The sequence below is a fragment of the Escherichia sp. MOD1-EC4550 genome (genome assembly GCF_963876935.1).
In the GTDB taxonomy this organism is placed as follows: domain Bacteria; phylum Pseudomonadota; class Gammaproteobacteria; order Enterobacterales; family Enterobacteriaceae; genus Escherichia; species Escherichia coli_F.
The window spans coordinates 1-57,671 of sequence record NZ_CAWNSE010000003.1; the positions used below are offsets into that span (position 1 = coordinate 1).

Annotated in this window: 53 protein-coding genes and 4 pseudogenes (1 of these 57 running past the window's edge); 32 read left to right on the forward strand and 25 right to left on the reverse strand. The window is 48.9% G+C overall.

The features are described from left to right. The 4 genes and pseudogenes from AACU19_RS02695 to AACU19_RS02710 all read left to right on the forward strand — a co-directional run. Positions 1-116: pseudogene (locus tag AACU19_RS02695) on the forward strand (transcriptional regulator BetI); the annotation flags it as partial. Between the two features lie 13 nt (positions 117-129). Continuing rightward, the gene (gene betB / locus AACU19_RS02700; RefSeq protein WP_105278641.1) at positions 130-1,602 is read left to right on the forward strand and encodes a betaine-aldehyde dehydrogenase; all 1,473 of its coding nucleotides are present in this window, start codon (positions 130-132) and stop codon (positions 1,600-1,602) included. Positions 1,603-1,615: 13 nt separating this feature from the next. Further along, on the forward strand, positions 1,616-3,304 hold the full coding sequence (gene betA / locus AACU19_RS02705) for a choline dehydrogenase (protein ID WP_001159118.1): 1,689 nt from the start codon (positions 1,616-1,618) through the stop codon (positions 3,302-3,304). A 207-nt stretch (positions 3,305-3,511) separates the two neighbouring features. Then, positions 3,512-3,766 (forward strand): annotated as a pseudogene (locus AACU19_RS02710) (hypothetical protein); the annotation flags it as partial. Positions 3,767-4,082: 316 nt separating this feature from the next. Here AACU19_RS02710 and AACU19_RS02715 read toward each other — a convergent pair. The 4 genes from AACU19_RS02715 to rclR all read right to left on the reverse strand — a co-directional run bounded on the left by AACU19_RS02715 (position 4,083) and on the right by rclR (position 8,300). Then, positions 4,083-4,778 (reverse strand): LutC/YkgG family protein, encoded by a 696-nt coding sequence (locus AACU19_RS02715; RefSeq protein ID WP_032183351.1) that lies wholly within the window; start codon positions 4,776-4,778, stop codon positions 4,083-4,085. Continuing rightward, the gene (locus AACU19_RS02720; protein ID WP_000023919.1) at positions 4,771-6,198 is read right to left on the reverse strand and encodes a LutB/LldF family L-lactate oxidation iron-sulfur protein; all 1,428 of its coding nucleotides are present in this window, start codon (positions 6,196-6,198) and stop codon (positions 4,771-4,773) included. Before AACU19_RS02720 ends, AACU19_RS02715 begins: the two co-directional genes overlap by 8 nt. Before the next feature lie 10 nt (positions 6,199-6,208). Then, a complete protein-coding gene (locus tag AACU19_RS02725; protein WP_105278642.1) occupies positions 6,209-6,928 on the reverse strand; it encodes a (Fe-S)-binding protein in 720 nt (239 codons plus the stop codon). Positions 6,929-7,445: 517 nt separating this feature from the next. Next, positions 7,446-8,300, reverse strand: coding sequence for a reactive chlorine-specific transcriptional regulator RclR (rclR, locus tag AACU19_RS02730; RefSeq protein ID WP_000339584.1), 855 nt, complete (start codon positions 8,298-8,300; stop codon positions 7,446-7,448). A 225-nt stretch (positions 8,301-8,525) separates the two neighbouring features. Here rclR and rclA point away from each other — a divergent pair, with 225 nt between their 5' ends. The 3 genes from rclA (at position 8,526) to rclC (ending at position 10,801) form a co-directional block, all read left to right on the forward strand. Further along, the gene (gene rclA, locus AACU19_RS02735; RefSeq protein ID WP_105278643.1) at positions 8,526-9,851 is read left to right on the forward strand and encodes a reactive chlorine resistance oxidoreductase RclA; all 1,326 of its coding nucleotides are present in this window, start codon (positions 8,526-8,528) and stop codon (positions 9,849-9,851) included. Between the two features lie 108 nt (positions 9,852-9,959). After that, positions 9,960-10,196 carry a reactive chlorine resistance periplasmic protein RclB gene (rclB, locus tag AACU19_RS02740; protein ID WP_000474001.1) on the forward strand — a complete coding sequence of 79 codons (237 nt, stop codon included), beginning with the start codon at positions 9,960-9,962 and terminating at the stop codon, positions 10,194-10,196. An 11-nt stretch (positions 10,197-10,207) separates the two neighbouring features. Further along, complete coding sequence (gene rclC / locus AACU19_RS02745) at positions 10,208-10,801, forward strand: reactive chlorine species resistance protein RclC (RefSeq protein ID WP_001355150.1); 594 nt, start codon at positions 10,208-10,210, stop codon at positions 10,799-10,801. 159 nt (positions 10,802-10,960) lie between these two features. On the opposite strand, the gene AACU19_RS02750 is transcribed toward rclC, so the two are convergent. Next, positions 10,961-11,830 (reverse strand): aldo/keto reductase, encoded by an 870-nt coding sequence (locus tag AACU19_RS02750; protein WP_123057650.1) that lies wholly within the window; start codon positions 11,828-11,830, stop codon positions 10,961-10,963. Positions 11,831-12,077: 247 nt separating this feature from the next. Between AACU19_RS02750 and AACU19_RS02755 the strand changes: the two genes are divergently transcribed. After that, the gene (locus AACU19_RS02755) at positions 12,078-12,935 is read left to right on the forward strand and encodes a helix-turn-helix domain-containing protein (protein ID WP_032183341.1); all 858 of its coding nucleotides are present in this window, start codon (positions 12,078-12,080) and stop codon (positions 12,933-12,935) included. Between the two features lie 120 nt (positions 12,936-13,055). On the opposite strand, the gene fdeC is transcribed toward AACU19_RS02755, so the two are convergent. After that, positions 13,056-17,309, reverse strand: coding sequence for an inverse autotransporter adhesin FdeC (gene fdeC, locus AACU19_RS02760; protein ID WP_105278645.1), 4,254 nt, complete (start codon positions 17,307-17,309; stop codon positions 13,056-13,058). A 565-nt stretch (positions 17,310-17,874) separates the two neighbouring features. Between fdeC and AACU19_RS02765 the strand changes: the two are divergent. Both AACU19_RS02765 and AACU19_RS02770 read left to right on the forward strand, forming a co-directional pair. Then, positions 17,875-18,435 (forward strand): annotated as a pseudogene (locus AACU19_RS02765) (aldo/keto reductase); the annotation flags it as partial. A gap of 207 nt (positions 18,436-18,642) precedes the next feature. Further along, a complete protein-coding gene (locus AACU19_RS02770; RefSeq protein WP_001038968.1) occupies positions 18,643-18,999 on the forward strand; it encodes a hypothetical protein in 357 nt (118 codons plus the stop codon). Between the two features lie 288 nt (positions 19,000-19,287). Here AACU19_RS02770 and AACU19_RS02775 read toward each other — a convergent pair whose 3' ends face one another. After that, on the reverse strand, positions 19,288-20,214 hold the full coding sequence (locus AACU19_RS02775; protein ID WP_001307603.1) for a LysR family transcriptional regulator: 927 nt from the start codon (positions 20,212-20,214) through the stop codon (positions 19,288-19,290). Positions 20,215-20,370: 156 nt separating this feature from the next. Between AACU19_RS02775 and AACU19_RS02780 the strand changes: the two genes are divergently transcribed. The 5 genes from AACU19_RS02780 (at position 20,371) to ykgO (ending at position 24,020) form a co-directional block, all read left to right on the forward strand. Next, the gene (locus tag AACU19_RS02780) at positions 20,371-21,291 is read left to right on the forward strand and encodes an alpha/beta hydrolase (protein ID WP_105278646.1); all 921 of its coding nucleotides are present in this window, start codon (positions 20,371-20,373) and stop codon (positions 21,289-21,291) included. Positions 21,292-21,535: 244 nt separating this feature from the next. Then, on the forward strand, positions 21,536-22,678 hold the full coding sequence (locus tag AACU19_RS02785; RefSeq protein WP_105278647.1) for an NADH-dependent flavin oxidoreductase: 1,143 nt from the start codon (positions 21,536-21,538) through the stop codon (positions 22,676-22,678). A gap of 472 nt (positions 22,679-23,150) precedes the next feature. Further along, positions 23,151-23,252, forward strand: a complete 102-nt coding sequence (gene ykgR / locus AACU19_RS02790) for a small membrane protein YkgR (protein ID WP_000662258.1) — start codon at positions 23,151-23,153, stop codon at positions 23,250-23,252. A 364-nt stretch (positions 23,253-23,616) separates the two neighbouring features. After that, a complete protein-coding gene (locus AACU19_RS02795; RefSeq protein ID WP_000803998.1) occupies positions 23,617-23,880 on the forward strand; it encodes a type B 50S ribosomal protein L31 in 264 nt (87 codons plus the stop codon). Continuing rightward, entirely contained in the window at positions 23,880-24,020 is a 141-nt protein-coding gene (gene ykgO / locus AACU19_RS02800) for a type B 50S ribosomal protein L36 (RefSeq protein WP_000866436.1), read from the forward strand. The genes AACU19_RS02795 and ykgO overlap by 1 nt, the downstream gene beginning before the upstream one ends. Before the next feature lie 34 nt (positions 24,021-24,054). On the opposite strand, the gene ykgL is transcribed toward ykgO, so the two are convergent. Next, positions 24,055-24,282, reverse strand: coding sequence for a protein YkgL (ykgL, locus tag AACU19_RS02805; protein WP_105277152.1), 228 nt, complete (start codon positions 24,280-24,282; stop codon positions 24,055-24,057). A gap of 824 nt (positions 24,283-25,106) precedes the next feature. On the opposite strand from ykgL, the gene ecpR reads away from it, so the two are divergent. From ecpR to AACU19_RS02840, 7 genes are all read left to right on the forward strand, one after another. After that, positions 25,107-25,649 (forward strand): ECP biosynthesis operon DNA-binding transcriptional regulator EcpR, encoded by a 543-nt coding sequence (gene ecpR, locus AACU19_RS02810; RefSeq protein ID WP_024166199.1) that lies wholly within the window; start codon positions 25,107-25,109, stop codon positions 25,647-25,649. Between the two features lie 74 nt (positions 25,650-25,723). Next, on the forward strand, positions 25,724-26,311 hold the full coding sequence (ecpA, locus tag AACU19_RS02815; protein WP_000730972.1) for a common pilus major fimbrillin subunit EcpA: 588 nt from the start codon (positions 25,724-25,726) through the stop codon (positions 26,309-26,311). A gap of 56 nt (positions 26,312-26,367) precedes the next feature. After that, positions 26,368-27,036 (forward strand): fimbrial chaperone EcpB, encoded by a 669-nt coding sequence (gene ecpB / locus AACU19_RS02820; protein WP_105278648.1) that lies wholly within the window; start codon positions 26,368-26,370, stop codon positions 27,034-27,036. A gap of 25 nt (positions 27,037-27,061) precedes the next feature. Beyond that, positions 27,062-29,587, forward strand: coding sequence for a fimbrial usher EcpC (gene ecpC, locus AACU19_RS02825; protein WP_105278649.1), 2,526 nt, complete (start codon positions 27,062-27,064; stop codon positions 29,585-29,587). Next, the gene (gene ecpD, locus AACU19_RS02830; protein WP_105270906.1) at positions 29,577-31,220 is read left to right on the forward strand and encodes a fimbrial adhesin EcpD; all 1,644 of its coding nucleotides are present in this window, start codon (positions 29,577-29,579) and stop codon (positions 31,218-31,220) included. Before ecpC ends, ecpD begins: the two co-directional genes overlap by 11 nt. Continuing rightward, positions 31,189-31,899, forward strand: a complete 711-nt coding sequence (gene ecpE / locus AACU19_RS02835; RefSeq protein ID WP_105278650.1) for a fimbrial chaperone EcpE — start codon at positions 31,189-31,191, stop codon at positions 31,897-31,899. The genes ecpD and ecpE overlap by 32 nt, the downstream gene beginning before the upstream one ends. A 313-nt stretch (positions 31,900-32,212) precedes the next feature. Further along, entirely contained in the window at positions 32,213-32,542 is a 330-nt protein-coding gene (locus tag AACU19_RS02840; protein WP_001303809.1) for a YkgJ family cysteine cluster protein, read from the forward strand. Positions 32,543-32,790: 248 nt separating this feature from the next. On the opposite strand, the gene AACU19_RS02850 is transcribed toward AACU19_RS02840, so the two are convergent. Further along, positions 32,791-33,405, reverse strand: a complete 615-nt coding sequence (locus tag AACU19_RS02850) for a YagU family protein (protein ID WP_001019923.1) — start codon at positions 33,403-33,405, stop codon at positions 32,791-32,793. 405 nt (positions 33,406-33,810) lie between these two features. Here AACU19_RS02850 and paoA point away from each other — a divergent pair, with 405 nt between their 5' ends. Genes paoA through paoD form a run of 4 tightly spaced genes read left to right on the forward strand, consistent with a single transcriptional unit; the run spans position 33,811 to position 38,614 of the window. Beyond that, positions 33,811-34,500 carry an aldehyde dehydrogenase iron-sulfur subunit PaoA gene (gene paoA / locus AACU19_RS02855; protein WP_000070682.1) on the forward strand — a complete coding sequence of 230 codons (690 nt, stop codon included), beginning with the start codon at positions 33,811-33,813 and terminating at the stop codon, positions 34,498-34,500. Continuing rightward, positions 34,497-35,453, forward strand: a complete 957-nt coding sequence (gene paoB, locus AACU19_RS02860) for an aldehyde oxidoreductase FAD-binding subunit PaoB (RefSeq protein ID WP_105278651.1) — start codon at positions 34,497-34,499, stop codon at positions 35,451-35,453. Before paoA ends, paoB begins: the two co-directional genes overlap by 4 nt. Continuing rightward, positions 35,450-37,648 carry an aldehyde oxidoreductase molybdenum-binding subunit PaoC gene (paoC, locus tag AACU19_RS02865; protein WP_105278652.1) on the forward strand — a complete coding sequence of 733 codons (2,199 nt, stop codon included), beginning with the start codon at positions 35,450-35,452 and terminating at the stop codon, positions 37,646-37,648. The genes paoB and paoC overlap by 4 nt, the downstream gene beginning before the upstream one ends. A gap of 9 nt (positions 37,649-37,657) precedes the next feature. Further along, positions 37,658-38,614, forward strand: coding sequence for a molybdenum cofactor insertion chaperone PaoD (paoD, locus tag AACU19_RS02870; protein ID WP_105278653.1), 957 nt, complete (start codon positions 37,658-37,660; stop codon positions 38,612-38,614). 178 nt (positions 38,615-38,792) lie between these two features. On the opposite strand, the gene AACU19_RS02875 is transcribed toward paoD, so the two are convergent. Together AACU19_RS02875 and AACU19_RS02880 are read right to left on the reverse strand one after the other, a co-directional pair. Continuing rightward, a complete protein-coding gene (locus AACU19_RS02875) occupies positions 38,793-39,920 on the reverse strand; it encodes an MFS transporter (protein ID WP_105278665.1) in 1,128 nt (375 codons plus the stop codon). Between the two features lie 140 nt (positions 39,921-40,060). Further along, entirely contained in the window at positions 40,061-41,119 is a 1,059-nt protein-coding gene (locus AACU19_RS02880; RefSeq protein WP_123057653.1) for an alpha/beta hydrolase, read from the reverse strand. Positions 41,120-41,383: 264 nt separating this feature from the next. Between AACU19_RS02880 and AACU19_RS02885 the strand changes: the two genes are divergently transcribed. After that, positions 41,384-42,268, forward strand: a complete 885-nt coding sequence (locus AACU19_RS02885) for a LysR family transcriptional regulator (protein WP_001119037.1) — start codon at positions 41,384-41,386, stop codon at positions 42,266-42,268. 229 nt (positions 42,269-42,497) lie between these two features. Continuing rightward, a pseudogene (ykgR, locus tag AACU19_RS02890) lies at positions 42,498-42,566 on the forward strand (small membrane protein YkgR); the annotation flags it as partial. Between the two features lie 412 nt (positions 42,567-42,978). Here ykgR (AACU19_RS02890) and AACU19_RS02895 read toward each other — a convergent pair. Together AACU19_RS02895 and AACU19_RS02900 are read right to left on the reverse strand one after the other, a co-directional pair. After that, positions 42,979-43,257, reverse strand: a complete 279-nt coding sequence (locus AACU19_RS02895) for a hypothetical protein (protein ID WP_105277139.1) — start codon at positions 43,255-43,257, stop codon at positions 42,979-42,981. A 163-nt stretch (positions 43,258-43,420) separates the two neighbouring features. After that, positions 43,421-44,143, reverse strand: coding sequence for an SDR family oxidoreductase (locus tag AACU19_RS02900; RefSeq protein WP_032183319.1), 723 nt, complete (start codon positions 44,141-44,143; stop codon positions 43,421-43,423). A gap of 98 nt (positions 44,144-44,241) precedes the next feature. Between AACU19_RS02900 and AACU19_RS02905 the strand changes: the two genes are divergently transcribed. Next, positions 44,242-45,141, forward strand: a complete 900-nt coding sequence (locus AACU19_RS02905) for a LysR family transcriptional regulator (RefSeq protein WP_105277137.1) — start codon at positions 44,242-44,244, stop codon at positions 45,139-45,141. Positions 45,142-45,626: 485 nt separating this feature from the next. On the opposite strand, the gene AACU19_RS02910 is transcribed toward AACU19_RS02905, so the two are convergent. Then, entirely contained in the window at positions 45,627-45,914 is a 288-nt protein-coding gene (locus AACU19_RS02910) for a PerC family transcriptional regulator (RefSeq protein ID WP_032293875.1), read from the reverse strand. Positions 45,915-46,289: 375 nt separating this feature from the next. On the opposite strand from AACU19_RS02910, the gene AACU19_RS02920 reads away from it, so the two are divergent. Beyond that, entirely contained in the window at positions 46,290-46,427 is a 138-nt protein-coding gene (locus tag AACU19_RS02920; RefSeq protein ID WP_192826041.1) for a hypothetical protein, read from the forward strand. 189 nt (positions 46,428-46,616) lie between these two features. After that, positions 46,617-46,775, forward strand: a complete 159-nt coding sequence (locus AACU19_RS02925) for a helix-turn-helix transcriptional regulator (protein ID WP_049066248.1) — start codon at positions 46,617-46,619, stop codon at positions 46,773-46,775. A gap of 589 nt (positions 46,776-47,364) precedes the next feature. On the opposite strand, the gene AACU19_RS02930 is transcribed toward AACU19_RS02925, so the two are convergent. Then, the gene (locus tag AACU19_RS02930; RefSeq protein ID WP_072254306.1) at positions 47,365-47,598 is read right to left on the reverse strand and encodes a hypothetical protein; all 234 of its coding nucleotides are present in this window, start codon (positions 47,596-47,598) and stop codon (positions 47,365-47,367) included. 181 nt (positions 47,599-47,779) lie between these two features. On the opposite strand from AACU19_RS02930, the gene AACU19_RS02935 reads away from it, so the two are divergent. Then, a complete protein-coding gene (locus tag AACU19_RS02935) occupies positions 47,780-48,169 on the forward strand; it encodes a hypothetical protein (protein ID WP_050491750.1) in 390 nt (129 codons plus the stop codon). 18 nt (positions 48,170-48,187) lie between these two features. Here the strand turns inward: AACU19_RS02935 and AACU19_RS02940 are convergent, their stop codons facing one another. From AACU19_RS02940 to AACU19_RS02985, 10 genes are all read right to left on the reverse strand, one after another. Then, positions 48,188-50,293, reverse strand: coding sequence for a hypothetical protein (locus tag AACU19_RS02940; protein WP_042009131.1), 2,106 nt, complete (start codon positions 50,291-50,293; stop codon positions 48,188-48,190). Then, complete coding sequence (locus AACU19_RS02945) at positions 50,293-51,714, reverse strand: phage DNA ejection protein (protein ID WP_042009135.1); 1,422 nt, start codon at positions 51,712-51,714, stop codon at positions 50,293-50,295. The genes AACU19_RS02940 and AACU19_RS02945 overlap by 1 nt, the downstream gene beginning before the upstream one ends. Beyond that, a complete protein-coding gene (locus AACU19_RS02950; protein WP_042009138.1) occupies positions 51,714-52,391 on the reverse strand; it encodes a hypothetical protein in 678 nt (225 codons plus the stop codon). The genes AACU19_RS02945 and AACU19_RS02950 overlap by 1 nt, the downstream gene beginning before the upstream one ends. Beyond that, positions 52,385-52,846 (reverse strand): DUF2824 family protein, encoded by a 462-nt coding sequence (locus AACU19_RS02955; RefSeq protein ID WP_001468271.1) that lies wholly within the window; start codon positions 52,844-52,846, stop codon positions 52,385-52,387. The genes AACU19_RS02950 and AACU19_RS02955 overlap by 7 nt, the downstream gene beginning before the upstream one ends. Positions 52,847-52,862: 16 nt before the next feature. After that, positions 52,863-53,024: a hypothetical protein gene (locus AACU19_RS02960; protein ID WP_001018524.1), complete on the reverse strand. Its 162-nt coding sequence runs from the start codon at positions 53,022-53,024 to the stop codon at positions 52,863-52,865. 584 nt (positions 53,025-53,608) lie between these two features. Continuing rightward, entirely contained in the window at positions 53,609-56,365 is a 2,757-nt protein-coding gene (locus AACU19_RS02965; RefSeq protein WP_042009141.1) for a TOPRIM and DUF927 domain-containing protein, read from the reverse strand. After that, on the reverse strand, positions 56,352-56,723 hold the full coding sequence (locus tag AACU19_RS02970; RefSeq protein ID WP_032293867.1) for a hypothetical protein: 372 nt from the start codon (positions 56,721-56,723) through the stop codon (positions 56,352-56,354). The genes AACU19_RS02965 and AACU19_RS02970 overlap by 14 nt, the downstream gene beginning before the upstream one ends. Next, complete coding sequence (locus tag AACU19_RS02975; protein ID WP_000628966.1) at positions 56,716-57,057, reverse strand: hypothetical protein; 342 nt, start codon at positions 57,055-57,057, stop codon at positions 56,716-56,718. The genes AACU19_RS02970 and AACU19_RS02975 overlap by 8 nt, the downstream gene beginning before the upstream one ends. A 10-nt stretch (positions 57,058-57,067) precedes the next feature. Further along, the gene (locus tag AACU19_RS02980) at positions 57,068-57,670 is read right to left on the reverse strand and encodes a hypothetical protein (RefSeq protein WP_001058740.1); all 603 of its coding nucleotides are present in this window, start codon (positions 57,668-57,670) and stop codon (positions 57,068-57,070) included. Beyond that, positions 57,663-57,671, reverse strand: partial view of a hypothetical protein gene (locus tag AACU19_RS02985; RefSeq protein ID WP_000181940.1) — the end only. Its footprint extends 213 nt past the window's final position; 9 of the gene's 222 nt are visible here — the last part of the coding sequence; its start codon lies off the right edge, out of view; it ends in the stop codon at positions 57,663-57,665. The genes AACU19_RS02980 and AACU19_RS02985 overlap by 8 nt, the downstream gene beginning before the upstream one ends.

Genomic DNA, 57,671 nt, shown 5'->3' on the forward strand with positions numbered 1-57,671 from the left:
CCGCGCTGATTGACGTTTTAGGGCCGCGCGCGGCATTGAGTGGAAACCCGCTAAATAAACCTCCCCCCCCCTCGCCCACCCGCCACTTTATCACTCAGCATTTACCCACCGATTAACCGAGGAGACGTGATGTCCCGAATGGCAGAACAGCAGCTTTATATACATGGTGGTTATACCTCCGCCACCAGCGGTCGCACCTTCGAGACCATTAACCCGGCCAACGGTAACGTGCTGGCGACCGTGCAGGCCGCCGGGCGTGAGGATGTCGATCGCGCCGTGAAGAGCGCCCAGCAGGGGCAAAAAATCTGGGCGGCGATGACCGCCATGGAACGCTCGCGCATTCTGCGTCGAGCCGTTGATATTCTGCGCGAATGCAATGACGAACTCGCTAAACTGGAAACCCTCGACACCGGGAAGGCGTATTCAGAAACCTCAACCGTCGATATCGTTACCGGCGCGGACGTACTGGAGTACTACGCCGGGCTGATCCCGGCACTGGAAGGCAGCCAGATCCCGCTACGCGAGACGTCGTTTGTTTATACCCGCCGTGAACCGCTGGGCGTGGTCGCCGGAATTGGCGCATGGAATTACCCGATTCAGATTGCTTTGTGGAAATCCGCTCCGGCACTGGCCGCAGGCAACGCGATGATATTCAAACCGAGCGAAGTTACCCCGCTTACCGCGTTAAAGCTGGCTGAAATCTACAGCGAAGCGGGCCTGCCGGACGGCGTATTTAACGTGTTGCCGGGCGTAGGTGCGGAAACCGGGCAGTATCTGACCGAGCATCCGGGCATCGCCAAAGTGTCGTTTACCGGCGGCGTCGCCAGCGGCAAAAAGGTGATGGCTAACGCGGCGGCCTCTTCCCTGAAAGAAGTCACCATGGAGCTGGGCGGTAAATCGCCGCTGATCGTTTTCGACGATGCAGACCTCGATCTCGCTGCCGATATAGCCATGATGGCGAACTTCTTTAGCTCCGGTCAGGTGTGTACCAATGGCACCCGCGTCTTCGTTCCGGCGAAATGCAAAGCCGCATTTGAACAAAAGATTCTGGCGCGCGTTGAGCGCATTCGCGCGGGCGACGTTTTCGATCCGCAAACCAACTTTGGCCCGCTGGTCAGCTTCCCGCATCGCGATAATGTGCTGCGCTATATCGCCAAAGGCAAAGAGGAAGGTGCACGCGTGCTTTGCGGCGGCGATGTGCTGAAGGGTGATGGCTTCGATAACGGCGCATGGGTTGCTCCGACCGTATTCACCGATTGCCGCGACCAAATGACTATCGTGCGCGAAGAGATCTTCGGCCCGGTGATGTCGCTCCTCACGTATGAGTCTGAAGACGAAGTGATTCGCCGCGCCAATGATACCGACTACGGCCTGGCGGCGGGCATCGTGACGGCGGATCTGAACCGCGCGCATCGCGTCATTCATCAGCTGGAAGCCGGCATTTGCTGGATCAACACCTGGGGAGAATCCCCGGCGGAGATGCCCGTTGGCGGTTACAAACACTCCGGCATTGGCCGTGAGAACGGCGTGATGACGCTCCAGAGTTATACCCAGGTGAAGTCCATCCAGGTTGAGATGGCTAAATTCCAGTCCATATTCTAACCAGGAGGTTTATTTGCAATTTGACTACATCATTATTGGCGCCGGCTCTGCCGGCAACGTCCTCGCGACACGTCTGACTGAAGATCCGAACACTACCGTGCTGCTGCTTGAAGCGGGCGGCCCGGACTATCGCTTTGACTTCCGTACCCAAATGCCCGCTGCGCTGGCGTTCCCGCTACAGGGTAAACGCTATAACTGGGCGTATGAGACCGAGCCGGAACCGTTTATGAACAACCGTCGCATGGAGTGCGGACGCGGTAAGGGGCTTGGTGGATCATCATTGATCAACGGCATGTGTTACATCCGTGGTAACGCGCTGGATCTCGATAACTGGGCGAAAGAACCCGGTCTGGAGAACTGGAGCTACCTCGACTGCCTGCCCTACTACCGCAAGGCCGAGACGCGCGATGTGGGCGAGAACGACTACCACGGCGCTGATGGCCCGGTAAGCGTGACCACCTCAAAACCGGGTGTCAATCCGCTGTTTGAAGCGATGATTGAGGCGGGCGTGCAGGCGGGCTATCCGCGCACAGAAGACCTTAACGGTTATCAGCAGGAAGGTTTCGGCCCGATGGACCGCACCGTCACGCCGCAGGGCCGTCGCGCCAGCACCGCGCGGGGTTATCTCGATCAGGCTAAATCGCGCCCGAACCTGACTATTCGAACTCACGCCATGACCGATCACATTATCTTTGACGGCAAACGCGCGGTAGGCGTCGAGTGGCTGGAAGGCGACAGCACCATCCCAACCCGCGCAACGGCCAACAAAGAAGTGCTGTTATGTGCAGGCGCGATTGCCTCACCACAAATCCTGCAACGCTCCGGCGTCGGCAACGCTGAACTGCTGGCCGAATTTGATATTCCGCTGGTGCATGATTTGCCCGGCGTGGGCGAAAATCTTCAGGATCATCTGGAGATGTACCTGCAATACGAGTGCAAAGAACCGGTTTCCCTCTACCCTGCCCTGCAGTGGTGGAATCAGCCGAAAATCGGTGCGGAGTGGCTGTTTGGCGGCACCGGCGTGGGTGCCAGCAACCACTTTGAAGCAGGCGGATTTATTCGCAGCCGTGAGGAATTTGCGTGGCCGAATATTCAGTACCATTTCCTGCCAGTGGCGATTAACTATAACGGCTCGAACGCAGTGAAAGAGCACGGCTTCCAGTGCCATGTCGGATCGATGCGCTCGCCAAGCCGTGGGCATGTGCGGATTAAATCCCGCGACCCGCACCAGCATCCGGCGATTTTGTTTAACTACATGTCGCACGAACAGGACTGGCAGGAGTTCCGCGACGCGATTCGCATCACCCGCGAGATCATGCATCAACCGGCGCTGGATCAATACCGTGGCCGCGAAATCAGCCCCGGCGCGGAATGCCAGACAGATGAGCAGCTCGATGAGTTCGTGCGTAATCACGCCGAAACCGCCTTCCACCCATGCGGTACGTGCAAAATGGGGTACGACGAGATGTCCGTTGTGGATGGCGAAGGCCGCGTGCACGGGCTGGAAGGATTACGCGTAGTCGATGCGTCAATTATGCCGCAGATTATCACCGGCAATCTGAACGCCACGACCATTATGATTGGCGAGAAAATGGCGGATATAATTCGCGGACGAGAAGCGTTGTCCAGAAGTCTGGCGGCGTATTTTGTGGCGAATGGGATGCCAGTAAGAGCGAAAAAACTGAATCGCGATTTGAACTAACGCAGGAACTTATAAGCTTGAGAGTTACCGTTCTACGATAAGGACCGAATCCTTATATAAAAAACATAGGTAACTCTCATGCTTCATATCCAGTATTCATGATGCTGGTTTTTTGCTGATGTTTTTACCAGAATATTCCTGATACAGACTATTAATTCAAGCTTATCTGCGACAGATTTCATTTTCTGGATATATTATGAGTGACAAATCAAACAGGATATCGATCTGATTGAAATTTTATTTTATCTGAAGAAAAAGATTCGTGTTATTCTGTTTATTATAGCTGTTTGTATGACAATGGTGCTATTATTTCTGTACATCAATAAAGACAATATAAAGCTGAGTTACAGCCTAAAAATAAACCACACAACATCAGGCATACTTGTAAGCTGTGATAGCAATAATAACTTTGCCTGTCAGACCACAATGACTGAAGATGTTATTCAGCGAATTACGAGTTTTTTAGACCAGTACTAATGCTAAAAATTGCCTTGTCAAAAAAATGGTAGATGAATACCAACAAAACTCTGGGCAGTAATAAACAGCATTCTGATAGAGAGTGCCTGTATATAGCTGAAGTGACAATGACCGGGAAGGGAACCCGTTTTCAGGAATGGATGCCTGTCTTTTTCACTGTAAATATCCTGGCATTACTAATGCCAGGATATTTAAAGAAGAGGAGCATAACCATGACAGAACGGGGTTAAGTCAGGTTGTCCTTAGCGCTATTCGCAACTTCGTGCCGCCTTCAGGTTTATGTCCAGACTTCATATCTCTCTCAGCAATCCTCAATAATCAGATACACCGCTTTCACCGGACCATGAACCCCGACGACTTTGATAAGCTCAATGTCCGCCGTTGAACTAGGACCACTGATGATGTTAATACATGACGGCATTCGTTCACCGGCCTGCGCTTTCTGATGCAATTTTTCTGCGAGTTGCGCTACACGCGGCAGGATTGTGCTTTTACGCAGGATAAAAAGAGAAGATTCCGGGAGCAGGCTCAATGAACGCCCGCGCCCGGCGGCGGAAAAAAGAACCACGCCACCCGATTCGGTTAAACCATATTCAGCATACACGACGCCAACTTTAGCCTGCTCTGCTTGTGAAATGTTCTCAATACCTTTCGCCGGATCCCAAACAACGGCATTGCATTCCTGCTGCAAACGTTCGCTAATCCCCAATTCCTCCAGCCTCGTGTCACCGCTAATCACGACCGACTGCTCTCCCAGCTCTTTACACAGACATATTGCAGCTTCTGCGGCCTGCGCCTCGCTGGTCAGTTCACAGCGCGTCAACATAACATCGCTGGCAAACTGGATAAACGCGTCACAGCGCTGCTGTTGGTTAAGTTCGGTAAGCCGCTCGTTAGCATAGTTGTTAAGCGGCGCATCTTCTGCTTGCGGTTCAAGTCGCTGCGGGCGACCCAGTGCCTGAGCAACGTTATTCAAAAATTCGCTCCGATTATCCATTCTTTTTCTCCTGCGCCTGATGTTTCTTAAACCAACTACGGAAACTCTCTCCGTCAGCTTCAGGAAGATCGCGTGCTTCCATCCAGTCGCTAATCGCGCCAAATTTGAGTGGTGTTTTGCCGCCATTGATAAACCAGCTTGCCGCATGAGCACCAGCCATCATCCCGACTTTCCACAATCCTGGATGACTATTGGCATAAGCGAACATTTTTATCGCCCGTTGCTCTGCTTTTGCGGTGATCCCTTTTTCAGCCATCACCCGACGATGACGCAAAATCAGTTTTGACAGCGGAATACGCACCGGACACACGCTGTCACAAGCTGTGCATAAAGAGCAGGCGTAGGGTAAATCTTTAAAATCTTTATAGCCGCCAAGTAACGGGGAAATCACCGCACCAATTGGCCCTGGATAAATAGAGCCATATCCATGACCGCCAATATGGCGATATGCCGGACAAGTATTCATACAAGCCCCGCAGCGAATACAGCGCAGCACATCCCGAAATTCAGAAGCCAGCACCTCAGAACGCCCGTTATCGACAATAACCAGATGAAACTCTTCAGGACCATCAACGTGCCCCGCTTCGCGCGGTCCTGTCAGCCAGGTGTTGTATCCAGTCAAACGTGCACCAACGGCACTGCGCGCCAGCATGGTGATCAATACATCTACCTCTGCAAACGTGGGGGCAATACGCTCCATTCCCATCACTGCAATATGCGTTTTAGGCAGCGTGGTACACATTCGCGCATTACCTTCATTGGTCACCAGGCATACCGAACCGGTCTCTGCCACCGCAAAATTACAGCCGGTAATACCTATTTCAGCACTGAGGAAATCTTCGCGGATTTTTTGCCGAATGAATAAGGTCATCGCTTCAGGCGTTTCCGGCCCCTCATAACCCAGACGTTCGTGTAGCACTCGACGGATCTGATGGCGATCTTTATGAATTGCCGGGACCACAACATGAGAGGGCGGATCTTGATCCAGCTGGAGAATGTATTCACCCAGATCGGTTTCAATCACCTGAATACCAGCATCCTGCAACACATGATTGACACCAATCTCTTCGGTCACCATCGATTTAGATTTCACCACCTTCCGGGCATTTTTGCGTTGGGCGACCTGTAAAATGTAGCGGGTGGCGTCTTCTTTGGTTTTTGCAAAATAGACGTGACCGCCGTTTTGCGTCACTTTTTCAGAGAGCTGGTACAGATAAGCGTCGAGATTACTCAGAACATGATCACGTATCTGGGCGGCCCGATCGCGCCACTCCTCCCAGTGCCCCAATTCATCGACCATTTTTTGCCGATTTGCCCCAATACGCTGCTGCGCGTTTGCCACCGCTTTGCGCATGATCGGATCTTCAATTTGCTGACGGATGCGTGTCTTAAAATCTGTATTACTGGTTTTGATCGACATCTTTATATCCTCAGCGGCTCATCAGCACTTCAGCAATATGCATCACTTTGACTTTCTGCCCTTCCCGTTGTAATCGTCCACTGATGTTCAGCAGGCAACTCACGTCAGCACCAATTAAATACTCAGGGCGGACTTCCATCAGGTGCGAAACCTTTTCTTTCACCATCTCGCCGGATATTTCGGCCATTTTGACCGAGAACGTGCCGCCGAACCCGCAGCACGTGTCCTGTTCGGCAAAGGGCAGCAACTCCAGTCCACGCACATTTTTCAGCAGCGTAAGTGGCTCGTCCTTCACCCCCAGCTTACGGGCCAGGCTACAAGATGGGTGATACACCGCTCTCCCTTGCAAACTGGCACCTACATCGACTACCCCTAATGTATTAACAATAAAAGAGGTGAGATCCTGCATACGCGCGGCAACCTTTTCGGCACGTGATGCCCATTCAGGCTCATCCGCCAGATACGTTGGGTAACTTTTTACGGCATAGGTACAGGAGCCAGCCGGTGAAATAATGGGATCGTCGTTATCCTCCAGTGCGGCGATCAGATTTTTCATCCCTGGAATCGCTTCTTTGATATAACCACTATTGATCGCAGGCTGACCGCAGCATCCCTGTTTCTCCGGGAAATTTACGCGACAGCCGAGTTTTTCCAGTAGCAGCACGGAGTCTCGTGCCATTCTTGATTTCAGGGCGTCACCAATACAGGTGACAAAGAAATTGACATTCACAACTAATACTCCATTACTTCATGCCCATTTATGCCCGATGGTTCCCCCCACCAGGGGATCAATCATCAATAAATATGGCGTTCTTTTTTAATTGGCTAGCAACATACCACCCCTCATTTGTATGACAAATGATAATCTTTCATCCAAACTTCAAATGCAATAACTAATTTTATTTCTTTCGGCATCGCTCACATTTTATAGGGAAATCGACGATCATTTTTGGCATAAGAAATTCATTTAAAAAGGCCACATCCCTTATACCTATTCAGAGCTACTTATTCAGGGGTTGTTGAGATATACAATGATGGTGTACTAACAAAATCACCGGCAATAATCAGGTATCAAGTAATAGTCGGCATTTTATTTAATTAAAGCAATTTAGTTTGCGTTTTTATTTACATACTGGGCCTGCATTCTTCAAAAAAACATATAAAACACTGTTGGAAATAGAAATAGTTGAAAGGCTCACAACACCCGGAATGCTGATTATCTTTGCTCCGATTCCTGGCGGTTTTATTCAGGGTGCAAGCTGTCTGACTCTTTCCCGATATTCTCCCGGGGTACAACCAAACTCGCGGACAAACGCCTTGTGAAAAGATGATTCACTGGCATAGCCTACTGACTCAGCGATCACCACAACAGGGAACGTTTCCCGGGAAAACATCTGGGCCGCTATTTGTAGACGCAACTTTGTTAATACAGCCAGCGGCGTGGTTCCGGAAACATCACGGAAAAGCTGGGCAAAACTTGCCCGGGACATGTGGGCGATGCTGGCCAGCGATTCGACGGTCCAGGCGTGTCCTGGCATTTCCAGCATTTGCTGTATTACCGCACCAAGACGTGGATGCAGAAGCAAACTGAGAATGTTTTTCTCAGTATTAACCTGTGCAATCCACTCACGCACCGCGAGGGTAAAGAATGTAGCGCAGATCTGGCTACACAGTGCATCCACTCCCGGCATTGCCGATTTGGACTCCTGTTGTAAAAACGGGATCGCCTCCCTCAGCCAGTTATATTCCACGCTGTGGTTAACCGGTGCTAAAAACAGCGTTTCCGGCAAAGACGTTAAAAAATAACGCGCCGAATGTTGCAGCCGAAGAGTGCCGCAGACAATACAGGTCGATTCATTATCGACATGACTCAGGCGATGAGCTGAATTTTGTGGTAGCAGGACCACATTTCCCGGGCGTAATGTAAAAATCTCCCCCGTCGGCATTTCCAGCTTCGCCGCTCCTTGCGTTAACGCATGCCAACGAATAACCGATAATTCCCCGGCACCATGTGGAAGCTGCCAGTCACTTCCTAACACGCAATTCTTATCGATCGTTCCTTGTGGAGCGTTAAGCATCAACAAACGGCTAAGGGCATCCATATCAGACTCCTGAGTGGTTTTTGATTACAAACACCAACAATCTTAGACAATAATTAATCTAATACCATCAAATGGTTAATCATGATTTTTGTTTTGTGATTCTGATTAAGAAAAAGAAAATACCAGACGATAAGACAAAATATCAAGCGTTGTGAAGAAATGTTATTTGCTCTTTTGCGTCTATAGTCATGATGTCAAATGAACGCGTTTCGACAGGAAATCATCATGAATAAATATCAGGCAGTTATTATTGGTTTTGGCAAGGCTGGAAAAACATTAGCCGTCACGCTGGCAAAAGCAGGTTGGCGTGTGGCTCTCATCGAACAATCAAATGCAATGTATGGCGGGACCTGTATTAATATCGGCTGTATCCCAACCAAAACATTGGTTCATGACGCACAGCAGCACACAGATTTTGTCCGTGCCATACAGCGTAAAAATGAAGTGGTTAATTTTTTACGTAATAAGAATTATCATAATCTTGCGGATATGCCCAATATCGACGTGATCGACGGCCAGGCGGAGTTTATCAATAATCATAGCCTGCGTGTTCATCGGCCTGGGGGAAATCTGGAGATTCATGGCGAGAAAATTTTTATTAATACCGGTGCACAAGCCGTGGTTCCGCCAATTCCTGGAATTACCACCACGCCTGGTGTATATGACAGCACCGGATTACTTAATCTAAAAGAATTGCCTGGGCATTTAGGTATTTTGGGCGGCGGATATATTGGCGTTGAGTTCGCCTCTATGTTCGCTAATTTTGGCAGCAAAGTAACCATTTTAGAGGCAGCTTCGCTGTTTTTGCCTCGGGAAGATCGGGATATTGCTGATAATATCGCGACGATTTTACGCGATCAGGGCGTCGATATAATCCTCAATGCCCATGTGGAGCGAATCAGTCACCATGAAAATCAAGTGCAAGTGCATAGCGAGCACGCCCAACTGGCGGTGGATGCACTGTTAATCGCTTCCGGTCGTCAACCGGCTACCGCTTCGTTACATCCAGAAAATGCAGGTATCGCAGTAAACGAGCGCGGGGCAATTGTCGTTGACAAGCAATTACATACCACCGCAGACAATATTTGGGCGATGGGAGATGTTACCGGCGGGCTGCAATTTACTTACATATCACTGTATGATTACCGCATTGTACGTGATGAGTTACTGGGTGAAGGCAAACGTAGTACTGATGATCGGAAAAATGTGCCTTATTCCGTGTTTATGACACCGCCCCTGTCCAGGGTTGGTATGACAGAAGAACAAGCCAGAGAGAGTGGTGCTGATATTCAGGTGGTGACATTGCCTGTAGCTGCAATTCCGCGCGCCAGAGTGATGAACGATACCCGTGGGGTATTAAAAGCGATTGTTGATAATAAAACCCAACGTATATTAGGGGCATCACTGCTGTGTGTTGACTCCCACGAGATGATTAATATAGTGAAAATGGTGATGGATGCCGGGCTGCCTTATAGCATATTACGCGATCAGATATTTACTCATCCGTCGATGAGCGAATCACTCAATGATCTATTTTCATTAGTCAAATAAACTCAAAATCAGACGCCAGGACAAATATTCTGGCGTCTCAGAGAAAAGAATCTTATTAATTCCTTGTTATTATATAACTTCTTAATCACTTCATTGATGGTATTTTATATGTTTAAAAAACCTGTTTTATTTGCAACACTATTATCTGGCGTTATGGCATTTTCCACCAATGCAGATGATAAAATAATTCTGAAACATATCAGCGTCTCGTCAGTATCAGCATCACCGACAGTTCTGGAGGATGCCATTGCTGATATAGCCAGAAAATATAATGCTTCATCCTGGAAAGTCACATCGATGCGAATTGATAATAATTCAACCGCAACAGCAGTATTGTATAAATAAGGATGTTCACAATGGAAAAATACCTGCACCTGTTAAGTCGGGGAGATAAAATTGGCCTGACATTGATTCGTCTGAGTATTGCGATTGTTTTTATGTGGATTGGGTTATTAAAGTTTGTCCCTTACGAGGCAGACAGCATTACACCATTCGTCGCAAACAGTCCACTAATGTCGTTCTTTTATGAACACCCGGAAGACTATAAACAGTATCTGACTCACGAAGGCGAATACAAACCAGAAGCAAGGGCATGGCAATCGGCCAATAATACCTATGGTTTTTCCAACGGTCTTGGCGTCGTGGAGGTGATTATTGCTCTGCTGGTTTTGGCTAATCCTGTCAATCGCTGGTTAGGTTTATTGGGAGGGCTGATGGCATTTACCACACCGTTGGTAACACTCTCATTTTTAATCACCACCCCGGAGGCATGGGTACCCGCATTGGGTGACGCTCATCATGGTTTCCCTTATTTATCTGGTGCTGGTCGCCTGGTATTGAAAGATACTCTGATGCTGGCAGGTGCTGTCATGATAATGGCAGATTCGGCGCGGGATATTCTTAAACAACGCAGTAATGAATCCAGTTCAACGTTAAAAACTGAATATTGATAATCCGAACACTGTCTGTTGTTCACTTTTTCAGGCGTCAGGCTCCCTTTCTGATGATGAAGCCTGACGCCATATTACCGGAGATATGACAGAGTGAAGATCAATATCACTCCCCTGTTAAAAGATTCTTGTCGTCTCAGGTAAAATAAGTGATTAATATCAATCATGTATTTTTACAGCAAGACAACCACGAACAAACTCAGGATTAAAATGTTTTACCGATTCCCCAACATAACCCAAATCAAGCGAACTAATTTGCGCCATTTCTTTCTCTGTCAGTGAGAAATCCCAAATAGCAAAATTTTCTTCGATACGCTGTTGATGTGTCGATTTCGGAATAACGACCACTCCTCGTTGAATATTCCAACGCAGAATGACCTGAGAAATCGATTTTTGATGGGCATCTGCAATATTCTGAAGCAGACTATTTTCAAAGGGTTTATGTCTTCCACCGCCTAACGGAGCCCATGCTTCAGGCTGCACGTTATAATACTTCATGGTTGCCAGCGCCTCTGGTTGGGCAAAATAGGGATGCAACTCGACCTGGTTGACCATCGGTTTAACTCTTACCGTTTCACAAAAGTTCGCCAGAACATGAGGGTAGAAATTGGAAACCCCAATCGCTTTTAATTTTCCCTCTTCATAGGCATCTTCGAGTGCACGCCACGCACTAAAATAATCGCGCATGGCCTGGTGTAATAAATAGAGATCGAAGTATTCTAGTCCCGATTTTTTTAATGATGCTTCAATACCTGCTGCTGCAATATCCTGATTCAACATATCCTGCACCCACAATTTAGACGTTATAAATAACTCTTCTCGGGTACATAAACCTTCAGATATGGCTTCACGAACGGCTTCACCGACGGCATCTTCATTACCGTATACCGCTGCAGTGTCGATGAGTCGATAACCCGTGCGGATAGCATTCAACACTGACTGTTTACACACGTCTTTATCGGTAACCTGAAAAACACCAAATCCCATCATCGGCATTTTCAGATTGTTACTTAATACGGAAAATTCCACTGTCAGTCCCTCCATTAGGTATGAACAATGAGTCTACGTTAAAACGTAACCTCAAATTAGTATGTGGATTTTGATATCACTTATGCAAAAAATTCATTAATAATGTAGGACTGAAACCTCTCTATTTTTGGGGCAATGAAGCAGACGCTATCAGTGCTTTTGCCTTGGGACTTGCTGTTTTTGATACACTTAGGGCCCAGGACATAACGAAAATGTGCGATATGACAAAGAATTAACGGAGAATGTGATGATCAGGCAGAAGATTCTACAGCAGCTCCTGGAGTGGATTGAGTGCAATCTTGAGCACCCTATTTCAATCGAAGATATCGCACAGAAATCTGGCTACAGCAGGCGCAACATCCAGCTTCTGTTCCGAAATTTCATGCATGTGCCTTTAGGAGAATACATTCGCAAACGAAGGCTTTGTCGTGCCGCCATTCTTGTCCGACTCACCGCGAAATCTATGCTTGATATTGCACTCTCTTTGCATTTTGATTCACAGCAGTCATTCAGCCGCGAATTTAAAAAGTTATTCGGCTGCTCTCCCCGTGAATACCGCCACCGTGATTATTGGGATCTCGCAAATATCTTCCCTTCTTTTTTAATACGTCAACAGCAAAAGACGGAGTGTAGATTAGTCAACTTTCCTGAGACACCTATTTTTGGCAATTCATTTAAATATGATATTGAAGTGTCGAATAAATCACCGGATGAAGAAGTCAAACTGCGACGTCATCATTTAGCCAGATGTATGAAGAATTTTAAGACGGATATCTATTTCGTCTCCACGTTCGAACCGTCAACAAAATCGGTCGATTTGCTCACAGTTGAAACTTTTGCCGGTACGGTATGCAAACAAACCGATTCAGAGATGTCGAAAGAGTGGACAATTAACCGAGGACTGTATGCCTCTTTCCGCTATGAAGGTGAGTGGGAGCACTACCCTGAATGGGCGCGAAACCTCTATCTGATGGAATTACCTGCCAGGGGGTTAGCCAGAGTGAACGGCAGTGATATTGAGCGATTTTATTACAATGAAGATTTCGTAGAAAAGGATAGCAATGATGTTGTTTGCGAAATATTTATCCCTGTTCGTCCGGTTTAGTTATCGCTATGTCTAAATGAATTTATAACAAGACTACTGTCAGGCAATTCAATAAATAATGGCGTTGAAGATGTCAACGCCATTATTGTTTATTAGAATGTTACTTTCATACTCTTAATATTATTTCATCGCCTCCTCGCCCGTTGCCGTATTGGCATCCACCGCGGTAATGGTCACCGTCACTGGCTTCATTTCGTACCCGCCATAGGTCAGGGCGTTAAATGTGAACGTATAGACACCAGGCTTGCTGGTACTAAATGTACGCGTGATTTTTCCGCTCACGAAATGGTCATTTTTCGACGGCAGGAACTGATAATCCTTCTCCGTCACCCCTTCCGGCGTCTGAATGTCGACCCACATATTCCCGCCAACGGGGTTATTTGCCGACATCAGGGTCACCTCCAGCTTCGCAGTCGATTTCCCATCCGCCACCAGAGATTGCACATCAGATGATGCGGCGAGCACCGCGTTTTTATCATCCGCAACGAATTTAGCTTCGGCAGTTTTCGTTGATACCTGACCGTTGGTCTGACTCACTTGCGCCGTGAGTGTGTATGTCGCCGCAACAGTAGTGGTAGCGGTGAAAATAGCCTGCCCTTGCTCATTCGTTGTCGCAGTGCCATTCGGTTCCAGGTTTAACGAAGCCGGGCTGGCGGTCAGCGTCACTTCGCTATCTTTCACCAAATTCTTATTGGCATCAGTCACCGTAACTTTATACGTTTGTTTGGCTTTGCCGTCCGCCAGTGCATAGTTGCCAATCACCTCAATACTGGAGACGGTTGCGGTAGCCTTATCGGCTACAAACGTTATAGTCTGCGTATTCGAAGGCTGGCTATTCCCTGCCGATGCCGTGATCTCATACGTTCCGGCAGTCACTGAAACCACCTGCAACTCTGCTTTCCCCTCATCGTTGGCTTTCACCCAGACATTATCGCCTGTAAGCGGCTTGACACCCCGGGGCAGATTAAAGGTCACCAGGCTCCCTGGAACAGGGTTACCATTTTTATCCTCAACGTTCGCCGTCAGCGTAAAGGCATCTTTGCCGTTTGCCACTTTTTGAGCAGCGGCGTCTACCTGCAGGTTTGCCTGACCGGTGCTGGCATCCGCGTTGAATTTCACCGTGACCGTCTTCTGAGAGTTTTTCACCGCGGCCGCGATTTCAAGTTCCCCTGCAACGGTTGATATCAACTCAATATCCGCTTTACCTGCCGCATTGGTTGTTATTGTATTCCCCGTCTTGCTGGTCACACCCTGCGGTAAAGTCAGCGTGACATTTTGCCCTTGTAACGGGTTGCCATAGGTGTCCACGACAGTCAGGGTTATCTGGTTAGCAGACTGACCATTAGCCAGCTGGTTATTCACCTTCACCGCCATATCACGTATCTCAGCCTGAGAAGCGTCACCTGCAACATTCAGCACCAGTGGCTGAGCAACGGCATTTTGGCCGTTCACGCGTGGCATGACAGACAACTGACCTGCAGCCGATCCCAGCGTTAAGGTCGCCACGTAGACCCCATTACTTTGCTCTGTCCAGCTTCCAACTGAAGGTCGCTCTGATCCCGTGCTGGCGGCACCGCTAAACACTGGTGCATCTGGCTTCAGCCCGGTGACCGGGTTCCCGTACGCATCCTTCACGGTGAAGGTGAGTTCCGTCGTCGTTTTAACCGTTGGAGTCTTATTGTCCGCAACAAGCGTAGAGTTCGCTGTTGACATCTCCCCGGCGATGACCGTCAACTGCGCGGCTTCGGTGGCTGCTGGCTGGCCGTTGAAGAGCGGCATGACACGAAGCTCGCCCGTCTTTCCGCCTGTGGTCAACGTAGCAACATAGGAACCGTCACCTTTTTCGGTCCAACTGGAAATAGTCGCCCCTTCAGAGGCGGTCCCCGTCAAACTTGCCGACAACGAAAGACCACTGATAGCGTTGCCATGCGCATCTTTTGCAATAAGCGTCACGGTTGTGCTTTCGCCTGCTTTTACGCGATCTGCGGCTACAGACACTGTCGACTGGCCTGAAGATAACGCATCAGCCACCACGGTTACTTTTGCCGCGTTTGCTGCCGCATCCTGTCCATTTAGCTTCGGCATAACTTCTAATTCACCCGCCGTAGAGCCGAGAGTAATCTGCGCAGTCCACGTCCCATCACCATTATTTGTCCAGCCCGATGCCGTAGAACCTACAGCAGCGGCACCCGCTAATGACGGCGCTTCCGGCGTGAGGCTGGTCACAGGGTTGTCATAGGCATCTTTTGCCGTCCAGATTGCCGTAACTGTACCGCCAACCACCGGTTTATCAGGATTCAGGGTGATGGACGAATGTGCTGCATCAAGCGGCCCGGCAACGAACTTCAGCGTTTGTTGTAATGTGCCCAGCTGATACTGCTCGCTGAAGGCACGCACAACAACGTTTCCGGCACGGGTCGAAGAAACCATGGCGCTGTAAACCCCTGGTTTTATTTCCGAAATGGCACCAACGGTAACACCATTAGTGTCTTGCGGAACAAGTCGCAGGCGGCTGGCTTCTCCCGTCACCGGATTACCCTCGGAGTCCACCGCAGTCAGCGTCAGCGTGTAGGCTTGCTGACCATCAGCAACCACGTCACCTGACGGCTCGTTAGCGCTCAGGGTGGAGTTTGCCACATCCATCATCGTGGCCCGCAGTTCTGCAGTGACAGTTTTGCTCATGTCATCAACGCTAACAGTAATCGTTGCCTCACCTGACTGCGTTCCGGTAGTAAAGACAGACTGATACACCCCTGCTTCAGTTTCGGTGAACTCACCCAGTGTTGGCTTTGCCTGTGATTTAGTGGCCTTCAGGGTACGAGTCACAATATTTCCAGCCGGTTTGAAGGTTAGTTCAGTCTTGATCTGATCTTTCATGCCCGTGACTGGCTGGCCCTCGGCGTCGCGCAGAGACAGCACCAGCGGCTTTTGCTCATTACCGTTAGCAAGCATTTGAATACGGCTCTGACCATCAAGCGTTAACGCCGTACGATCGGCGCTCATACCAGCTCCGCTAATAACCACTTCTGTCTGCACACGTTTCGAGGCATTGCCTTTGTTATCGTAGGCAATCGCTGAAATCGCATAATAATTGTCTTTGCCTGCCTGATAAGCCGGGAGCGTCACTTGCCACTGACTACCCTGACCGGTAATTTTGCCACCTTCAGCCAGTAATGACGGCGCTTCCCACTGCACATTTTTCAGTCCGTGAGTTGCTTTGCTGACCACAAGCCCCAGGGAAACCGTCTGACCGCCCTTGCCTTCAATACGCTCAGGCAGAGCAATACGGATCACTTCAGATTTGCGGTACTCAAGAACGATGTTGTTATTACGCTCAACCAGGTCATAGCGGCTGCCTGCCAGCATTCGACGCTCGCGAATGCTGTCTGTATCGAGTTGTTTTTCCAGAGGTTCGCCAATTCGGTAGTTAACTTCCAGGCCAAAGCGAGTGTCATTCTCACCACTCTTGCCCTGCTTATGCCCGGCGCTCAGTGTCAGAAGAGGCACTGGTGTATAGGTTACCTCGGCAGAAATAGCATGCGGGTCTTTCTGGCGTTTATCTTTACCAAACAGCCCGACTTCATCGCCATAATACTGCTCATACATCAGGCTTGCGCCAAGCTGCGGCCAGGCAGGTAAATAGCCCTCAGCACGAATATCCCAGCCATCCGCCGGGCGTTCCTGATAATCCTCAACATCCGGCGATTTTTTCCAGCCAGAAGCCCGGATATAACCATTGGCGCTCAATTTCAAATAATCACGCCAGTATTCCGCACCAACACCAATGCGGGTATGACTACGGGATAAATCATGATCGATAAAAGTATTCACCCCCGCCATCCAGTCATTTCCTGAAAAATGACGCCAGCCAAAACCAATATTTGACTGAGTACGATCGTCGGTACGATGTATTGCCCCCTGAGTGAACAACATATTTGTCGGCGTGTCATAAATCGGATAAAGCATTTCCAGCGAAGAGTCCTTCAGCGAGAAATCTTTATCGACATTCAGTTTGACGCGCGCAGTACCATATTTCCCGAGCCACTCCTGTATTTCCTGGTTAGCTTTAGCTGTAGCTATTCCGGTAATAAAGTTACGTGTCGCATCGCTATCTGGCTGACTGCTTAAAAATGTCCCGGCATTTGCGGCAAACGACGCGACATTTTTCTCCACGTTATTATCAGCAGTTACCGTAGTATTTCCCATGCTCAACCGTGGCTGAACCACATGCTGCGCGCGTGCTGCCATTACTGGGGTAAAGGTGACAGCGAGTGGAAAAAGAACCTGAACAGAGATATTTGCCCACGCCACGCAGCGGGCCAGAACTGAATAACGAAATCGTGGTTGTTTATGACCTGTTTTATAACGTGACATTGAGATAATTTCCTGATGAACGAATTAACGAACATAGGCAAACACAAATAATGGTGTCTGCTTGTCAGAAAAACCGGGGATTTCCCGGTTTCCTTTTCCGCAGAAAAGGAAATACCTTTATGTAAGAAAGTACACCGCCACCTAATATATCCAGTGCCTGTAGCCACTCATCAGGTGGTTGGGCGCGGGATTATATTTTTATTTATGGGTGAAAATTTAGCTTTTTGTGCAAGTCATTAAATAGATACCTATGTTATATTTCTTACTCTGCGGACAGTGAATAATTCATTATTCAGAGTGAATAATAATGACCTGCTTTTAATTTACCACGATTGGAAATACGTCGAAGTAGGTATATACGCCAGGATAAACCGATATATTTTTTATGGATATTCATTTTCCTTCATCGGACTGTAAATTCCGGGGATATCGAACTTGCACTACTCATCGCAACCCTCAAACAGATTTATGAATTTTGTTCATAACCCCTGACAAATCCTGCCGTCTAATCGAGCTCTTCCCTTTACGTTATGCTTCTCATGAACGATAACGAAAGGATAACACCATGCAAAAAGTAAAACTGAACAACGGTATTGAAATGCCCCTGTTGGGCTTTGGTGTATTTCAGATGACCGATGCCGCTGAATGCGAAAGAGCGGTCATTGACGCTATTAACACCGGTTATCGACTGATTGACACCGCCGCCTCCTATCAAAATGAAACCCAGGTCGGGAACGCACTGAAACAAAGCGATATCGCCCGTAACGAACTCTTTGTCACCACGAAACTCTGGTTGCAGGATACCAGTTACGAAGGGGCCAAAGCCCAGTTCGAACGCTCTCTGAATCGACTGCAACTTGATTACGTTGACCTGTACTTGATTCACCAGCCATATGGCGATGTCCACGGAGCCTGGCGTGCCATGGAAGAGCTGCAACAGGCCGGTAAAATTCGCGCTATTGGCGTAAGTAACTTCCATCCTGACCGACTGGCTGACCTTATCGCTTTTAATAACGTCGTTCCGGCGGTAAACCAGGTTGAAGTTAACCCTTTCAATCAGCAGCTACAGGCCGTTCCCTGGATGCAAAGTCGTGGCATTCAGCCAGAAGCCTGGGCACCGTTTGCGGTTACAGGGCGGTAAGCGATTATGCATCTACCTATTTACGTCGGTCACTCAGTCAGAGTCTTGCCCATATTCAATGAGGTTCAACACCGCAGCCAATGAAAAGTAGGCCATGCGGGGATTAATAGCATTACTCATTAACCAATCGCTCTTTTCATTTACGTGCTCTTTATGTAACATATTGCTTTTATTGATCTTCCTGGAGTTTGCATGAATAAGAATCTCATCCTCGCATTTGCATTATTTTCCTTACCTGTATTTGCAGAAGAAGATCTGGGGCCAGGCAAATATGTTTGTGACATTAGGATTTCCAGCCTGGATACCGCTACTCAAATTCTGTCAAAATCCGCAACAGTTCTCGATAATGGAAACAATTTCATCGTTCAAATGCCAAATGGAGATCAATTGTACTCTCCAGATCTGGAAAATGTTGATGATGGTATAAAACAAAAAGCAACAATAGGTGGAGTGACATTTATTCGTCGTCCAACTTTTAACGATCGCTTCATCGTGGAAGATGGAAATACAGGATTCTTCTATAAGATGCGAAACTGCGAGAAGAAATAAAGGAAGTTTGATAGCGATACCCTCCTGATTTTCAGGCTTTGTACCTGTTCAAGACTTACAACTACAAGCCGCTACGTGTTAACGCCTCCCAAAATAACCACCGTTAACCGTAGCGGTCATAGATACTATTATTTTAGCCACATTACTGGTGATAATGATAATTGATATTATAGCCGTATAAAAAATAAGTATTAATTATCAGAAAGTTTATTATGTAAACGCGTCCTAATGATTACGTTATTCCTCTTACCGATATTCGCCCAGAGCAACCATCAATTACACATATCATCAATTTTCGAGTTTTACTCTTTTCTCCACCATAAAATCAATAAAAGCACGAACTTTAGAGGGCATTCTCACCCGTGATGAAACATAAATATAAAATCCAGGAAATGAAACAGCCCAATCCTCAAGAATCGGCTGTAACTTGCCCGCATTGATATGTTCAGCGATTGCAAAATCCAGATGTTGAATGATACCCGTTCCATTCAGCGCCATTCGTATCATGCTTTCGTCATCATTAGAAATATACTTACCTGAAACCTCTATTTCGAACTCTTCATTACCCCCCACAACATTAGAAAACTCCCATGCAGAGAGTGCACCGCTACTTTTATGCCGCAACCGAAGGCAATTATGGTTACTCAGTTCCTGAGGCGTTTCAGGAATACCGTGTTCTTTTAAATAATCTGGCGATGCCACAGTAACCAGTTTAATAAGCGGAGAAACAGGAACGGCAGTCATATGCTCATCCAGTCCTTGCTCAAGACGTATGCCCACATCACAGCCGTCCGCAATAATGTTAGATAAACCGTCATCCATAATGAGTTCTATCTTTGTTTTGGGGTAACGAGTAAGAAACTCGCCAATATGAGGCTCAACAAGCATCCGTGCTGCAACACGGGAGGAATTTATTCTCAACAGGCCTGTAGGTTCAAGTTGGGTATCACCAACATCTTTCAAAGCATCATCAATTTGCCCCAAAGCCGACACCAGCACTTCATACAGACGCTGTCCTTCCTCAGTAAGCGACATATTGCGGGTCGTACGGTATATCAGCTTGGTGTTAAGACGTTCCTCAAGAGATTTTAAATTCTGGGACAATGCGGCCCGCGTAATACCCATTTCAGAAGCGGCTCTGGAAAAACTGCCGGCACGAACAATCAGCGCAAACCAGGCAAGAGAAGGCAAAATTGAAGGCTCTATTTTCATCATTGTAAACCTTAACTTAACACTGTGATAGATATTAGACCATTGATGATAACCAATACAAGTCATACTATTACGCCGTTCTCGATATGAACACAAATGCCAGTTGCGGATAATAGAAATGATATTTAAATCTGTTTAGGCAAATCCCTGGAGCTTGAAATGAAAACGGTTTCGATAAAACACACTTACTGGGATATAGCTGCTGATATCTATTTCCCTGACGATTTTAATAGTGAAAAAAAGTATCCTGCCATTATCAGTGCCCATCCAATTGGAAGCTGCAAAGAACAGACATCGGGTAGTGTGTATGGTGCCGCCCTGGCAAAAGCTGGCTTTATCGTCATTGCTTTTGATGCCAGTTTTCAGGGAAGCAGCGGTGGAGAACCGCGTTATCTGGAAGATCCAACAATGCGAGTAAAAGACTTCAGCATTGTCGTTGATTACCTTACCACCTTACCTTACGTTGATGCCGGGCGTATTGGTGTACTGGGTATTTGTGGTGTAGGTGGATATGCCATTAATGCCGCAATGACAGAACGTCGGATTAAAGCCATTGGTACTGTCACGGGTGCTAACTACGGGCGTCTTATGCGTGAGGGATTTACAGCGTTTAATCCTATCGGAGCACTCGAAGCAATGGCGCAACAAAGAACAGACGAAGCTAACGGCGCAAAACTTCGCGTAGATGATTTGCTCCCTTCTTCTCCGGAAGCAGCTCTTGAAGCGGGATTAACAGAAATAGACCTTTTTGAAGCAACAGAATATTATCGTTCGCCACGAGGCTGTGCGCCTAATGGGGTAAATCGTTCGCTATTTTCACATCAGACTGTTGCCGTGGGCTGGGATGCTTTTCATCTTGCAGAAGTCCTGTTAACTCAACCACTAATGGTTGTAGTGGGCGATAGAGTGGGCGCTTTTGGTGCCTATCGTGACGGCTGCGAAATTATTGGTCGTGCAGCCTCAAAACATAAAGAGTTGGTCGTGGTTGAAGGTTATTCACATTACGACCTGTATGATAAGCCAGAACCTGTGAAACAGGCGCTCGATAAATTAATTCCTTTTTACAAAACACATTTGTAATAACCTTGCAGGGAGATTCATTATCTCCCTGAGATTTATCCTTTATTGACTACACGACAATAATAAAATTACTCAAAAAGAAATTTCATTAAAGAAACAAAAAAGCAGTAACTCAATCATTAAGATTATTAGAAACCCTTTGAAGGGATTATAAATAAAGCCAGAAATCTTGGTTCCAAAGCTGGCAACAACTAACCAGTTAAAACATACGCATCAAAATCAGATAAACATTTGAGGTATTGTTATGACAAATAAACACCCATCATTGTTTTCTCCTTTTATGCTGACAGAAAAAATAAAGCTACGTAATCGTATCGTTATGGCCCCTATGACGACCTGGTCAGCTAATCCTGATGGAACCATCTCTGAGCAAGAACTCGAATTTTATAAACGTCGCTCACAAAATGTTGGTTTAGTAATAACAGGATGCACCTATGTCACGCCAAGCGGCATTGGGTTTACTCATGAATTTGCCGCATATGACGACCGTTTCATTAATAGCCTTGAAAAGTTAGCTGCTGCAGCCAAAAGTGGCGGTGCTCCGGCTATTTTGCAGATTTTCCACGCCGGTAATAAAGCCATCCCGGAGCTTGTGCCAAATTACGATGTTATTAGTGCCAGCGCATCAAGCGTAAAATCTGGTGACTTTATGAAGAGAGTGGTACAAAGCAGGGAAATGACTGAAAACGAAATTCAGGAAACCATTAGAGCATTCGGAGATGTCACAAAAAGGGCGATTAAAGCAGGTTTTGATGGCGTTGAACTTCATGGTGCGCACGGATTCCTTCTGCAGAATTTCTTCTCCCCTCTATTTAACCAGCGTAATGACCGATGGGGAGGAGATCTTGAAGGACGTATGCGCTTCCCGCTGGCCGTATTACAGGAAGTAAAAAATGTAGTCTATGAATATGCGAAAAAGCCCTTTGCCATCGGTTACAGAATATCTCCTGAAGAATCTGTAACAGGGGGGCTGCGGATAGAGGATACTTATAAACTCCTTGATCGGCTCATTTCATCCGGTATTTCGTATATACATACCTCGCTGGTCAGTATTAACGATAGCTACCCTGTTGAGTCGCCAAATGGCCCCCGAACTATTGAATTGATTTTAAATCATATTGCAGGCAGAGTGCCGGTAATCGCCGCAGGTAAAATACGCACACCGTCTCAGGCTCAAGAAGCAATTTCCGCTGGCCTGCCACTTGTTGCGATCGGTAAAGGGCTGGTGATAAATCCAGAATGGGTGACTTTAGCTGAATCAGGTAGAAGTCATGAAATTCAAACAGCCCTTAATCCACAACGCGTTCCTGAATTAACCATTCCGGATAAACTATGGGATCAAATTCAGGCATCGAAAGGAACTGGCTGGTTTCCGTTAATGGATTAAATATCTATTACTCTCCCGAGAGTAAAACTATCAAACCAATGAGTAACCGATACAGCCTCGCAAATTCTTTCAGATAATTAACCCGTCACTGCGGCACGTTCTCTCATAAGGCGTGCCTGCTGTGTAATCCAGTATGTATCCGGCATACTTGACGGTTTAATAGAACTCAATTCCTTTCCCAGGTTACCAACAACGATATCTTGTATAACACCCCAGGAGATACGACATTATGATGAGATGAGGTATGCTCCTCAGCGCCAATCAACGTCAGGGCTGGGCCAGTTTTGAGATCAGACTCATTCCCGGACTGACTTCAGGCGACATATAACAATGACGTTGGGGCAATAAAAGATAGCCGATGTAATACATCTATTCAAATTTGTGATACATGTCAAAAAATTGGTTGACCAAACTCGTTATTTATATAAGGGCACTTACGAAGTGCACTCTTTTTTAAAGCGAGGAAGTACCAATGAAAGAGAATAAAGTACAGCAAATCAGTCATAAACTGATTAATATCGTTGTTTTTGTCGCAATTGTAGAATACGCCTATTTATTTCTCCATTTCTATTAATAACGGCAATAAACTGTTCACTTCAGTGATATTTAAAATATGCATCCTCTCCCTTTTTTTTAAGTAATTATTATATTCGTGGGGGAGGAATACACGCTGTCAGGTAATCAATCAAACTGCGATAAATCATCGGCCAGTAAAGTGGAGATAGCCTCCATTCTCGAAAAATTCATACTCTCAGCGAAACCATCATCAATCACTCATCCAGGCGTTTATGGGAGCGTCGCCAATGGCTGCTAACAATGCCAGACTTCCCCGTTGCCGAAATTCCACATACCACAAATGGTCACAGGAATTGGGTGTTGAAATGATTCGGATGAGCATGTATCTTTACGGTTATGTTATAACATAACAGGTAAAAATGATGAAACCCAATATCCATCCTGAGTATCGTACTGTGGTGTTCCATGACACCAGTGTTGATGAGTACTTTAAAATCGGCTCGACTATCAAAACAGACCGTGAGATTGAGCTGGATGGCGTAACGTATCCGTACGTAACAATTGATGTCTCTTCGAAATCGCACCCGTTCTATACAGGGAAGCTGAGAACAGTGGCATCAGAAGGAAATGTTGCACGGTTCACCCAACGTTTTGGTCGTTTTGTTAGCACGAAAAAGGGGGCATGATGAAAGTCCTTAACTCTCTGCGTACCGCAAAAGAACGCCATCCAGACTGTCAGATTGTGAAGCGAAAAGGACGGCTGTATGTGATTTGTAAATCTAATCCACGTTTTAAGGCCGTTCAGGGTCGTAAGAAAAAACGTTGATTCAAAATTCGACGAATTAACGATATTTGTCTGATTAATAATCAGACCGGATTAATGTTGGTGTATTGATTACACCAACATTAATTTTCCTGGAAATATATTCTTTAAGTTCATTTAAAGCCAACTGCCTGACGTTTCTCTCCGAATATTCCATTATATTAATGTTGATTTGTTGACCAACTTCGCCCCTGTATGCTGGTATCAACTCTCTTTTAGACTGAACAAGCCACTCCGCCCCCTCCCTTTGCGGAGCAGCCTGCATTTACACTCAAACTGTTAAGATGATAAATGTGGTAAATCTGTTGGTACTAACATAAAAACGTTTACGCCACAGGAACAGCCTGATCCACCGGTAACCCCATCGCCGACGTTCGAGTGCCAGTTAGAGTAACGCGCACAGATGACTGCACGCAGTGCCCTGTCAAAGAGGCCATCGTTCCTGTGACAGCTGGCAGCCTTCGTTTAACTTCACTTAATTTGGCTCTTGGGGGGCTTACCGAACAGATGACGTAGTCACACCTATTCAATTTTTCACCACTTATTGGAGTAAACACCCATAACCATTTTGTGCGGCATGTTAATCCATTAAAATATCTTACTGATTGGCAAATCTTCTTTAATGATGGCCAATAATAGTTTTATGTTCTATTTATTATCATTAAAACTTGTTTTTTTACTAGTCGAGCACAAAACGCATTAAGACTATTCCTAACACCTCAGGGCAAAGTTCCTGGCTAATATAAAATGCAAGTAAGAATTGAACGTTATATTTCCAATAACCTTATGAAACTGAATGTCTTTTTCTTCTTATCAAAAAAGCAATATTTTCATTTTTAGTAAATATTGACTTAACCATGGAATTCCTTTTCTGTTCACATATTGACACTCATCAGGAAAAAAACATAAATTTAAGCCCAATCGAAAATAATTAAAACTTAATCTCGTTTAACCTATATTGATATGTGCTACGTATCTTATTTACTTCCGATTTACTAACAACACTGAATGTACCTGTAAAAATTACAGGTTTGGAAAGTAGTGACATGGCAAAATGATTACAGCAGGGACTATGAGGTTAAAAACCATATGGAATATCAAAACCGTTCTGATAAATACATCTGGTCTCCCCATGACGCCTACTTCTATAAAGGACTCTCTGAACTGATTGTGGATATCGACAGATTAATTTATCTATCGCTGGAGAAAATTAGAAAAGATTTCGTGTTTATCAATCTCAATACGGATTCTTTAACTGAGTTTATAAACCGTGATAACGAATGGTTATCCGCGGTAAAGGGGAAACAGGTCGTATTGATTGCGGCCAGAAAGTCAGAAGCCTTAGCAAATTATTGGTATTACAACAGCAATATTAGGGGCGTGGTATACGCTGGGCTGAGTCGTGATATTAGAAACGAATTGGCCTATGTGATTAATGGCAGGTTTCTCAAAAAAGATATTAAGAAAGATAAAATCACTGACCGGGAAATGGAAATTATCCGCATGACGGCCCAGGGAATGCTGCCTAAATCGATTGCCAGAATTGAAAATTGTAGTGTGAAGACAGTGTATACCCATCGGCGTAATGCTGAGGCCAAGCTGTACTCAAAAATATATAAGTTGGTTCCGTAAACTCCAGGCAAGTTAGTTTTAAAAAATGACTCACAGGGACATCATGTCCTCAATTTAACTCGGGAAGAAAAGCAATGAAAAAAAAGGTTCTGGCAATAGCTCTGGTAACGGTGTTTACCGGCATGGGTGTGGCGCAGGCTGCTGACGTAACAGCTCAGGCTGTAGCGACCTGGTCGGCAACAGCCAAAAAAGACACCACCAGTAAACTGGTTGTGACGCCACTCGGTAGCCTGGCGTTCCAGTATGCCGAAGGCATTAAAGGCTTTAACTCACAGAAAGGTCTATTTGACGTGGCTATTGAGGGTGACTCAACGGCTACCGCCTTTAAACTGACCTCACGTCTTATCACCAACACCTTAACCCAGTTGGATACCTCAGGTTCCACACTGAATGTGGGCGTGGATTATAACGGCGCGGCAGTCGAAAAAACTGGCGATACCGTGATGATCGATACCGCCAACGGCGTACTGGGCGGTAACCTTAGCCCGCTGGCTAACGGTTACAATGCCAGCAATCGTACCACCGCACAGGATGGTTTCACCTTCTCCATCATCAGCGGTACCACCAATGGTACCACCGCAGTAACCGATTACAGCACTCTACCGGAAGGCATCTGGAGCGGCGACGTTAGCGTACAGTTCGACGCTACCTGGACCAGTTGATCTCTTTGATGTATCAGCAGGGGTAGCCCCCTGCTTTATTCCTGGACGGAATTGTTATGAAAAAGCACCTTCTGCCTCTCGCTCTGCTGTTTGCCGGAATATCTCCGGCCCAGGCGCTGGATGTCGGCGATATATCATCGTTTATGAACAGTGACAGCAGCACGCTGAGCAAAACAATCAAAAACAGTACCGACAGTGGCCGCCTCATCAATATCCGTCTCGAACGGCTCTCTTCACCGCTTGACGACGGGCAGGTTATCGCAATGGACAAGCCGGATGAGTTGCTACTCACTCCCGCCAGCTTGCTGCTACCCGCCCAAGCCAGCGAAGTGATCCGCTTCTTCTATAAGGGACCAGTAGATGAAAAAGAGCGCTACTACCGCATTGTCTGGTTTGATCAGGCCCTCAGTGATGCGCAGCGCGAGAATGCCAACCGCAGCGCTGTGGCCACTGCTTCCGCCCGCATCGGCACCATTCTGGTCGTCGCCCCCCGCCAGGCGAACTACCGCTTTCAGTACGCCAACGGCTCCCTGACAAATACAGGAAATGCGACGCTGCGGATCCTCGCCTACGGCCCCTGCCTGAAAGCCGCCAATGGTAAGGAGTGTAAAGAGAATTACTACCTGATGCCGGGCAAGTCGCGTCGTTTTACCCGCGTGGACACGGCGGATAACAAAGGACGGGTTGCACTTTGGCAGGGTGATAAGTTCATTCCCGTGAAATAGATAGCTGTGCAGATGGATTACGACAATGCCTTTACGACGGTTCTCCCCAGGACTGAAAGCCCAGTTTGCCTTCGGCATGGTCTTTTTGTTCGTTCAACCCGATGCCAGCGCTGCTGACATAAGCGCGCAGCAAATAGGTGGGGTGATTATTCCGCAGGCCTTCAGTCAGGCGCTTCAGGACGGCATGAGCGTCCCGCTCTATATTCATCTCGCCGGTAGCCAGGGTCGCCAGGACGATCAGCGAATCGGCAGCGCTTTTATCTGGTTGGATGATGGACAGTTACGCATCCGGAAAATACAGCTGGAAGAGAGTGAAGATAACGCCAGTGTCAGCGAACAAACTCGACAGCAGCTGATGACTCTGGCGAACACCCCGTTCAATGAGGCCCTTATCATCCCCCTGACTGACAACGCGCAGCTGGATCTCAGCTTGCGCCAACTGCTGCTGCAGCTGGTGGTCAAGCGCGAAGCACTGGGCACCGTACTACGCTCACGTAGCGAAGACATCGGGCAATCCAGTGTTAACACCCTCAGCAGTAATCTGAGCTATAACTTCGGCATCTATAACAACCAGTTGCGTAACGGCGGGAACAATACATCCAGCTATCTGTCGCTAAATAACGTGACAGCACTGCGCGAACATCATGTGGTACTCGACGGCTCGCTGTATGGGATCGGTAGCGGTCAACAGGACAGTGAATTATATAAAGCGATGTATGAACGCGATTTTGCTGGTCACCGATTTGCCGGTGGAATGTTCGACACCTGGAACTTGCAGTCCTTAGGGCCGATGACCGCCATTTCAGCAGGGAAGATTTACGGCCTTTCCTGGGGAAACCAGGCCAGCTCCACCATCTTCGACAGCAGCCAGTCGGCCACGCCAGTGATCGCCTTTTTACCTGCAGCGGGCGAAGTACATCTCACCCGTGATGGGCGGTTACTGAGTGTTCAGAACTTCACCATGGGCAATCATGAAGTGGATACCCGAGGTCTACCGTACGGTATTTACGATGTGGAAGTTGAGGTGATCGTTAACGGTCGCGTGATCAGCAAACGCACCCAGCGGGTCAATAAGCTGTTTAGCCGGGGGCGCGGTGTCGGTGCGCCGCTGGCGTGGCAGATATGGGGCGGCAGCTTTCATATGGATCGCTGGTCGGAAAACGGGAAAAAGACGCGACCAGCTAAAGATAGCTGGCTAGCAGGTGCCTCGAGCTCCGGCTCACTGAGTACGCTTAGCTGGGCGGCAACGGGATATGGATACGATAATCAGGCCGTGGGTGAAACCCGTCTGACGCTACCGCTTGGGGGGGCGATCAACGTTAACCTGCAAAATATGCTGGCCAGTGACAGCTCATGGAGCAGCATCGGCAGCATCAGCGCCACTCTACCGGGAGGCTTTAGTTCGCTATGGGTTAATCAGGAAAAAACCCGCATTGGCAATCAATTGCGACGTAGCGATGCCGACAACCGTGCAATCGGCGGCACACTCAACCTGAACTCACTGTGGTCGAAGCTGGGCACATTCAGCATCAGCTACAATGATGACCGCCGTTACAACAGCCATTATTACACGGCAGATTACTATCAAAATGTCTACAGCGGTACCTTTGGTTCGCTTGGCCTGCGAGCCGGTATTCAGCGCTATAACAACGGCGACAGCAACGCCAATACAGGAAAATATATCGCTCTCGATCTCTCGCTACCTCTGGGCAACTGGTTTAGCGCAGGGATGACTCATCAAAACGGCTACTCCATGGCAAACCTGTCAGCACGCAAGCAGTTTGATGAAGGGACCATTCGCACTGTTGGTGCAAATCTGTCACGAGCCATCTCCGGCGATACCGGTGATGACAAAACCCTCAGCGGTGGGGCGTATGCACAGTTCGACGCTCGTTACGCCAGCGGAACGCTGAACGTCAATAGCGCGGCGGACGGCTACGTCAATACCAACTTGACCGCCAATGGCAGCGTCGGCTGGCAGGGTAAAAACATCGCTGCCAGCGGGCGGACTGATGGCAACGCTGGGGTGATATTCAACACCGGGCTGGAGGACGACGGTCAGATCAGCGCCAAAATCAACGGGCGGATTTTCCCGCTTAACGGCAAGCGTAACTATCTCCCGCTCTCTCCCTATGGAAGATATGAGGTGGAGTTGCAGAACAGCAAAAACTCACTCGACAGCTACGATATCGTCAGCGGCCGCAAAAGCCATCTGACCCTCTATCCAGGCAATGTCGCCGTCATTGAGCCAGAGGTGAAGCAGATGGTTACCGTCTCCGGTCGTATCCGTGCAGAAGACGGCACACTGCTGGCTAACGCACGGATTAACAACCATATCGGCCGAACCCGAACCGATGAAAACGGCGAGTTTGTCATGGACGTGGATAAGAAATACCCCACTATCGATTTTCGCTACAGTGGCAATAAAACCTGCGAAGTGGCACTGGAACTCAACCAGGCGCGCGGTGCCGTCTGGGTCGGTGATGTGGTCTGCAGCGGCCTCTCATCGTGGGCGGCGGTGACGCAGACAGGAGAAGAGAATGAGAGTTAACCTACTGATAGCGATGATAATCTTTGCGCTATTCTGGCCAGCAACCGCGCTCAGAGCTGCAGTGAGCAAAACAACCTGGGCGGATGCTCCGGCACGCGAGTTTGTGTTTGTCGAAAACAACTCAGACGACAACTTTTTCGTCACTCCTGGCGGGGCGCTGGATCCGCGCCTGACCGGTGCCAACCGCTGGACCGGTTTAAAATACACTGGCTCAGGAACCATCTATCAACAAAGCCTCGGCTACATTGATAACGGTTACAACACCGGCCTTTATACCAACTGGAAGTTTGATATGTGGCTGGAAAATTCGCCGGTTTCATCTCCTTTAACTGGCTTGCGCTGCATCAACTGGTACGCAGGGTGTAATATGACCACCAGTCTTATCCTGCCGCAAACCACCGACGCCAGTGGATTTTATGGCGCGACGGTGACCAGCGGCGGCTCGAAGTGGATGCACGGCATGTTGTCAGACGCGTTTTACCAGTATCTGCAACAAATGCCCGTTGGCAGCAGCTTTACGATGACCATCAATGCCTGCCAAACCTCAGTGAACTATGACGCCAGCAGCGGCGCGCGCTGTAAGGATCAGGCCTCCGGCAACTGGTATGTTCGCAACGTCACCCATACGAAAGCAGCAAATTTGCGGTTGATAAATACCCACTCGCTGGCGGAGGTATTTATCAACAGCGACGGAGTACCGACTCTGGGGGAAGGGAACGCCGACTGCCGGACGCAAACCATCGGCAGCCGTTCAGGATTAAGTTGTAAGATGGTTAACTATACCCTGCAAACAAACGGGCTCAGCAACACCTCAATCCATATATTCCCGGCGATCGCCAACTCGTCGTTGGCCTCGGCCGTCGGGGCGTACGATATGCAGTTCAGTCTGAATGGCAGTTCATGGAAACCGGTGAGCAATACCGCTTATTACTACACCTTCAACGAGATGAAGAGCGCAGACTCGATCTATGTTTTCTTCTCGAGCAACTTCTTTAAGCAGATGGTGAACCTGGGGATCAGCGATATCAACACCAAAGATCTATTCAACTTTCGCTTTCAGAACACCACATCACCGGAGTCTGGCTGGTATGAATTTTCTACCTCCAACACGCTGATTATCAAACCCCGTGATTTCAGCATCAGTATTATCTCCGATGAATATACTCAGACACCGTCGCGAGAGGGATATGTCGGCAGCGGCGAACCGGCACTCGATTTCGGCTATATCGTAACCACCAGCGGTAAAACAGCTGCCGACGAAGTGCTGATCAAGGTGACCGGACCCGCGCAGGTGATTGGCGGACGCTCCTATTGTGTCTTCAGCTCCGATGACGGTAAGGCGAAAGTACCATTCCCGGCGATGCTTTCCTTTATTACCCGCAACGGAGCTACAAAAACCTACGATGCCGGGTGCGATGATAGCTGGCGGGATATGACCGATGCGCTGTGGCTAACCACACCGTGGACTGATATCTCTGGCGAAGTGGGGCAGATGGATAAGACCACTGTCAAATTTTCAATTCCAATGGATAACGCCATTTCGCTGCGTACGGTAGATGATAACGGCTGGTTTGGCGAAGTCAGCGCTTCAGGAGAGATTCATGTTCAGGCGACGTGGCGTAACATTAACTAAGGCGCTGCTGACAGTGGTCTGTATGCTGGCGGCACCTTTGACACAGGCGATTTCGGTCGGCAATCTGACATTTTCGCTGCCGTCCGAGACTGACTTTGTCAGCAAACGTGTAGTGAATAACAACAAAAGCGCACGGATATACCGTATTGCCATCAGTGCCATCGATAGCCCAGGCAGCAGTGAATTGCGCACTCGACCGGTGGATGGTGAACTGCTTTTCGCTCCCCGCCAGCTGGCATTGCAGGCTGGTGAGAGCGAGTATTTTAAATTTTACTATCATGGTCCACAGGATAACCGCGAGCGCTACTACCGGGTCTCATTCCGCGAGGTCCCCACTCGCAACCAGACAAGACGTAGCCCAACCGGCGGCGAGGTCAGCACGGAGCCGGTGGTGGTGATGGATACCATTCTGGTAGTACGACCTCGTCAGGTTCAGTTTAAATGGTCCTTCGACCAAGTGACAGGAACGGTAAGTAACACCGGCAACACGTGGTTTAAGCTACTGATTAAACTAGGATGTGATTCGACCGAAGAGGAAGGCGACGCCTGGTATCTACGTCCGGGAGACGTAGTTCATCAGCCTGAGTTACGTCAGCCGGGGAATCATTATCTGGTCTATAACGACAAATTCATTAAGATTAGCGATTCCTGTCCTGCTAAGCCCCCTTCGGCGGACTAAGACTTATCCATCGGACGAGGGAAGAATTCCACCTCAGAGACTCAAATAATCGTTTAAATGATGTGGAAGCGATCGTCAATGTCACCTGTAATGATGGGCTTTCTCATATGTACACCATAGTGTTCAGGAGACACGGAAAAGTGCCAGGCAGCCTGCTAACGAGTGGTTTCTTCACGAATTAGTACGTAAAATCGGTAACGGCTGGAAATCATTCAATACTCACACTATCGAAAGTTCCCCAGCCAACCGCGGTACGTTCTTACATACGATGTACCGCTGTTCTCTTTACGATTTATAGCTGTACTGGTGAATTATGAGCAATCTGAATCCATGCATGACGTGTGGTGCCTGTTGTGCATTTTTCCGCGTCTCTTTTTACTGGGCCGAAGCCGACGATGCTGGCGGTACCATTCCCGCCAGGCTCACTGAACAAATATCCCCTTTTCACCGATGCATGAGCGGTACCAATCAGAAAAACCCCCGATGTATTGCCCTTGCAGGAACACCGGGCAAAAATGCCTGCTGCACGATATATAAAAATCGATCGTCCACGTGCAGAGAATTCGCCATGTCTGGTGAGAACGGAGTCGTCAATGAGGCTTGCAATCGTGCAAGAGCTAAATACGGGCTGACACCGTTATAAATATGCAATAATTAATTGCACTGCCCCGCCAGCTATAATCGCGGGGCTTCGTTTTTCAGGGATAACAAAACCCGAAACTTCTTCCATCTGCCAGCAACAATGCCTCTTCCTCTATAGTGTTCTCCGGATCTACAGCATCCTGAAGTAGCGCGATGTACTCACTGGCTATCTGCATCAGAAAGTTAAAAACAATGTTTTTAACCTATAAAAATGGCGCTGCATTTGCGCCATTTTTATCATTCAATGCATTATCTGTTTGAGCCTAAAGGGATCTCAGGGTCTGGCTCATGAGTAATTCTGTTTCGTAAATCTCTGCGAATAATTTCAATGGACCAGAACCAGACTAAATGTCCAAAAATTTCAGAAACATTCTCATACCACGGGAGATCAAACAGAGGTGGCGTCAGTCCCATGAGAGGGAATGAAATCATATGAACAAAAAGTTGGGCTAAAGCACCTGCCAGTAAGCCCTGCCAGAGTTTAATTTTTGGAAATACTTCAGCGACCACACAATAACCGACAGCAAACACTATCGAAAAGATAATGTGCGTAACACCAACCCAGTTAAAGACATGCCCGGCAAAGGTATAAACAGCCGAATTTGGATCTGTCAGCCCCAGCCAGTCTCGAAGAAAAATATACGGAGGATTGAGAAAATTACGGGAGCAATCAATTTGCCCAGCAGCCCTGATTAATGATTCCGGGCCACACGCTGCATTAAACATATCCACCGGGCTACGTGGCGGCAATGGAACTTCAGCCCCCCACTTCACAAATGCGGAAACAACGCCAGCAATTAGCCCAATGAATGCAGCAAGACCATAACGTCTGCGGTTCGGTGGAGTTTGTTCAAATATATTCATATTTACCCTGTTTGTTTCATTATGTTGTACACCTCTTCAGGAGTATTCATAAAACAAGATAAATGTAAAGAAGTGTATTGTTTTGTATAATGCAATGGTGACTAATCGCCAATTAATATAAGCACCATCATTTCTCCCTATTTTTATGTTAGAAGTGACAACGATTTGCAGGGTGATGCAGAGCTGACAATCACAGGTTTCCTTATCGGTTTTTGCATCGCACAACTAAAGCAATAAACTAGCTCCCGTCATCGGCGAATATGAATTAATTAGCCGGGCTCATAGCTGCATTCGCGTTTTAAGAATAATCCTCCTGCTCTCACCGACTATGCTTAACGTTTAAAAAAGCATCAACACTCTCGCAACGCACTCTTATTTTCCCCTTTAGAATACCGGAGGCCTGGTATGAGCAACCAAGGCGAATACCCCGAAGATAATCGGGTTGGGAAGCACGAGCCGCACGATTTTAGTTTGACCCGCCGCGATCTGATTAAAGTGAGCGCCGCAACGGCGGCGACCGCCGTGGTTTATCCTCATTCTACGCTTGCGGCAAGCGTTCCGGCAGCTACACCCGCGCCAGAGATAATGCCCCTGACACTTAAGGTGAACGGCAAAACCGAGCAGCTTGAGGTGGATACCCGAACCACGCTACTGGACGCTTTGCGTGAAAATCTGCATCTGATCGGTACCAAGAAAGGTTGCGATCACGGACAGTGCGGAGCCTGTACCGTGCTGGTCAATGGTCGCAGGCTTAATGCCTGCCTGACGCTGGCAGTCATGCATCAGGGGGCCGAGATCACCACCATTGAAGGCCTGGGTTCACCAGAGAATCTTCACCCCATGCAGGCGGCCTTTATCAAGCATGATGGCTTCCAGTGCGGCTACTGCACCTCCGGGCAAATTTGCTCATCAGTAGCGGTGCTAAAAGAGATTCAGGACGGCATTCCCAGTCACGTCACGGTCGATTTGGTTTCCCCTCCAGAAAGAACTGCCGATGAGATCCGTGAACGTATGAGCGGCAACATCTGTCGCTGTGGTGCATACGCTAACATCCTTGCCGCCATTGAAGATGCTGCGGGGGAGATAAAATCATGAAGGCGTTTACCTATGAACGTGTGACCCCCCCTGCCGAGGCGGCACTTAGCGCTCAGCGCGTACCCGGCGCAAAATTTATCGCTGGCGGGACCAATCTGCTGGACCTGATGAAGCTGGAAATTGAAACGCCAACCCACCTTATCGATGTGAACGGGCTCGGGCTCGATAAGATTGAAGTGACCGACGCGGGTGGGCTGCGCATCGGCGCACTGGTACGGAACACCGACCTGGCGGCTCACGAGCGCGTGCGTCGTGATTACGCGGTACTCTCCCGCGCTCTGCTCGCTGGCGCGTCTGGTCAGTTACGTAATCAGGCAACCACCGCAGGTAATCTGCTCCAGCGCACGCGCTGCCCCTATTTTTACGACACCAATCAGCCCTGCAATAAGCGCCTGCCCGGGAGCGGCTGCGCGGCACTTGAAGGCTTTAGCCGTCAGCACGCGGTGGTAGGCGTAAGCGAAGCCTGCATTGCCACCCATCCGAGCGATATGGCGGTCGCAATGCGGTTGCTGGATGCGGTGGTGGAAACCATCACGCCGGAGGGAAAAACTCGCAGTATCACACTGGCTGATTTTTATCACCCACCGGGGAAAACGCCGCACATTGAAACCGCCCTGCTTCCCGGTGAGCTTATCGTTGCGGTGACGTTACCTCCGCCGCTCGGCGGAAAACATATCTACCGCAAGGTGCGCGATCGCGCCTCCTACGCCTTTGCCCTGGTATCGGTCGCGGCGATTATTCAGCCTGACGGCAGCGGGCGCGTCGCGCTGGGCGGAGTAGCACATAAGCCCTGGCGCATTGAGGCTGCGGATGCTCAGCTATCCCAGGGGGCGCAGGCCGTGTATGACGCGCTGTTCGCCAGCGCCCATCCCACCGCTGAAAATACCTTTAAACTCCTGTTGGCGAAGCGAACGCTTGCCTCCGTACTGGCTGAAGCGAGGGCACAGGCATGAAATTTGATAAACCCGCAGGGGAAAACCCGATCGATCAGCTGAAGGTTGTCGGTCGTCCCCATGACCGCATCGACGGACCGCTGAAAACTACCGGCATGGCACGCTACGCCTACGAATGGCATGAAGAAGCCCCCAACGCCGCCTATGGCTATATCGTCGGTTCCGCCATTGCCAAAGGACGCCTCACCGCCCTTGATACGGACGCCGCGCAAAAAGCGCCGGGCGTACTGGCTGTCATTACCGCCAGTAACGCTGGGGCACTCGGCAAAGGCGACAAAAACACCGCCAGGCTGTTAGGCAGCCCCACTATTGAGCACTATCATCAGGCCATTGCGCTGGTAGTGGCCGAGACCTTCGAACAGGCGCGAGCGGCGGCCTCGCTGGTGCAGGCGCACTATCGCCGTAATAAAGGAGCTTACTCCCTGGCGGACGAGAAACAGGCCGTCAGTCAGCCGCCGGAAGACACGCCCGATAAAAACGTTGGTGACTTTGACGGGGCTTTCACCTCCGCTGCGGTGAAAATTGATGCTACATACACGACCCCGGACCAGAGCCATATGGCGATGGAGCCGCATGCCTCGATGGCCGTCTGGGATGGAAATAAGCTTACCCTCTGGACCTCAAATCAGATGATTGACTGGTGCCGCACCGATCTGGCAAAAACGCTGAAAGTGCCCGTGGAGAATGTGCGTATTATCTCCCCGTATATCGGCGGAGGGTTTGGCGGCAAGCTATTCCTGAGAAGCGATGCGCTGCTGGCGGCCCTCGCCGCCCGTGCGGTGAAACGTCCGGTTAAAGTGATGCTCCCCCGCCCCACTATTCCCAATAACACCACGCACCGCCCCGCCACCCTTCAGCACCTGCGTATCGGTGCCGACCAGAGCGGGAAAATCACCGCTATCTCACATGAAAGCTGGTCCGGAAACCTGCCCGGCGGCACGCCGGAAACGGCGGTACAGCAAAGCGAATTACTCTACGCAGGGGCAAACCGTCATACCGGCCTGCGGCTCGCCGCGCTTGATTTGCCGGAAGGGAACGCCATGCGTGCGCCCGGCGAAGCCCCCGGTCTGATGGCGCTCGAAATCGCGATCGACGAACTGGCGGAAAAAGCGGGCATCGATCCCGTCGAGTTTCGCATCCTGAATGACACTCAGGTTGACCCCGCCGACCCGACGCGCCGCTTCTCTCGCCGTCAGCTTATCGAGTGCTTGCGCACCGGAGCGGATAAATTTGGCTGGAAGCAGCGCAACGCTACACCCGGACAGGTGCGCGACGGGGAGTGGCTAGTCGGCCACGGTGTTGCGGCGGGCTTTCGCAATAATCTGCTGGAAAAATCGGGTGCTCGGGTTCACCTCGAACAAAATGGCACCGTTACCGTAGAAACGGACATGACCGACATTGGCACCGGCAGCTACACCATTCTGGCCCAGACGGCAGCGGAAATGCTTGGCGTACCGCTGGAGCAGGTTGCGGTTCACCTCGGCGATTCCAGTTTCCCGGTTTCTGCGGGTTCTGGTGGACAATGGGGCGCGAATACCTCCACCTCCGGCGTTTACGCCGCCTGTGTGAAACTTCGCGAAATGATTGCCTCGGCGGTCGGGTTTGATCCTGAGCAGTCGCAGTTTGCCGACGGCAAGATTACCAACGGTACCCGAAGCGCCACGCTACATGAGGCCACCGCAGGCGGCAGACTGACAGCGGAAGAGAGCATTGAGTTCGGCACTCTCAGCAAGGAGTACCAGCAATCGACCTTTGCCGGGCATTTTGTGGAGGTCGGCGTGCATAGCGCGACGGGAGAAGTTCGGGTCCGGCGTATGCTCGCCGTGTGCGCAGCGGGGCGCATTCTGAATCCGAAAACTGCACGCAGCCAGGTCATTGGCGCGATGACTATGGGCATGGGCGCGGCACTGATGGAGGAGCTGGCGGTAGATGACCGTTTGGGCTACTTCGTTAATCACGATATGGCGGGGTATGAGGTGCCGGTTCATGCGGATATCCCAAAACAGGAGGTGATTTTCCTGGATGATACCGACCCCATCTCCTCCCCGATGAAGGCCAAAGGTGTCGGTGAGCTGGGCCTGTGCGGCGTGAGCGCGGCTATCGCCAACGCGGTGTATAACGCCACCGGTATTCGGGTACGGGATTATCCCATCACTCTGGATAAGCTGCTCGATAAACTGCCGGATGTGGTTTAAGGAGGAACAATGTCATACTCGCTTTTTGACAAAGACGAGCACTGGCATAAGCCAGAGCAGGCGTTTCTCACCGATGACCACCGGACCATTCTGCGCTTCGCCGTAGAGGCGCTAATGTCCGGTAAAGGAGCGGTGCTGGTGACGCTGGTGGAGATACGCGGCGGCGCGGCGCGCCCGCTCGGAGCACAGATGGTGGTGCGCGAAGATGGTCGTTACTGCGGTTTTGTCTCTGGCGGCTGCGTGGAGGCCGCTGCCGCTTTTGAAGCGCTGGAGGTGATGGGCTCAGGCTGCGATCGCGAAATTCGCTATGGCGAAGGTTCGCCGTGGTTTGACATCGTTCTGCCCTGCGGCGGTGGGATCACGCTGACGCTCCATAAACTACGCTCGGCACAGCCTCTGCTCGCCGTGCTGAACCGCCTGGAACAGAGAAAACCGGCGGGTCTGCACTACGATCCGCAAGCTCAATCGCTGGTGTGCCTGCCCACGCAAACCCGAACGGGCTGGAATCTCAATGGCTTTGAGGTGGGGTTCAGGCCATGCGTCAGGCTGATGATTTACGGACGTTCTCTTGAGGCGCAGGCAACCGCGAGTCTTGCAGCAGCCACAGGCTATGACAGCCATATCTTCGATCTTTTTCCGGCCTCAGCCAGCGCTCAGATCGATACCGATACGGCGGTCATTTTGCTGTGCCATGATCTCAACCGGGAGCTGCCAGTGTTGCAGGCCGCGCGAGAGGCAAAACCCTTTTATCTCGGCGCATTGGGCAGCTATCGAACCCACACGTTACGTCTGCAAAAGCTCCACGAACTAGGATGGTCCAGGGAGGAGACAGCGCAAATCCGGGCACCCATCGGGATATTCCCCAAAGCCCGGGATGCGCATACTCTGGCACTCTCCGTGCTGGCAGAAGTCGCTTCTGTACGTCTCCATCAGGAGGAGGATTCATGCCTGCCCCCGTCGTCGTGATCCTTGCGGCCGGGCGTGGAGAGCGCTTTCTCGCCTCCGGGGGAAATACCATAAATTAAGAGAAAAATCTGCAGTAGCCGTTTTAGAAAATCACCTAAATCGTTTAAAAGAGCGCTCAACCCATAGTGGGCGCTCATCGCCTTGTGTAACTTATTCAGCAACGCGCGCCCTCGCCGGACTAAAGCGCACCGGCCTTCTGGCGTGCGGTAACAAAGGTCAGTACGCCAGCGCAAAGGAGCAGCACGCTACTCATAGCAAACGTGCTCTGCCAGCCAAGGCGGTCAAACACAATGCCTCCTGCCGTTGATCCAAGGGCGATGGCGAGCTGAATCACCGCGACCATGAGCCCGCCTCCGGCTTCGGCGTTGTCAGGCAACGTACGCGCAATCCATGTCCACCATCCGGTTGGCGCAGCGGTGGCCAGCATGCCCCAGAGTCCTAACAGCAACGAAACCGTCCAGACCAGATGCCCGGTCAGCATCAGGCCGATGGCAATGACGGCCATCAACCCAGGTATGGCCATCAGCGTAGGGTAGAATTTTCTGTTGAGGAATGTCGAAACAACCAGCGTGCCGATAAAACCGGCTACTCCGATAATCAGCAAAATCAACGACAAGCCTGAGGAATCAACCAGCGTCACGGTCTCCAGGAACGGGCGCACATAGGTAAATAGCGCAAACTGCCCCATAAAAAACAGGCCGCAGGCCAGCATGCCAACCGCAACCACGCGGCGGCTAAGTATGCGGAATACATCGCCAGGTGACGTGCGGCTTTTATTCGCATCCATACTGGGCAGGCTGATGCACTGCCAGATAAAGGCGACCACCGCGATGGGCACCAGGCACAAGAAAGCGCCTCGCCATCCGACCGTGGCACCCAGATAGCTTCCCAGCGGCGCGGCCACGACCGTCGCCAGCGCATTACCGGCATTGAAAATCGCCAGCGCACGCGTGACCTGTTGCTGCGGCACCAGACGAATCGCCGTTGCCGCAGACATCGACCAGAATCCGCCAATCGCCACACCAATCATCGCACGACCAACCATATACATCAGATAACTGGAAGCCAGCGCAATAATAAGCCCCGATACGGCCATCAGAACCGTCATCCCCAGCAGCAGGAATTTACGATTCATCTTTCCTGCTAGCGTTGAAAGCGTCAGGCTGGTCAGAACCGCCAGTGCGCCGGAGATAGCAATCCCCTGCCCAGCCAACCCCTCCGTCACGCCTAAATCGCGGGCAATCGGCGTGAGCAGGCTGACGGGCATAAATTCAGAAGCAATCAGCACAAACACGCACAGGGTCATGGCAAAAATACCGCCCCAGTATGGCGCTGATGATGAGGTGATGGTGTTTGGTTTAGCGTCGACATAGTGAAATTTCACGAAGGCCAGGATAAAAGCCACCAGCCTATGGCCGGTGGCTTTGCATCAATTCAGGAGAGGTTTTATTTCAGTTTGGTCTGGAAAAATTGTTCGAACTTCGCGAAAGGTATTTTTCCGGCCACGTTATCGTACAGGTCCACGTGATTTGCCCCTGGTACCACCACCAGCTCTTTGTCTTTACTGCCAACCGCCTTGTAAGCATCTTCAGCAAAATAGCGTGAATGCGCTTTCTCACCGGTCACAATCAGCGTCGGAATGGTGATTTCACTGGCGTAGCTCAGCAGCGGCATATTCATAAACGACAGCGGCATCGTTGCCGTCCACGCCCCGGTCGAGTTCACGGATCGTGCATGAAAACCACGCGGCATACGATAGTAATCGAAGAACTCTTTCAGTACCGGATGCGGATTTGCCGGCAGCGTTTCTGGCAGAATACGCTCGCCCGCACTGACCTTACCGTTGCTATCGACATTAATATCATGACCACCGTGAGCGAACGTTCCGCTCTGCGCATCCTTCCAGCGCTGCTCATTCAGATACTGCAGAACAGCACGACGATCGGCGGTTGAATAACGGTCTTTGCCATCACCCACGCCATGGCCCATCGCCCGGCTCATGTCATACATCACGCTGGTAGCAACCGCTTTAACGCGGGTATCCATCGCCACGTCGTTCAGCGCCATGCCGCCCCAGCCACAAATACCGAGCAGCCCGATACGGTTGCGATCTACCTCTTTTTGCAGCCCTAAGAAATCCACCGCCGCGCTGAAATCTTCAGTGTTGATATCCGGTGAGGCGACGTTTCGCGGATAGCCGCCGCTTTCCCCGGTGTAAGAAGGATCGAACGCCAGGGTAACAAACCCTCGTTCCGCCAGCGTCTGCGCATACAGGCCGCTGGATTGCTCTTTCACCGCGCCAAATGGCCCACTGACCGCAATCGCCGCCAGCTTGCGATCGCCACGGTCTTTAGGCAGGTAAAGATCGCCCACTAAGGTGATGCCATATCGGTTCGGGAACGAGACTTTACGGTGATCGACTTTCTGGCTCTCGGCGAACGTTTTATCCCATTTATCTGTCATGGACACAGGGGCATTAGGATTGGTTGAATCAGCATAACTCATTGTCGTGACTCCACTTAATGATGCGAAAAGCAGCATGGTCGGCATCGCGGTTTTTAGCGTTCGGGTGAAGGCTTTCATAAAAATCCCCATAAAAAACAACAGAGAGATACAGGTTTCCGACGGACAACACTGCGGTACTTTACTTTGATGGGGTCATTATAGTGAGCAGAATTAGTGCTGATTAGGGGGCGATTAATGCTAAGATTAATACCATATTGTTATAAATTAATGCGGAGATTGCCGGCATGAAGGGGGGATGTTTCAATGGCGAAAAGGGAGAACTACAACGAGCTGTACCTGTTTATGCAGGTGGTGCGGGAAGGCAGCTTTACCGCAGCGGCTCAGCGGCTGGGTCTTGCTCAGTCAGGAGTCAGCCGTTCTGTTCGCGAGCTTGAAGAAAGGCTCGGCGTCCAGCTGCTGGTGCGCACCACGCGTAAACTGTCGCTGACGCAAGCAGGCGAGCAGCTCTACCAGAAGACGGCATCTGGATTTGAAATGTTAGATCTTGGGCTTGCCACACTGGCGCACTATCGAGAGACGCCCTCCGGCACGGTGCGTATCAATGCCAGCCAGCACGCGATTGATAAATGCCTGCTGCCAAAGCTGGCGGTATTTAAACAGCGATATCCTGATATCCGGCTTGAACTGATAAATGAGAGCCGGTTCGTCGATATCATCGAGGAAAGATTCGATGCTGGTGTCCGCCTGGGGCCTGAAGTCGGCCAGGGTATGGTCGCGGTACGCATCACGCCCGATATGGAGATGGCAATTGTGGGGACTCCGGAACATTTTCGTCGCTATGGTTTTCCGCAAACCCCGGCGGATTTAAAGGCGCATCCCTGTATCGCCTATCAGTTTGCCGACGGCAGCGTATACCAGTGGGAACTCAATCAGGATGATAAAAAAATCACTCATCGCCCTGAAGGGCAATGGGCCCTATCCGACAGCTATATGGAAGCAGAAGCCGCCCGACTGGGCCTCGGATTGGCCTATGTTCCTGTTGAACTGGTTGCGGATGATTTAGAACACGGTAAGCTTATCAGAGTGTTGCAGCGTTACAGCCTGCGAATGGAGGGATTGTTTCTCTATTACCCTCATCGCAACGTCTCCCCCGCTCTGCGGATGGTCATTGATACATTGAAAATCTGAACGTTAACAACGACCGACTCTTCACTGTGCAATATTGTGTCAGGTAGTCACTCTGCGTTCAATTCCAGGGGCCGCTTTGAGCGAGAAAGAGCGGACTTATCTGTACAAGGGGACTATCCAGCAATGGAGATCACCCATAAGAAAAAAGTACCTGGCTCCCTCGACAACCTTCATCCGGGAATTTAGCCTCAATCAACATTTTTATATCTGTCAGGTTACTTCATTATGAAAACCGATCAATATCGTTGTTTTTGTTGCAATAGTAGAATACGCCTATTTATTCCTCCATTTCTATTAATAACGGCCATAAACTGTTCACTTCACTGATATTTAAAATATGCATCCTTTCCCTGCTTTTCAAGTTGTTCAGCGGCGTAAGAAAACGTATTAAATATGAATTCGACGATTTAACCATTTCTGTCTGATTGGTAATCATCTGTGATTAATGCTGGTCTATTGATTACGCCAGCATTAACCGCTTAGGGATGTATTCTTCCTGATCATATACAGCCCTCGAAAAAGAGAGAAAATAAAACTGTGTCCAATATTACTCTACTACTCCAGACCGAAGCATCGGTAGAATTAGCAGAACGACTGGTACAATAGATTGGGATAGCGTCATTTGTCAGGTATTCCATTGCCTGACAAATGACAATTTTGAGTCAATAGACGTGCTTCTTGATCATGTCTTAAAAATTATACCATGAGCCTTATGAAGCATCATTTTTACTGACTGGTGTTAACTTTGCTATCATATAAACTCTGTTCTTAAAAAACGCGCCCAGAATTTTATATGATTTCCCTTGTTTTTCTGCCTGTAAAGAAATTTCTTTTTCAGTGCTGTTAATGGTTGAACCGACGGCAGTAATCGTTTTGGCGACGCTACTGAATGATAATAAAGACAGTGCAACCACAACAATTAAAGAACAGATAGTATTCACGTTAATTCTCCTGACAATTGAGAGGGTGAGTAGTATATACATAGGTATTAAACATGAGTCATATTTACTCTAAGAGAAAATACTCCTTCTGTAATTAAACCTTCATCTCCTTCGGGGTGAGCAATACATAATGCATCTTGCTATGCAAAACAGGTGGATATAAATTCTCCTCCCGACCTATTTAATAAAACGTGAATATAAAAGTTATTCTTCAGTTTGCAGATGCAGTAGGTCTGATGGTAATTTCGGTTGTATCAACGCTTTCGGGAGATTCAATAATATGCCTTACAGCTCGGGCAATATCCGCGGGTTGAAGTGCAACAGAACGGTAGGCGTTCATTGACTTCATGGTTTCCACATGGGTAATGGTTGAAGCCAGTTCACTTTCTACAACCCCAGGATTTACGCAGGTCACACGGATTTTCGAGCTTTCCTGCCGTAAGCCATCAGAAATAGCCCGTACTGCAAATTTTGATGCGCAATAGACTGCGCCTGTGGGCACAACAGAAAGGGCACCAATAGAACCAAGATTGATTATCTGACCGGAACCCTGTGCTTCCATCACCGGAAGTACAGCGCCAATTCCCCAAAGTACGCCTTTGATATTCACGTCAATAGTGAGCTCCCATTCATTTTGTTTTCCTGCTGCAAGCGGTGAAAGCGGCATAACGCCCGCATTATTGATAAGAACATCAACTCGCCCCCAGCTATCCAGCGCTGCTTGCACGAAATCTGCCATGGACTGTCGGTCTGTGACATCCAACTCCCGCGCTTTAGCAATTCCTCCTGCGCGGCAGATTTCTTTTGCAATGGCTTCGATACGCTCAAGTCTGCGTGCTCCCAGTAAAACCTTTGCACCTGCCGTTCCCAGCTCTCTGGCAATACCTTCCCCAATACCACTTGATGCGCCGGTGATTAATATGACCTTATCCATTACGTTCTCCTTCAAATGTGTTCGGAGAGATAATAGAACTTTATGATTGGTTCCAGTATCCTGCTTTCAATGTACTCAATGGTTAGCGGCATTAAACAATGAAAATCGATCTTAATCTTTTACCCATTTTTATCGCGGTAGCAGAAGAGAGTAATTTCAGTAAAGCCGCCGCACGACTGGGCGTTACCCGTTCAGCGGTCAGTCAGGGAATAAGACGTCTTGAAGATGCATTCGGGACAATGCTTGTAATGCGGACCACGCGCTCAGTTAATTTGACGGAAGCGGGAGAACGGCTGCATAAATCGTTGTCATTACCTTTATCCGGTATTGAGGCAGCGTTCGAAGAGATAGTCTCTGACCATGTACCACGTGGACATCTCAGAATCGCGGTGACGTCGATAGCAGAAGAATTTCTTTCAGGTCCGCTAATCGCTTCGTTTGCAGCTGCCAATCCAGCCGTTACGCTTGATATTGTTGTCACGGATGAGGAATTCGATATCGTTGCCGCAGGTTACGATGCTGGCGTAAGGCTCGGAGAGGTCATTGAAAAAGACATGATTGCTGTTCCCCTTACCGGTAAGCAGCGTGAAATGGTCGTTGCCTCCCCCTCCTATCTCGCAGCCAACAGCACACCTGTTCATCCGCGCGAACTTGTGAATCATAAGTGTATCGGCTGGCGTCAGTCCCCGGAGGTTGCGCCTTATCGCTGGCCATTTGAAGAAAACGGTAGAGCTTTCGACCTTGCGATTGAACCGCAGATTACGACGAATGATCTGCGTCTGATGTTGAGGCTGGCTCTTGCCGGCGGAGGAATAACAATTGCCACTCAGGAAACGTTCAGGCCATATATTGAAAGCGGTAAGCTTGTATCGCTGCTTGATGACTTTCTTCCACAATTTCCGGGCTTCTATCTGTATTTCCCACAGCGTCGCAATATTGCACCAAAGCTCCGCGCCCTGATTGACCACGTCAAGGAATGGCGGCAGCAATTGGCTTAAATGTCTGCACCTGCACTGCCTGATGTCAGAACAGTATTTTGAGAAATTGCCAGGGTTACAATGGCAGAAATATGGCACAGGAGAAAGGCGTGGTGTAATTGAATGTGAGGTAACTTATTGATTTTAATGGTGCGATAATAGGAACAAAACAAACAATAAAAATACATTGATATATAAAGACATTTTCCCATTACATCTTTGGAGATACCCCCAAAAGTACCCCCAAACAATTTTCTCTCACCACCATTTGCACATAAAGCAGCCATGTACAACTGGTAGTTGAACAGGCGGGTAGACCGTTCGTTCAGTAAATACCTGATATTTCCGCCAACGAGAAATTGCGTTGGATGGCAGAGCGCAAATTTGCACGATGACCTAACCCATTGATTCTTTCGAAAACCTGCAATGCAGGAAGCCGGATAACACCATTTTTATAGCTCCGATCCCTTCAAAGTGAGGGGTAATTTGCCAAAACAGAGAGAGCATTACTGTCTCTGGCAATCTTTATCGCGATAACGCCTGAAGTACCCTCTCGCTTCCTCATCCATACCAAGAGCCGAATGAGTCCGCTTAACTGCCTGTCTTAAATCTCCGAATCTGTCTGTAGTTGCTGGTGGGCGTGCCGCCCTACGGATACATTCAGAGCGTCTGTTTGCTGCATGTTCACGTTCTTTATTGCCATCTGCCAGCGTCATGACTTCTGCCCATCGTGTGGCAGCTCTCCGGCATAGCCTTTTTGACTCCAGCTCTTCAGCTTTCCTGTCCCTTATCATTTCTGCCTCTCAGACTATATAGATAAGCAAAAAGGTGTTGGTTCAGTTGGTTCAGTTGGTTCAATTTGTAAAGAGTATTGTTTTTAAAAGGATTATTCGCAAAAAGTGAACCAACACACCCCATTTTTGAACCAACAAAAAGAGGCCGTGAACCAACACGCCGTTTAAAAACCGCTAATTATGAGGGACATCCACCAGCACAGGGCTTGTCTAGTGCTGGTTAGGTGCTGCTCACCGCGCACGGAGCGGCGCTGGTTTGCTCCAGCGATATGTGGGGCTGGTCATCATTTCGCGGTACCGCCTGGCTATTACAGGGCCCTCTGCCAGCTGGCGCCTTAATTCCCGCAGTTCTGCCGGGCTGAGCTGGTAGCCGTCATGCTCCAGCTTGGCAATGGTCAGCAGCTCGATTTCTCGTGGTGTCATGGATTCCCCTCTGATGGTGATCGGCATTATATTGCCAGCCAGGGTGATTCTTCTCTGGTCGGAGCCGTTGTGCGTGAAGTCTATGCGTGAACTCCATATGCTATGTGTTAAGTTACAGCTCAAAATGTCCTGTTCCGGTGGTAACTTTTTTGGTAAACAGCGTTTTGGTGGATACCAACATGGATACCTCGCTTTTGGATACCGCACAAAGCCAGATTGTCACTATGCTTAATCTAAAGCAGAGGAGCCTCTATGCGCCTTATCAAATTAAGCGAAGTCATGCTCAGAACGGGCTTCAAGAAAACGGCAATCTACTCATGGGTTAAGACGGGCACGTTTCCACAGCCAGTTAAAATTGGTAGATCAGCTAGATGGTCGCTTGAGGAGGTTGAAGCTTGGATCCAGAACAAACTTGATTCGCGGGCTGGCAACCAATGATTAGCTTTAATATCGAGTGGTGGATAGTCCATGGACAAGCTGATGGGCGCACTCGACGAAAACGATGCGCCAGGCGGACTGTGTCGCTCATAAACCGGGAGTTGGCCAGAGGACTTAGTTGTCCTTTGCAATTCTGCAGGTTCGCACGTGAAAGTAGCCAAAACCCTGCGAACCTGAGTGCAAACCTGCAACTGCGAACCACTGAGGTGGCCTCTCATAGCTGGTGGTCATACTGGATATTAATCAGGCCTGCCACAGGCATAACAATCCATAACAGACGCATCGCACTAACAATTACTAATAGGTCCGCTCGCAACACTAATTTTGACTAAGCCTGAACGCAATGCTCAGAAAGAACGAAGAATGGAATGAATCGTACCAGCATGTTGCTCCATGATTTTTACGTTCAAGACAGTTGCTTAATCTCGCCTCGCAATTCAGCCCCCTTGCCGCGATCTTGCCGTTATCGAGAAGTCTTTCTCCTTTCGGTTAATGCTATCGGTCTTCATATTACCAGCAGCATACGCCATCCGATTATTTCGATGCTACGCGCGCGTACTTGTCGCAAAATACCAGGCAAAGGCCAGATTCAGAACGTCGTGATAACCACCAGCACAACATGAGAGGTCATGTAACGCGATTTATCACACCAGATACATGTATTGGTGTACCCGCATAAAACATCGTCATAGCGCGTCCTGTGCGCATATACGCCGATAATCAACACATCACCACCACTCTGTCTCATGTAGAGAACAGTTTTATGGTATCCCCCCGCCATCGTGTGCATACTGGTCGGACGTAGTTGCAAAATTTTTTGCAACTGATACCCCTCGTGCGCGTACTTGTCTCGAAATTGGTGTTTTGCTGTGGCAGTGATATCAGAAAAATCTTCCTGTTTCACATAAAGCGGATATGCGCGTACTGTAACGGCCCCATCAACTGGGAGCGGATTTGAAATCCCGACCCAAGCTATGTACCAAATGCCATGTCTTGGATATATGATGATTGCCATTCTAAACAACGCTAAAGGGAGGGTTGGTGTGAATGCTCAGGCTGTCATCATGGTTTTCCTTGGTCTGATTGTCGCAAAACTATATCCAGATTGGTGGAAAGGGGCATTAGCAACTGTCGCCATCTATTTGCTTTTATCCGTCGTTAAGCGATCATTCGCTAAGACCGTAAATCAAGCAAAACATTTCTCATTTAAGAATTTAATAAACTATATTACTGGGCTTATTTTTTGCCTTTCAATTTTGATCGCTTCAGCTTTTTTGCCCGTATCAATAGCTAATTTTTTTGGCGCACCATATGAGGTAGGTTATCTATTCTCTGTTTTTTGTCTTGTTCTTTCCCTTCTTTACCTATGGATGAGAGCAAAGAACAAAAATTAGCCATCCATGGCTAACCAGTTATTGAGCTTCTTTTTGTGATGCCTGTGCGACTCTGGTGAGCGATTGTGTGACCGTACTGATCGCTCTGTCATATGCTGTGCTACCTTTTGGCGTATTTGCCAGACGTAACAAGGCATTTCGTATAACAGGGCTTTCGTATGCCTTCGCTGCTCCGCCTACGGCACCAGCAGCAGGAACAACAAACGCAGCCGTTTTTAGCATCCCCGCTAATACTGCTGCGTTTATGATGCCACCACCAACTAACAATCCATAAAGCTGCTGACCATTTAAGTTTTGAACGTTCGCTTTTGCCGCGTGTCTTGTATCGTTGAGGTATTTAATAACGCCGTCCAGTTCCTTTCCATGTACGCCTTTAAAGAAAGTTGCTGATTGCTTCCTGTTCCGGTGTAACGCATTAATAAACTTCTCGACACTGATATTTCCAGACGGATCAGTCGCCTTATCTACAGCATTCTGAACTATGGCTGCTCGTGCGTTTTGCCTACCATTGTCATCCAGAAGCCTGTAAAGCTGAGAACGTTCTGATGGGCTTTGGCTAAAAACGAGTTTTGTTACATCCTCAGGCGTGGCCTTGCCGCTGGCTATTGCCTTTTGAACGCGCGTTCTTCCCATCATGTCATTGAATTTAGACCATGAGCGATCAACCCTTGCCATATTAATGGCTTCGTCTGCTCCAAGATTTTTGGCTACGGCTTTTTTCATATCCGCCGTATATGCCTTGTAGATAATATCGCTGGCTTTCTGGAGCGTATCTTTATCAACAGTGTCAGATGACGCCATAAATCGCTTTCGAAGATCGGTTCTGTTCTCCCTCGCCAGACGCAGGTCATTTGGTCCGCTGGTGATATCGTCTTTAAATTGCTGCAAGACTTTTACCGCGGCTCTATCCTGAGATTTGCCCGGGCGGCTTAACACGGCAATCTGATTGTCGATAGCTTTTACCGTGTTTGAGAGATCGACAGGGGTATCCCCCATAGCGTCAATTATGCGGTTATATCGCTTTCCTGCTGCCTCAATGAATTTTTGTTGCCCTTTAGTCGCAGATTCATAAAGCTGTTTATCAGAAATGCCACCCAGACCATCGCTAAATGTTCTGACTAAATTTTCTCGTGCTTGTTGTTGATTCAGCCGATTCTTACCGGTTCCAAAAAAAGGAACTCTTTCGCCTAATGTCTGAGCCTGACTCTGCATAAAGGTTTTATCTTTCAGCATGTCACTGGTCATTAACGGCAGATTTCTTTCCGATGCAAAGTCGACAGCAGCCTTTGCTTCAGGCGACATATCACCACGAACAGCCCTCGAAACCGCACTCGCTGTATTTTCCAGCCCCTTACCAATACCACCAATGCCAGCAGAAATTACCGTTTGTAACGGATCAATATCTTCTCCACCAGCAAGGCTGGTGGCTCCCTGTAGTGCTAAATCTGTAGCTGCTGATTTTCCTATGGCACCAAGCACCGTTCCAGCCCTGCCCGCTGGTGTAAACGCCAACGCATTAGCAAGAAACGAAGTCAGGTCTTGCGGTGATAAACCCGGCTTGTTCAGGGCATAATCACCTGATGGCAGAGAAACGATAGTATTCCCCTTCTCATCCTGCCTTAATGTCGCCCCCATTCCCTGAAGAATCTTTTCCTGAGACGCGTCAGAGTCGAAAAGTTGAGACCATCCAGCCTTTAGGGCATCCATGCTTAGTGAGTTCAATTCTGGGGCAGAGGCGACATTTTGCAGTCTCTCCATCTCTGGAGTCATTCGGCTTTCGCCTGTTATAGCATCGCGCATCGCAGCCCCAAGACTGGCTCCCTGTTCTGCTGAACGCTCAAGCCCCTCTCTTTGCTGAGTAGCTAACTTTGCATACCCTGACGCAAGAGAATTATCAGATGATGTATGTTGAATATTTTGAGTTGCTGATTGGGATCGGTCTATTTCATTCGTTGATGGTAGTGGATAGGCAGCATAAAAAGCCTGCTTAGCCTGCTCTACACTTTCTCCGGCTTGCGGGGCCACGACTTCATTGAAGTATTGCTCCTGAGCCTGCGCTTTTTGTTCTGGTGCTAACGCCTGATACTGTGGAGAGGCGATAACATCTTTCCATGCTTTAGCCATTAATCACCCCATAGTGAAGAAAAGTTACTGCTGGCTGCTGGCTGTGATACCTGCTCAGATTGCGGCAATGTCTGCGACGAAGAAGAAGTTCCTCTGTCAACTGCTGAAATAACCCGCAAAGCATCATAAGCTCGACCAGAAGCAGCTTTCAGCGAATTGAACTGGTTTTCCATCTTCCGGCGCTTGGTATCAATGGTTTTTGTGGAGTCGCCAGGCTGAGGGAAATACATTTGATAATATTTTGACATTTCAGCAGGTGCGATAGCTGCCCCTGTTTCCTGACGGAGTATTGCCATTATTGCGTCATTAGCATTAACAACGTATTGCTGCTCTGTTGGGCTGAGCGTTAAGTTAGCCAGCGTCCCATTACCCAAAGCATTATTAATGATCGCCACTCGCTGTGGGCTAAGCTGGTCTCTCAGTGTATCTATTGAATCAAGAGCATCCCTAACCCTGTATGCAAATCCAGCAGCTTTTTTAGCCCCTTCTGGCGACTTTTCCATGATCTTTTGGGCTGTTGGCAAAGCTATTGGACGAAACCCATCTCCAGATATTGGCTGGTTGAGTTTTCCCTGCTCTTCACTTCCGTCTGTGTAGTATTTTGTGACAGTGCCATCATCGTTTTCCCTAACACTCATTAATTTTTTGGCGTTTGTATTAATTCCAGCCGCTGCCGCAAATGCCGCTGCCCCCTCTGGATCCGCCTTTAACATTTGCGCGTACTGATTGTAATTCTGCATTGCGGCTGTTGGTGCATATGCTGACGTTAACGCATTTGCTCGGCTAATATCCTGCCCTCTCGCCTGAAGCGCCTCTCCAGCCTGATTGCTGCGGATTGTCTCTGCCAACTTGCCACGCTCAATATCCCGACCTTCCATTCGATCTTTGATATCGAAGTACTTCTCATGACCGAGAGAAAACAGTGCCATACTACCAGCAAGCCGCTGGAATTCCTGTGGATCATTAACATGCATTTCGGCAACAGACTCAGGAGAAATTCCCAAGCGACGCATTTCATCTTCGTTATCTGCTATGAATTTTCCAAATGCCCCAGTTCCGAGCGAAGATGCGATTTGAGCACTAGTCGCAAGATGACCAATAGAATTTCTCTGGTCGTCATCAATAAAGCCCATCCCTTTCTGAACGCTTTCAAATTCTTCTGGATACTCAGAAATAAGACTGCGCATTTTGTTTCTGTCTCCAGACTCAAAAGCCCCGGCATATGCTTTCTGAAACTCTGCTTTACGCTGTTGTTGACGTGCCTGCTGATTAATCTCAGCAACGCCTCTTAGCCCCTGTAGCGCCATTAAACCTACGTTTGGCTGCTGCTGATACTGCACAGGCTGAGGAACGGAAGAACGAGGAGCATTATCATTTTGCGGTGCCATGCTAGGCAGCCCGCCAAGTTGCCATGTCGCCATTAGAATCCAAGCCCCCCAACAAGACCAATAAGCCCACCACCAATAGCCCCGGCGACATTACCTATACCCGGAACAACGGAACCAAGTTGCGCACCCGCTAAAGCGCCTGATGCCGCCCCACCAATACCACGCGCAAGACTGGATGGCTGCTGCGCCTGACCTGCACGAATAGCGCCAAGCCCCTGCAAGAGTTGTCCGGTATTATTGGCGTAGTTTTGCCCTGCTGTTGCCTGCCCTGATGCCGCATTCATCCCGACATTTAGCAGGTTTCCATAATTTTGCATTTGCCCACTGAGCCAATTGTTATAAAGCATGGGCGCAATGGAAGATAACTGGTTACTGGTAGCTGTTGTGCCAAGCCCCCCGGTAGCTTCTGCTGAGACAAGGTTCTGATAACGGGCCTGATCTGCCTGTGTTTTATATAAACCAGAACCAAAGAAATCATTCGCGGCTTTATTCTGCCCTTCCAGAGTCATCAGTCCTTGTAGTTGTTGTAAAGCAGGCAATCCGACTTCTGCATACGGCTTGAGATTATTCATCACCGTATTCCACTGCTCGCGCTGCAAATCAATTGCCTGCTGCTGGGTCTTCGCCTGAGCTTTAGAGGCACCACCATCACCGCCTTTTTCGTATACGGCACGATTGAGATATTTATGAGCTATATGGGTAATTAACATTCGCTGAATTCCTTATATTGTTGCCGAGTTAACTGATAAAGCGTTACGCCGACGGGTTTACCACATCTGATATAAGCATCATCAAGGTGACCAACACGGGTAGCGCCAAGCAAACGGATAATTGCCCGTCCGTATTTCGTTGTGTCAGGAACCATGGTGATGCTGTTAAGGAATGGTGAGTTTTCGAGAAGCCATTTGCAGAATAATCGATGCCCTTGTAGTGCATATTCACCACGGAATCCGGGGTCGTACACCGCATGGCATTCAACAATGCTATGCCAGAAGTTACGCACTTCATGAACGCCAGCCAGCACCAATCCTTCGTAGATACCGAGATATACCGCATCAGGCTTGATGTAGTACGTGTGCCCCGGCTCAACAATATTTTCGGTATTGCCAGGCTCGTTAAGAAAGGCCTGTAATCGCACAGGGTTATCAATAAATTTTAGTTCCATGCGATGCCATCCATTTTCACATACAGCCTGCCAGCGCCTTATCTATTAACCCTCGTGCAATTTCATGCAGAGTTGGCGCTACTCCAATTCCTGATTTTTTACGCTGCTCTTCCTGAATTTTCTTTATCGCTTCCATTTGCTTCTCACTTATCAATACCGGCTTTACTGAAATAGCCATAACGCCCCCTTATAACTGTATAAAACAACAGTTATTATAGTTTCACAAATCGCAATATTCATCATCGTAATTGCAAAATATGAAACAGATAGCACAAAAAAATGCCACCGCTCAGTAGCTGGTGGCATCGTTCTGTGTGTCAGGTTTTGACAGGTTTTTTATGGACTCTAAAAACTATATTTATGGTGTCGCATTACTCTTCACGGCAGGCGCTTTTCAGTTCTGCCCTTGCTTCTGGCTCCATTGGTAATTTGATTCGCGATCAGCTATGCGGATGATTTGCTGAACAGGCATAACAACTTCTCAGGGGCTGTTTTCTGAACTACGAAAATTTCGTAGTGCTCACTTTCAAAAACGTCACGCCCTTGTACACAGGATTTTACGAAAGTCTCGTAAAACACTCTCTGATGCCAGCCAGGTGTTGTGCGCATCAATTCAGTCACATTGTGTTGGTTCAAAATACCGTGTTGTTGGTTCAGTGTTGGTTCAATAAAAAGAATAAAATCCTTATAAAACAATACTCTTTACAAATTGAACCAACTGAACCAACTGAACCAACGCCTTTTCTACGCACATGAAGAAGCTCATTCTTCAGATGAGTTGTAATCTCCTGGCTGGTAATTGAGTACATAAACGTTTATTTGTCGTCCCTGAATACGTGGTGATTTTCTTTGGTATCCACGACCGCTGTTTGGTGGGGTTAGCATCCCGGCTTTTTTCAACACTTCAGCAAACTGTTTTGCGTTGAAACCACATGCGATCTCCTTTTCAAATGTGGCCGGGAATGTGTAGAAAATCATTGGGCTTTCGTCATGTTCTCCACGCTGACGGTATCCGGCTAAATCTTTGATGGGCAAATCTGCCGGGCTGTATGGAAATGGTGCAAAACGGCTAAGCCCATAGGCATTAAGAAATGCCTCCGTTTGTTCAATAATCTGCTGATGTTCTTTGTTACCTGTGCCGAACTCGCGCAACCATGCGTTATAGCTGTGCTGTATCGCATCACGGCATGTCTGAGCATCCCAGCCTGTTACAACCTCGCCTAACAGCAATGCGGCCTCCAGAATGGCAAATCGCGCGGCTACACGGTGAACCTGCTCACCATAATCGGATGGGATCAGACTTCTCCATCTGCTTTCGCAGTCACGAACAGTTTTAATTGCCTGTTGCTGGTGGTCTGCCAGCCATTTAATCCACTCACGCCCGGCTGCGCCGTGGTGATGCTGGTAAGCGTCTTTCAGTGCGTCTGCGTGCTGTTTTCCGTTCTGGTAATCGTGAAAGCGTACTGCTTTACTCAACGGAATATTCAGCAGTCGCACCAGTTGCCCGGCTTTGGTTTTTCGCCCGGAAGTAGCGATAAATGTTTCTAAATCCATTTCTCCGGTGCTGATTGCCACTGTACGCCAGCGTTTTAGATCCCGGTTTCCACCATCTTTAGCGCCTTGCAGTTTCCCTACACCGTTAAATAACGCATAGGCAGACTGTGAAACACTGACAGGATCAGCGCCCTGACCAACTTCATCAAGCGGCATTAGTCCGTCATTGTGGGCGGCAGCTTCATTTGCCAGCCCCAGCGCGGTTCCGTACCACGTCAGCCGCAGTAAATCAGGGTTGCCGTATAAGCTGCTCGCCACGTTTGCCGTGGTGGTCTTACCTGCGCTCGACTGCTCATAGAAATGAATGCCGAACCCGTCAGCGCCCACCAGCCCAATCAATGGCGCTGCCAGTGCTGCGCCGATCCCGGTCATCATTGAATAGTTACCAAAGGCCAGACGCGCCACGTTATCACGCCAGCTTTTCGCGCTCCCTGAGACGGTATATCCGGCTGCGGCTGAGCTTCTCCCGCTGAACAGCACAGGATTTTCAGGTGTTCCGATGATTTCCCCATCAGGCATGATGTACGCTCCGCATTGCCAGCCAGTGGCATGAGCAACACGCCACAATTCACGAGAGCCACTGCGTTGTAGCCAGTCTGCCAGTATTGCTCTGAGGCTGCTTTTGGTCGTGACATTTACCCCACCAGCTTTAAGTGTGCGCCATCCTTCACGTTCACCAATATCAGCCAGTGGAATGGCAGCGGTTGTCGGCGTTTCAGAACCAAACGACAGCCAGCGAAGAATGAGATACTGGTCTTTATCGTCTCTGCCAGTACCGATAACGCTTAATGGAGAACATAACCAGCTTTCGTTATTGATGATTTCTCCACTCTGGCTGTCAGCTCTCGGAGATACCCAATAAATACCATCCTCGCGGCTTTCTATTCTTGGTTTCAGTGGGTCGGTATCCATAACCTTAAAATCGCTTCCCTCAATGGTCTGTGGCTCCTGTTTCACGCCATTACCCTGTGGTTGGTACATTGACTTATTGAACGCTTCTGTGGCGCATTTAATGCCGTGTTTTTGGTGGTAATCATTCCAGTCTGCTTTGTGATCTGTCGGGGGTAATGCCACCCATCCAGAAACAGATAAAGCTGCTTTTTCTGCTGCTATTCTCCCCGTGTTTTGTCTTCCTTCGCTGTGGTCGTTATCCGCAGCAATGATGATTTGTGCTGAAGGAAATTTATCCCGCAGTACCTGGGCGACATATAACAGGTTCCCGGCATCAATCGCCGCCACTGTCAGCGCCTCTGGACGAATTAAATGGGCAGATAATGCCGTTGCCAGCCCTTCTGCGATTAAGATGCTCTGTGTTGTTTCTGGTGCGTTTATGGCGTGATATGCCCCTCGCTTTGCTGAACCTGTCAGGAGTCTTTTTTCACCATGTGAGGTAATAGTCTGTGCTGCTGTTACTGCGCCGGATTTATCCACCAGCGCCAGCAACAGAGATCCATCGGGCAACACGGGGAATGTAAAATCACCTACCCCTTTCGCAACCAGATAATCAGATTTGCCGTTTACAGCCTTTCTGCGCATGTCATCAAACTGACGGAAAAACGTATCCCGTCTTTGTTGTTCGTCCTTCTCTGCCCTTTTCAGGCGCTCCTGTTCGCGTCGCTGGCGCTCGGTTTCCAGTTGTTCCCGTTTCTGGCTGGTGGCTTCTGGTATTTCCGTTGTCCGGTAATCAATACCCAGAACATCAGCGGCAAGAAGCGCCGCCTCTGTTGTGTCGCAGTTATTTACGCGTTTAATTAAATCCAGTCCATCACCAGCGCCGCACTGATTACAGATGAAGCTACCGCGCCCGTTGTCATCGAACCGGAATCGATCTTTGCCCCCACATGCAGGGCAGGGAGCATGACGGCGCGGAGAGTCAGGGACATTTATGTTCAGGCAGCCCAGCACATGAGGCCAGTTGTTTTCAGACGCACTGATAACCTGACGGATAAGATCAATGTTTCGCATCACCGTACCCCACGTGGTCTATAGCGTTTGCGATATGGCTAACCAGCATCTGCCACTTGGTTATTCCGTAATCAGTCAGCATGCCATCATTGTTTAGCCACATATCAAATTCAGCGGTTGTCGCAAGTTTCCACTTATCGCCGTGGACAGTCCTCATTGCTGGGTACATGAATGCGCAAATCAGATCACAAACATCTGACACCTTCAGAGATGTAGTAATGGTGCGTCCCTCTGGCGTCTGAATTGCCATTTTCTCTTCACCAGTAGAATGAAGGTTATGAATCCACACAGCGCCAGCAATCTTTGCCACCTGCTCTCCGATTGCGGAGCTAAGCGCCATTTCTGCATTTTCACGCATGAGAACCTCCCGCTACAGTTGCGCCCATGTCATTAACCATGCTTTGCCATATCTCACGCCCGACGTCAGTCAATCCGTCCTTAGTGACGCAACGATCAAGAAGCTCTATCCCCACGGTTTCCCACTGCGGGTAGAACACTTTCATGGCTGCCAGTGTGTAGCTATCGATCAGGCTGCGAACGCCTTTTACTCCATTGACGATTTCCACACGGACGGCCTCGCCGTCCGCATCAACCATGAAATAGTCCCCGCCGCTGGTGGAGGTAATGTGGTTATACAGTGCCGACGCATACTTATTTGCCAGCGCATTCAGTCGGAAATTTTTAGTAATCATGGATCCATCCTCAGTGCGTCACTGGTTCCGCTGGCATGCCGTTTTCATTCAGTTCAGCTATAAAGCTGTTGTGAAGTTCAGCAAGCGTTTCACGACCAAATGGAGTCAGTGCTCCTTGTTCCACATCCATCATGGCTCTGTAGAAAATGATGGCGCGTTCTGTGCCAGACTCGATGCCAAAACGTTCTATCATCGCGCCCTCAATGTTGTTTGCCATAGCGAGGCGCTCTGCTACTGGATACAGCGGCATGGCGACGATGCCGTTGGAATAAACAGCCACTTCGGAAGGATTGCCAGTATCATCAATGATGCTGACAGTGCCGTTTTCCTCTCTCATTTCCAGCATGAATACTGTTGCGATCAGCCATCTCCACATAATGACGTTATGCTGTGATGTGTAATCGAAATATCCCTGGTTGCCGCCATCGGCAATAGCGAGATGTATTGACATACCTTCATCTGGTTTATCGTCATAATCCCCGGCATCCAGACGATTTACGGCATCAATATATGAAACGGTCTCAACGCGTTCTGTCATGCCATCGTTGCTGCGGTGCATGATGTTTACGCCGTCAGGCGTTGCTTCTGCATGGAAGGTTAAGAAATTATTCATG

Coding starts and splice junctions, on each gene's coding strand:
- AACU19_RS02970 (WP_032293867.1), bottom strand. CDS start 56,723: ATGCGTGAAAATGCAGAAATGGCGCTTAGCTCCGCAATCGGAGAGCAG.
- AACU19_RS02755 (WP_032183341.1), top strand. CDS start 12,078: ATGATCAGGCAGAAGATTCTACAGCAGCTCCTGGAGTGGATTGAGTGC.
- AACU19_RS02840 (WP_001303809.1), top strand. CDS start 32,213: ATGAGCAATCTGAATCCATGCATGACGTGTGGTGCCTGTTGTGCATTT.
- ecpE (WP_105278650.1), top strand. CDS start 31,189: ATGTTCAGGCGACGTGGCGTAACATTAACTAAGGCGCTGCTGACAGTG.
- AACU19_RS02770 (WP_001038968.1), top strand. CDS start 18,643: ATGAATAAGAATCTCATCCTCGCATTTGCATTATTTTCCTTACCTGTA.
- ecpA (WP_000730972.1), top strand. CDS start 25,724: ATGAAAAAAAAGGTTCTGGCAATAGCTCTGGTAACGGTGTTTACCGGC.
- ykgO (WP_000866436.1), top strand. CDS start 23,880: ATGAAAGTCCTTAACTCTCTGCGTACCGCAAAAGAACGCCATCCAGAC.
- rclA (WP_105278643.1), top strand. CDS start 8,526: ATGAATAAATATCAGGCAGTTATTATTGGTTTTGGCAAGGCTGGAAAA.
- AACU19_RS02940 (WP_042009131.1), bottom strand. CDS start 50,293: ATGGCTAAAGCATGGAAAGATGTTATCGCCTCTCCACAGTATCAGGCG.
- AACU19_RS02920 (WP_192826041.1), top strand. CDS start 46,290: ATGCTCCAGCTTGGCAATGGTCAGCAGCTCGATTTCTCGTGGTGTCAT.
- AACU19_RS02900 (WP_032183319.1), bottom strand. CDS start 44,143: ATGGATAAGGTCATATTAATCACCGGCGCATCAAGTGGTATTGGGGAA.
- rclB (WP_000474001.1), top strand. CDS start 9,960: ATGTTTAAAAAACCTGTTTTATTTGCAACACTATTATCTGGCGTTATG.
- AACU19_RS02935 (WP_050491750.1), top strand. CDS start 47,780: ATGATTGCCATTCTAAACAACGCTAAAGGGAGGGTTGGTGTGAATGCT.
- betB (WP_105278641.1), top strand. CDS start 130: ATGTCCCGAATGGCAGAACAGCAGCTTTATATACATGGTGGTTATACC.
- AACU19_RS02875 (WP_105278665.1), bottom strand. CDS start 39,920: ATGACCCTGTGCGTGTTTGTGCTGATTGCTTCTGAATTTATGCCCGTC.
- AACU19_RS02905 (WP_105277137.1), top strand. CDS start 44,242: ATGAAAATCGATCTTAATCTTTTACCCATTTTTATCGCGGTAGCAGAA.
- ykgR (WP_000662258.1), top strand. CDS start 23,151: ATGAAAGAGAATAAAGTACAGCAAATCAGTCATAAACTGATTAATATC.
- AACU19_RS02880 (WP_123057653.1), bottom strand. CDS start 41,119: ATGAGTTATGCTGATTCAACCAATCCTAATGCCCCTGTGTCCATGACA.
- fdeC (WP_105278645.1), bottom strand. CDS start 17,309: ATGTCACGTTATAAAACAGGTCATAAACAACCACGATTTCGTTATTCA.
- AACU19_RS02910 (WP_032293875.1), bottom strand. CDS start 45,914: ATGATAAGGGACAGGAAAGCTGAAGAGCTGGAGTCAAAAAGGCTATGC.
- ykgL (WP_105277152.1), bottom strand. CDS start 24,282: ATGCAGGCTGCTCCGCAAAGGGAGGGGGCGGAGTGGCTTGTTCAGTCT.
- AACU19_RS02850 (WP_001019923.1), bottom strand. CDS start 33,405: ATGAATATATTTGAACAAACTCCACCGAACCGCAGACGTTATGGTCTT.
- ecpC (WP_105278649.1), top strand. CDS start 27,062: ATGCCTTTACGACGGTTCTCCCCAGGACTGAAAGCCCAGTTTGCCTTC.
- rclC (WP_001355150.1), top strand. CDS start 10,208: ATGGAAAAATACCTGCACCTGTTAAGTCGGGGAGATAAAATTGGCCTG.
- AACU19_RS02955 (WP_001468271.1), bottom strand. CDS start 52,846: ATGGAACTAAAATTTATTGATAACCCTGTGCGATTACAGGCCTTTCTT.
- AACU19_RS02795 (WP_000803998.1), top strand. CDS start 23,617: ATGAAACCCAATATCCATCCTGAGTATCGTACTGTGGTGTTCCATGAC.
- AACU19_RS02715 (WP_032183351.1), bottom strand. CDS start 4,778: ATGGATAATCGGAGCGAATTTTTGAATAACGTTGCTCAGGCACTGGGT.
- paoD (WP_105278653.1), top strand. CDS start 37,658: ATGTCATACTCGCTTTTTGACAAAGACGAGCACTGGCATAAGCCAGAG.
- rclR (WP_000339584.1), bottom strand. CDS start 8,300: ATGGATGCCCTTAGCCGTTTGTTGATGCTTAACGCTCCACAAGGAACG.
- AACU19_RS02925 (WP_049066248.1), top strand. CDS start 46,617: ATGCTCAGAACGGGCTTCAAGAAAACGGCAATCTACTCATGGGTTAAG.
- AACU19_RS02950 (WP_042009138.1), bottom strand. CDS start 52,391: ATGTTAATTACCCATATAGCTCATAAATATCTCAATCGTGCCGTATAC.
- AACU19_RS02720 (WP_000023919.1), bottom strand. CDS start 6,198: ATGTCGATCAAAACCAGTAATACAGATTTTAAGACACGCATCCGTCAG.
- AACU19_RS02960 (WP_001018524.1), bottom strand. CDS start 53,024: ATGGCTATTTCAGTAAAGCCGGTATTGATAAGTGAGAAGCAAATGGAA.
- AACU19_RS02785 (WP_105278647.1), top strand. CDS start 21,536: ATGACAAATAAACACCCATCATTGTTTTCTCCTTTTATGCTGACAGAA.
- AACU19_RS02885 (WP_001119037.1), top strand. CDS start 41,384: ATGGCGAAAAGGGAGAACTACAACGAGCTGTACCTGTTTATGCAGGTG.
- paoC (WP_105278652.1), top strand. CDS start 35,450: ATGAAATTTGATAAACCCGCAGGGGAAAACCCGATCGATCAGCTGAAG.
- paoA (WP_000070682.1), top strand. CDS start 33,811: ATGAGCAACCAAGGCGAATACCCCGAAGATAATCGGGTTGGGAAGCAC.
- ecpR (WP_024166199.1), top strand. CDS start 25,107: ATGGAATATCAAAACCGTTCTGATAAATACATCTGGTCTCCCCATGAC.
- AACU19_RS02945 (WP_042009135.1), bottom strand. CDS start 51,714: ATGGCGACATGGCAACTTGGCGGGCTGCCTAGCATGGCACCGCAAAAT.
- ecpB (WP_105278648.1), top strand. CDS start 26,368: ATGAAAAAGCACCTTCTGCCTCTCGCTCTGCTGTTTGCCGGAATATCT.
- paoB (WP_105278651.1), top strand. CDS start 34,497: ATGAAGGCGTTTACCTATGAACGTGTGACCCCCCCTGCCGAGGCGGCA.
- AACU19_RS02780 (WP_105278646.1), top strand. CDS start 20,371: ATGAAAACGGTTTCGATAAAACACACTTACTGGGATATAGCTGCTGAT.
- AACU19_RS02980 (WP_001058740.1), bottom strand. CDS start 57,670: ATGAATAATTTCTTAACCTTCCATGCAGAAGCAACGCCTGACGGCGTA.
- AACU19_RS02965 (WP_042009141.1), bottom strand. CDS start 56,365: ATGCGAAACATTGATCTTATCCGTCAGGTTATCAGTGCGTCTGAAAAC.
- AACU19_RS02975 (WP_000628966.1), bottom strand. CDS start 57,057: ATGATTACTAAAAATTTCCGACTGAATGCGCTGGCAAATAAGTATGCG.
- ecpD (WP_105270906.1), top strand. CDS start 29,577: ATGAGAGTTAACCTACTGATAGCGATGATAATCTTTGCGCTATTCTGG.
- AACU19_RS02775 (WP_001307603.1), bottom strand. CDS start 20,214: ATGATGAAAATAGAGCCTTCAATTTTGCCTTCTCTTGCCTGGTTTGCG.